General features: G+C 62.8%; 52 protein-coding genes, 1 other RNA gene and 2 pseudogenes (2 of these 55 cut by a window edge). 22 read left to right on the plus strand and 33 right to left on the minus strand.

The genetic code is table 11. The features are described 5' to 3' along the window. From NKI10_RS07555 to NKI10_RS07570, 4 genes are all read right to left on the minus strand, one after another. A protein-coding gene (locus tag NKI10_RS07555) for an efflux RND transporter permease subunit (RefSeq protein WP_023702994.1) crosses the window boundary here: on the minus strand, positions 1-2,461 show its 5' portion. The gene continues 704 nt to the left of window position 1, outside the view; only the first 2,461 of its 3,165 coding nucleotides appear in the window; the start codon lies at positions 2,459-2,461; its stop codon lies off the left edge, out of view. After that, positions 2,458-3,747, minus strand: a complete 1,290-nt coding sequence (locus tag NKI10_RS07560; protein ID WP_023702995.1) for an efflux RND transporter periplasmic adaptor subunit — start codon at positions 3,745-3,747, stop codon at positions 2,458-2,460. The genes NKI10_RS07555 and NKI10_RS07560 overlap by 4 nt, the downstream gene beginning before the upstream one ends. A gap of 225 nt (positions 3,748-3,972) precedes the next feature. After that, positions 3,973-4,569 carry a LysE family translocator gene (locus NKI10_RS07565; RefSeq protein WP_023688075.1) on the minus strand — a complete coding sequence of 199 codons (597 nt, stop codon included), beginning with the start codon at positions 4,567-4,569 and terminating at the stop codon, positions 3,973-3,975. Between the two features lie 123 nt (positions 4,570-4,692). Further along, positions 4,693-5,649: an acyl-CoA desaturase gene (locus NKI10_RS07570; RefSeq protein WP_023714739.1), complete on the minus strand. Its 957-nt coding sequence runs from the start codon at positions 5,647-5,649 to the stop codon at positions 4,693-4,695. A gap of 156 nt (positions 5,650-5,805) precedes the next feature. On the opposite strand from NKI10_RS07570, the gene NKI10_RS07575 reads away from it, so the two are divergent. After that, entirely contained in the window at positions 5,806-6,186 is a 381-nt protein-coding gene (locus NKI10_RS07575; protein WP_023702997.1) for a metalloregulator ArsR/SmtB family transcription factor, read from the plus strand. A gap of 11 nt (positions 6,187-6,197) precedes the next feature. Here the strand turns inward: NKI10_RS07575 and ilvN are convergent, their stop codons facing one another. The 3 genes from ilvN to NKI10_RS07590 all read right to left on the minus strand — a co-directional run bounded on the left by ilvN (position 6,198) and on the right by NKI10_RS07590 (position 9,906). Next, positions 6,198-6,770, minus strand: coding sequence for an acetolactate synthase small subunit (gene ilvN / locus NKI10_RS07580; RefSeq protein WP_023668352.1), 573 nt, complete (start codon positions 6,768-6,770; stop codon positions 6,198-6,200). Positions 6,771-6,851: 81 nt separating this feature from the next. Further along, entirely contained in the window at positions 6,852-8,648 is a 1,797-nt protein-coding gene (locus NKI10_RS07585; protein WP_023668351.1) for an acetolactate synthase 3 large subunit, read from the minus strand. 331 nt (positions 8,649-8,979) lie between these two features. Further along, on the minus strand, positions 8,980-9,906 hold the full coding sequence (locus NKI10_RS07590) for a DUF1236 domain-containing protein (RefSeq protein ID WP_352859379.1): 927 nt from the start codon (positions 9,904-9,906) through the stop codon (positions 8,980-8,982). 573 nt (positions 9,907-10,479) lie between these two features. Here NKI10_RS07590 and NKI10_RS07595 point away from each other — a divergent pair. The 3 genes from NKI10_RS07595 (at position 10,480) to NKI10_RS07605 (ending at position 12,981) form a co-directional block, all read left to right on the plus strand. Continuing rightward, positions 10,480-10,782, plus strand: coding sequence for a DUF1236 domain-containing protein (locus NKI10_RS07595; protein ID WP_023731684.1), 303 nt, complete (start codon positions 10,480-10,482; stop codon positions 10,780-10,782). A 163-nt stretch (positions 10,783-10,945) separates the two neighbouring features. Beyond that, positions 10,946-12,337 carry a sensor histidine kinase gene (locus NKI10_RS07600; RefSeq protein ID WP_023690914.1) on the plus strand — a complete coding sequence of 464 codons (1,392 nt, stop codon included), beginning with the start codon at positions 10,946-10,948 and terminating at the stop codon, positions 12,335-12,337. Continuing rightward, entirely contained in the window at positions 12,334-12,981 is a 648-nt protein-coding gene (locus NKI10_RS07605; RefSeq protein ID WP_023668347.1) for a LuxR C-terminal-related transcriptional regulator, read from the plus strand. Before NKI10_RS07600 ends, NKI10_RS07605 begins: the two co-directional genes overlap by 4 nt. Before the next feature lie 49 nt (positions 12,982-13,030). Here NKI10_RS07605 and NKI10_RS07610 read toward each other — a convergent pair whose 3' ends face one another. The 3 genes from NKI10_RS07610 to tmpA form a co-directional block, all read right to left on the minus strand. Further along, a complete protein-coding gene (locus NKI10_RS07610; RefSeq protein WP_023699032.1) occupies positions 13,031-13,459 on the minus strand; it encodes a hypothetical protein in 429 nt (142 codons plus the stop codon). Positions 13,460-13,851: 392 nt separating this feature from the next. Beyond that, positions 13,852-14,436, minus strand: coding sequence for a (R)-1-hydroxy-2-trimethylaminoethylphosphonate oxygenase (tmpB, locus tag NKI10_RS07615; protein WP_352859380.1), 585 nt, complete (start codon positions 14,434-14,436; stop codon positions 13,852-13,854). Next, entirely contained in the window at positions 14,433-15,584 is a 1,152-nt protein-coding gene (gene tmpA, locus NKI10_RS07620; RefSeq protein ID WP_352859382.1) for a 2-trimethylaminoethylphosphonate dioxygenase, read from the minus strand. Before tmpA ends, tmpB begins: the two co-directional genes overlap by 4 nt. Positions 15,585-15,705: 121 nt before the next feature. On the opposite strand from tmpA, the gene NKI10_RS07625 reads away from it, so the two are divergent. Together NKI10_RS07625 and NKI10_RS07630 are read left to right on the plus strand one after the other, a co-directional pair. Continuing rightward, a complete protein-coding gene (locus tag NKI10_RS07625; RefSeq protein WP_352859384.1) occupies positions 15,706-16,596 on the plus strand; it encodes a LysR family transcriptional regulator in 891 nt (296 codons plus the stop codon). 138 nt (positions 16,597-16,734) lie between these two features. Further along, positions 16,735-18,537 carry an NAD(P)-binding domain-containing protein gene (locus NKI10_RS07630; protein WP_352859386.1) on the plus strand — a complete coding sequence of 601 codons (1,803 nt, stop codon included), beginning with the start codon at positions 16,735-16,737 and terminating at the stop codon, positions 18,535-18,537. Here NKI10_RS07630 and NKI10_RS07635 read toward each other — a convergent pair. From NKI10_RS07635 to NKI10_RS07645, 3 genes and pseudogenes are all read right to left on the minus strand, one after another. Then, positions 18,534-19,056 (minus strand): annotated as a pseudogene (locus NKI10_RS07635) (GNAT family N-acetyltransferase). The gene NKI10_RS07630 and the pseudogene NKI10_RS07635 overlap by 4 nt on opposite strands. Before the next feature lie 15 nt (positions 19,057-19,071). Continuing rightward, entirely contained in the window at positions 19,072-19,380 is a 309-nt protein-coding gene (locus NKI10_RS07640) for a hypothetical protein (protein ID WP_352859388.1), read from the minus strand. 4 nt (positions 19,381-19,384) lie between these two features. Next, complete coding sequence (locus tag NKI10_RS07645) at positions 19,385-19,951, minus strand: helix-turn-helix domain-containing protein (protein WP_023668339.1); 567 nt, start codon at positions 19,949-19,951, stop codon at positions 19,385-19,387. A gap of 152 nt (positions 19,952-20,103) precedes the next feature. Here NKI10_RS07645 and NKI10_RS07650 point away from each other — a divergent pair, with 152 nt between their 5' ends. Next, a complete protein-coding gene (locus NKI10_RS07650) occupies positions 20,104-21,936 on the plus strand; it encodes an ATP-binding protein (protein ID WP_352852896.1) in 1,833 nt (610 codons plus the stop codon). A 225-nt stretch (positions 21,937-22,161) separates the two neighbouring features. On the opposite strand, the gene NKI10_RS07655 is transcribed toward NKI10_RS07650, so the two are convergent. Further along, a complete protein-coding gene (locus tag NKI10_RS07655; protein WP_023668337.1) occupies positions 22,162-22,953 on the minus strand; it encodes a GGDEF domain-containing protein in 792 nt (263 codons plus the stop codon). Between the two features lie 131 nt (positions 22,954-23,084). Further along, positions 23,085-24,068, minus strand: coding sequence for a tRNA (adenosine(37)-N6)-dimethylallyltransferase MiaA (miaA, locus tag NKI10_RS07660; protein ID WP_023822137.1), 984 nt, complete (start codon positions 24,066-24,068; stop codon positions 23,085-23,087). Here miaA and serB point away from each other — a divergent pair. Continuing rightward, positions 24,058-24,945: a phosphoserine phosphatase SerB gene (gene serB / locus NKI10_RS07665; protein WP_023725332.1), complete on the plus strand. Its 888-nt coding sequence runs from the start codon at positions 24,058-24,060 to the stop codon at positions 24,943-24,945. The genes miaA and serB overlap by 11 nt on opposite strands. After that, on the plus strand, positions 24,942-25,514 hold the full coding sequence (locus NKI10_RS07670; RefSeq protein ID WP_352852895.1) for a GNAT family N-acetyltransferase: 573 nt from the start codon (positions 24,942-24,944) through the stop codon (positions 25,512-25,514). The genes serB and NKI10_RS07670 overlap by 4 nt, the downstream gene beginning before the upstream one ends. A 46-nt stretch (positions 25,515-25,560) precedes the next feature. On the opposite strand, the gene NKI10_RS07675 is transcribed toward NKI10_RS07670, so the two are convergent. The 6 genes from NKI10_RS07675 to NKI10_RS07700 form a co-directional block, all read right to left on the minus strand. Next, positions 25,561-27,078: a DegQ family serine endoprotease gene (locus NKI10_RS07675; RefSeq protein WP_023682088.1), complete on the minus strand. Its 1,518-nt coding sequence runs from the start codon at positions 27,076-27,078 to the stop codon at positions 25,561-25,563. A gap of 243 nt (positions 27,079-27,321) precedes the next feature. Then, positions 27,322-27,507 carry a DUF2065 domain-containing protein gene (locus NKI10_RS07680; protein ID WP_352852894.1) on the minus strand — a complete coding sequence of 62 codons (186 nt, stop codon included), beginning with the start codon at positions 27,505-27,507 and terminating at the stop codon, positions 27,322-27,324. Positions 27,508-27,511: 4 nt separating this feature from the next. Continuing rightward, positions 27,512-28,468 (minus strand): protease modulator HflC, encoded by a 957-nt coding sequence (gene hflC, locus NKI10_RS07685; protein WP_023750917.1) that lies wholly within the window; start codon positions 28,466-28,468, stop codon positions 27,512-27,514. Continuing rightward, positions 28,468-29,583 (minus strand): FtsH protease activity modulator HflK, encoded by a 1,116-nt coding sequence (gene hflK, locus NKI10_RS07690; protein WP_023696986.1) that lies wholly within the window; start codon positions 29,581-29,583, stop codon positions 28,468-28,470. The genes hflC and hflK overlap by 1 nt, the downstream gene beginning before the upstream one ends. Before the next feature lie 145 nt (positions 29,584-29,728). After that, complete coding sequence (locus tag NKI10_RS07695; RefSeq protein WP_352658038.1) at positions 29,729-30,247, minus strand: dihydrofolate reductase; 519 nt, start codon at positions 30,245-30,247, stop codon at positions 29,729-29,731. After that, positions 30,247-31,263 carry a DUF4424 domain-containing protein gene (locus NKI10_RS07700; RefSeq protein ID WP_352859394.1) on the minus strand — a complete coding sequence of 339 codons (1,017 nt, stop codon included), beginning with the start codon at positions 31,261-31,263 and terminating at the stop codon, positions 30,247-30,249. Before NKI10_RS07700 ends, NKI10_RS07695 begins: the two co-directional genes overlap by 1 nt. A gap of 147 nt (positions 31,264-31,410) precedes the next feature. Here NKI10_RS07700 and cobF point away from each other — a divergent pair, with 147 nt between their 5' ends. Further along, positions 31,411-32,184, plus strand: coding sequence for a precorrin-6A synthase (deacetylating) (cobF, locus tag NKI10_RS07705; protein ID WP_352859396.1), 774 nt, complete (start codon positions 31,411-31,413; stop codon positions 32,182-32,184). A gap of 202 nt (positions 32,185-32,386) precedes the next feature. Here the strand turns inward: cobF and NKI10_RS07710 are convergent, their stop codons facing one another. The 4 genes from NKI10_RS07710 to modA form a co-directional block, all read right to left on the minus strand. Further along, positions 32,387-32,728 carry a winged helix-turn-helix domain-containing protein gene (locus NKI10_RS07710; protein WP_023667411.1) on the minus strand — a complete coding sequence of 114 codons (342 nt, stop codon included), beginning with the start codon at positions 32,726-32,728 and terminating at the stop codon, positions 32,387-32,389. 69 nt (positions 32,729-32,797) lie between these two features. Next, a complete protein-coding gene (gene modC / locus NKI10_RS07715; RefSeq protein ID WP_352859398.1) occupies positions 32,798-33,910 on the minus strand; it encodes a molybdenum ABC transporter ATP-binding protein in 1,113 nt (370 codons plus the stop codon). After that, complete coding sequence (gene modB, locus NKI10_RS07720; protein WP_023667413.1) at positions 33,907-34,611, minus strand: molybdate ABC transporter permease subunit; 705 nt, start codon at positions 34,609-34,611, stop codon at positions 33,907-33,909. Before modB ends, modC begins: the two co-directional genes overlap by 4 nt. Positions 34,612-34,626: 15 nt before the next feature. Further along, entirely contained in the window at positions 34,627-35,424 is a 798-nt protein-coding gene (gene modA, locus NKI10_RS07725; protein ID WP_023735950.1) for a molybdate ABC transporter substrate-binding protein, read from the minus strand. 156 nt (positions 35,425-35,580) lie between these two features. On the opposite strand from modA, the pseudogene NKI10_RS07730 reads away from it, so the two are divergent. Continuing rightward, positions 35,581-35,780, plus strand: a pseudogene (locus tag NKI10_RS07730) (TOBE domain-containing protein). A gap of 11 nt (positions 35,781-35,791) precedes the next feature. Here NKI10_RS07730 and NKI10_RS07735 read toward each other — a convergent pair. Both NKI10_RS07735 and NKI10_RS07740 read right to left on the minus strand, forming a co-directional pair. Next, the gene (locus NKI10_RS07735) at positions 35,792-36,586 is read right to left on the minus strand and encodes a thymidylate synthase (protein WP_023682098.1); all 795 of its coding nucleotides are present in this window, start codon (positions 36,584-36,586) and stop codon (positions 35,792-35,794) included. A gap of 359 nt (positions 36,587-36,945) precedes the next feature. Next, positions 36,946-37,257 carry a DUF2853 family protein gene (locus NKI10_RS07740; RefSeq protein ID WP_352859452.1) on the minus strand — a complete coding sequence of 104 codons (312 nt, stop codon included), beginning with the start codon at positions 37,255-37,257 and terminating at the stop codon, positions 36,946-36,948. A gap of 168 nt (positions 37,258-37,425) precedes the next feature. Here NKI10_RS07740 and ssrA point away from each other — a divergent pair. Further along, positions 37,426-37,784, plus strand: a transfer-messenger RNA (tmRNA) gene (ssrA, locus tag NKI10_RS07745). Between the two features lie 212 nt (positions 37,785-37,996). On the opposite strand, the gene NKI10_RS07750 is transcribed toward ssrA, so the two are convergent. Next, positions 37,997-39,202, minus strand: a complete 1,206-nt coding sequence (locus tag NKI10_RS07750; RefSeq protein ID WP_023712465.1) for a multidrug effflux MFS transporter — start codon at positions 39,200-39,202, stop codon at positions 37,997-37,999. A gap of 187 nt (positions 39,203-39,389) precedes the next feature. Between NKI10_RS07750 and NKI10_RS07755 the strand changes: the two genes are divergently transcribed. The 4 genes from NKI10_RS07755 to NKI10_RS07770 all read left to right on the plus strand — a co-directional run bounded on the left by NKI10_RS07755 (position 39,390) and on the right by NKI10_RS07770 (position 41,197). Further along, a complete protein-coding gene (locus NKI10_RS07755; RefSeq protein ID WP_023668320.1) occupies positions 39,390-40,073 on the plus strand; it encodes a TetR/AcrR family transcriptional regulator in 684 nt (227 codons plus the stop codon). A gap of 130 nt (positions 40,074-40,203) precedes the next feature. Continuing rightward, the gene (locus NKI10_RS07760) at positions 40,204-40,749 is read left to right on the plus strand and encodes an SspB family protein (protein WP_023699585.1); all 546 of its coding nucleotides are present in this window, start codon (positions 40,204-40,206) and stop codon (positions 40,747-40,749) included. A gap of 18 nt (positions 40,750-40,767) precedes the next feature. Beyond that, a complete protein-coding gene (locus tag NKI10_RS07765; protein ID WP_023667420.1) occupies positions 40,768-40,962 on the plus strand; it encodes a DUF4169 family protein in 195 nt (64 codons plus the stop codon). Positions 40,963-40,975: 13 nt separating this feature from the next. Further along, entirely contained in the window at positions 40,976-41,197 is a 222-nt protein-coding gene (locus tag NKI10_RS07770) for a ribbon-helix-helix domain-containing protein (RefSeq protein ID WP_023668319.1), read from the plus strand. A gap of 7 nt (positions 41,198-41,204) precedes the next feature. Here NKI10_RS07770 and NKI10_RS07775 read toward each other — a convergent pair whose 3' ends face one another. From NKI10_RS07775 to NKI10_RS07785, 3 genes are all read right to left on the minus strand, one after another. Next, positions 41,205-45,143: an AsmA family protein gene (locus tag NKI10_RS07775; protein ID WP_352859401.1), complete on the minus strand. Its 3,939-nt coding sequence runs from the start codon at positions 45,141-45,143 to the stop codon at positions 41,205-41,207. Between the two features lie 153 nt (positions 45,144-45,296). Continuing rightward, on the minus strand, positions 45,297-45,776 hold the full coding sequence (locus tag NKI10_RS07780; protein WP_352859403.1) for a hypothetical protein: 480 nt from the start codon (positions 45,774-45,776) through the stop codon (positions 45,297-45,299). A 20-nt stretch (positions 45,777-45,796) separates the two neighbouring features. After that, entirely contained in the window at positions 45,797-47,206 is a 1,410-nt protein-coding gene (locus tag NKI10_RS07785) for an FAD-binding oxidoreductase (protein WP_352859405.1), read from the minus strand. Positions 47,207-47,308: 102 nt separating this feature from the next. Here NKI10_RS07785 and NKI10_RS07790 point away from each other — a divergent pair, with 102 nt between their 5' ends. From NKI10_RS07790 to NKI10_RS07810, 5 genes are all read left to right on the plus strand, one after another. Next, complete coding sequence (locus tag NKI10_RS07790) at positions 47,309-47,794, plus strand: thioesterase family protein (RefSeq protein ID WP_031197523.1); 486 nt, start codon at positions 47,309-47,311, stop codon at positions 47,792-47,794. A 146-nt stretch (positions 47,795-47,940) separates the two neighbouring features. Continuing rightward, positions 47,941-48,138, plus strand: coding sequence for a hypothetical protein (locus NKI10_RS07795; protein ID WP_013531006.1), 198 nt, complete (start codon positions 47,941-47,943; stop codon positions 48,136-48,138). Then, positions 48,125-48,343 (plus strand): hypothetical protein, encoded by a 219-nt coding sequence (locus NKI10_RS07800; RefSeq protein ID WP_155929625.1) that lies wholly within the window; start codon positions 48,125-48,127, stop codon positions 48,341-48,343. Before NKI10_RS07795 ends, NKI10_RS07800 begins: the two co-directional genes overlap by 14 nt. Positions 48,344-48,398: 55 nt before the next feature. After that, positions 48,399-49,547, plus strand: coding sequence for a histidine kinase dimerization/phosphoacceptor domain -containing protein (locus tag NKI10_RS07805; protein WP_023699590.1), 1,149 nt, complete (start codon positions 48,399-48,401; stop codon positions 49,545-49,547). Further along, on the plus strand, positions 49,544-49,993 hold the full coding sequence (locus tag NKI10_RS07810) for a response regulator (protein ID WP_023668313.1): 450 nt from the start codon (positions 49,544-49,546) through the stop codon (positions 49,991-49,993). Before NKI10_RS07805 ends, NKI10_RS07810 begins: the two co-directional genes overlap by 4 nt. A gap of 3 nt (positions 49,994-49,996) precedes the next feature. Here the strand turns inward: NKI10_RS07810 and NKI10_RS07815 are convergent, their stop codons facing one another. After that, positions 49,997-50,902, minus strand: coding sequence for a dienelactone hydrolase family protein (locus NKI10_RS07815; RefSeq protein WP_023668312.1), 906 nt, complete (start codon positions 50,900-50,902; stop codon positions 49,997-49,999). A 611-nt stretch (positions 50,903-51,513) separates the two neighbouring features. Further along, positions 51,514-53,826 (minus strand): glucose/quinate/shikimate family membrane-bound PQQ-dependent dehydrogenase, encoded by a 2,313-nt coding sequence (locus NKI10_RS07820; protein WP_023682110.1) that lies wholly within the window; start codon positions 53,824-53,826, stop codon positions 51,514-51,516. A gap of 284 nt (positions 53,827-54,110) precedes the next feature. On the opposite strand from NKI10_RS07820, the gene NKI10_RS07825 reads away from it, so the two are divergent. Next, positions 54,111-56,379, plus strand: partial view of an ATP-dependent helicase gene (locus NKI10_RS07825; RefSeq protein ID WP_352859408.1) — the 5' portion only. The gene runs 446 nt beyond the window's last position; only the first 2,269 of its 2,715 coding nucleotides appear in the window; it begins with the start codon at positions 54,111-54,113; its stop codon lies beyond the right edge, outside the window.

The raw sequence follows: 56,379 nt of genomic DNA on the forward strand, positions 1-56,379 counted from the left end.
TGCGGGCCGTGCTGTCGCCCAGCGCCACGCCTTGCGGCAGGTTGTAGGAGATGGTCACCGCGGGCAGCTGGCCGAGCTGGTTGACCGTCAGCGCGCCGGCGGTGCGGTCGACGCGGGCAAAGGCGCCGAGCGGCACCAGGCTGCCGCTTGCCGTCCTGACCTGGATGGCCAGCATGCGCTCGGGCGACCATTCGATGTTGGGATCGAGCTCCATGATGACTTCGTAGCTGTCGGCCGAGCCGAAGATCGTCGAGACCTGCTCCGTGCCGAAGCCGCCATAGAGACTGGAGCGCAGCGTGTCGGTGTCGATGCCGAGCGACGCCGCCTTGTCGCGATCGACCACCAGCGTCGCCTGCAATGAATTGTTCTGCAGATCGCTGGTGACGTCGGTGAAATTCGCATGATCGGCCGCCATCGCATCGTTGAGCTTTTGCGCCCATGTGTCGGTCAGGCCGGTATCGAGGCCCTGAACGACGAGCTGGTAGGCGCTGGCGGAAGAACGCGCGCCAAGTCGCAGGTTCTGCACCGGCTGCATATAGGCATCGATCCCCGGCACGACGGCCAGCTGCCGCCGCAGATCCGACAGCACCTTATCGATGTCGGGGCGCTGGCTCTTGTCCTTCAGCTGCACATAGAGCTGGCCCTGGTTCAGCGCATTGTTGCCGCCGCCGGCTGACCAGGCCACATGCGAGACATAGGGCGAACGCGAGAAGACACTTGCCGCCTGGTTCTGCAGCTTGACCATGGCGTCGTAGGAGATGTCCTGCCTGGCGATCGTCGTCACCGAGATCTGGCCGATATCCTCTTGCGGGAAAAAGCCTTTCGGCGAGACCTCGATCAGCCAGACCGACCCTGCCGCCGTGCCGACGAAGACGAGGAACACCAGAAAAGTGTGGCGCAGGCAGAAGGTCAAAAGCCGGTCATAGCCGCGGGTGACGATATCGTGCTTGTGGCCGGGGGCATGCTTGTCGCGATCGGCCTTGGTCACCGACAGCAAGCGCGAACACAGCATCGGCGTCAGTGTCAGCGACACGAACATCGAAGCCAGGATGGCGACCGTCACCACGACGGCGAATTCGTTGAAGATGCGGCCTATGACGCCGCCCATCAAAAGCACGGGGATGAACACCGCCACCAGCGAGATCGAGATCGAGATGATGGTGAAGCCGATCTCGCGCGCGCCTTTCAGCGAGGCATCGAAGGCCGAGAGACCGTCCTCCTCCATGTGGCGAAAGATGTTTTCCAGCATGACGATGGCGTCGTCGACGACGAGGCCGACTGCGAGCGTCAGGCCCATCAGCGAGATGTTGTCGATGGAAAAGCCGAACAGGAACATGGCGCCGAGCGTCGCGATCAGCGAGATCGGCACCGCCACGGCCGGAATGATGGTTGCGGTCACCCGGCGCAGGAAGACGAAGATCACCGTCACCACCAAAGCGATCGTCAGAAGCAGCGTGAACTGGACGTCGTCGACGGCCTGGCGGATCGAGGTCGAACGGTCGTTGAGCAGCTTGATGTCGGCGGCGGCCGGCATTTGGTCCTTGAACGACGGCAGCATCGCCTTGACCTTGTCGACGACGTCGACCGTGTTGGCGTCGGGCTGGCGCTGCACCGCCAGGATGATGGCGCGCGTGCCGTCGTACCAGCTTGCGGTCGTCGTGGTCTCGACCGAGTCGATGACGCGCGTCACCTCGCCCAGCCGCACCGGATGGCCGTTCTTGGTGGCGATGATGAGGTTGGAGAACCCGGCGGCATTGGTGAGCTGCGTGTTGGCCGTGATGGTCAGCTGCTGCTTGTCGTTCTGCAAGACCCCGAGCGGCGTGTTGGAATTGGCCGAGGCGATCGCCGTCTGCAGCTGGTCGATCGAAATGCCGCGCGCCGCCAGCGCCGTCGGGTCGATCTGCACGCGCACCGCATATTTCTGCTGGCCGAAGATCGACACCTGCGCCACGCCGTCGATGGTCGACAGCGAGGGCGAGATGACGTTTTCGGCGAAGGCGTCGAGGTCGGTGAGCGGAACCGTGTCGCTGACCAGCGACATCAGAAGGATCGGCGCGTCGGCCGGATTGACCTTGCGATAGCTCGGCGGCGACGTCATCTCCGGCGGCAACTGCCGCTGCGTGCGCGCGATCGCCGCCTGCACGTCGGCGGCCGCCGCGTCGATATCCCGGTTGAGCACGAACTGGATGGCAATGGACGTGCGTCCCAGCGAATTGCTGGTCGAGATCGAATCGATGCCGGCGATGGTGGCGAACTGCTTGATCAGCGGCGTCGCCACCGAAGTGGCCATGGTTTCGGGCGAAGCGCCGGCCAGGGTGGCCGAGACGTTGACGACCGGGAATTCGGCGCTCGGCAGCGCCGCCACCGGCAGGAACTTGTAGGCAAACAGCCCGCCCAGCACGAGGGCGAACGACATCAGCAGCGTGGCGACAGGCCTGCGTATGCAGAATTCGGAAATCATTGGGCAGCCGCCTTGCCGGCCTCGGCGACCTTGGGAGCAGCTTGATCACCGCTGGCCGCCTTGCCTTCGTGAATGGCGGCGCCGTCCTTCAGCCTGGTCTGGCCCTCGACCACCACCTTCTCGCCTGATTTGACGCCCTCGCTGATGGCGCTGTTTTCGCCTTCGGTCAGCGCCACCTGCACCGGTCGCATCTCGACCGTGTTGTCGGGCTTGACGACATAGACGAACGGTCCCTTTTGGCTGGGCTGCACGGCAACGGTCGGGATGGATGTCATCTGCGGCATGATGCCAGCGTCGAGCACGACATTCACATATTGCCCGGGCCACAGTGAAAGATCGGCGTTGGGAATGCTCGCCCGTGTCGCGATGGTGCCGGACGCGGTGTCGACGCTGGAATCGACGAAGTCGAGCGTGCCGTTGCCGATCGGCGTCGGATCGCCATCCTTGGTCAGCGTCACCGCGCCTTGCTGCGGGTTGGCCAGCGCCTTGTGCAGCAGCGCCAGGTTGCTCTCCGGCAGGTTGAAGTTGACTTGCAGCGGATCCATCTCGGTGATCGTCACCAGCGGCGTGGCCGTGCTCGAGTTGCCGTTGCTCAAGGTGACGAGGTCACCGACCGAAACGTTGACCGCGCCCAGCCGGCCGGCAATCGGCGCCTTGATGCTGGCAAAGCCGAGCTGGACATTGTCGGCGTCGATCGTCGCCTTGTCGGCATCGACCGTCGCCGCGGCAGCCTTTTGCGCCGCCACCGCCTGATCGTAAGTCTGCTGCGTGCCGGCCTGCTTGGCGACGAGATCCTTGGCGCGCTGAAGGTCGGAGCCCGAACTGGTTAGCAGCGCCTGGTCCTTGGCGAGCGTCGCCTGATCCTTGGCAAGCTGCGCCTTGAGCGCCCTGTCGTCGAGCGAGAACAGCAGGTCGCCGGCCTTCACCATCTGGCCGTCCCTGACGTCGATCGATACGATCTGGCTGGACACGCGGGCGTTGATGTTGACCACGGCCGGCGAAGACACGAAGCCGATGGCGTAACGGCGGATCGGAAAATCGGCCGTTGTCGCGGTGGCCGAGACGATCGAGGCCGAACGGGCGGCATTGCCGCCGGCGCCGGATTTGCCCCCTGCCTTGTCGGCCGAAGCCTTGTCCGATCCAGCCGGCTTGTCCGCCGCTGCCGTCTGCCTGGCGCCCGGCAGCATCTGCTGCAGACTGCTCATCGCCGCCGGCGAAAAATAGACCCATGCCGCGGCGACACAGGCCGCTGCCACCACCACCGCCAGAACGACTTTACCGCGCATCGACTAAAAGCCCTATGATCCGACACGCCGAACCCGGTGGTCTCATTCTACGCAATCACGGCGCCTTGCCGCGATCTCGCCGAAGTAGATAGGACGCACATTTGTCGGAAAAGGGCCAAAACACGGCATTACGAAGATTTAATGTGCACTGCACAATGACTATGCAGCCGGCTCAGCAGTCGGAAAACCAGCCAGGATGCGGTTGAGATCTCAGGCGGGATGCGTCTATTTCAGCATCGGCCAGAGCGTCGCCGCCAAGAGCACGCCCATGGCGATGTTGAACCATTTCAGCCGCACCGGATCCGACAGGAACCCGCGCAGCGCTGTGCCGAAACCGGCCCACATCGAGACGCTCGGCAGGTTGACGACGGTGAAGGCGATCGCGATCAGCGCCACCGACAGGAACGGGTGGTCCGGATTGGAGTAGACGGCCATGGCGGTGATCGCCATCACCCAGGCTTTCGCATTGACCCACTGGAATGCGGCTGCCTCGATGAACCGCATCGGCCGTGCCTCCGTCTCACCCTTGCTGGACAGCGAGCGCGACATGGCGATCTTCCAGGCGAGATAGAGCAGATAGGCAGCGCCGGCGATCTTCAATCCGGTGTGCAAGGCCGGAAACGCCGTAAGCACCGCGCCCAGGCCAAAGCCGACAGCAAGCAACAGCACCAGGAAACCCATGCTGATGCCCAGCATATGCGGAATGGTTCTGACCAGGCCGAAATTCACGCCCGACGCCAAGAGCATGAGGTTGTTCGGCCCCGGCGTGATCGAGGTCACGAAGGCGTAGACCAAAAGGGCAAGGAAAGCGTCGAGGGTCATGACGGCTCACAAAGGTCAGCAATGCTGACTTAAATCGACAGAGCGCTGGACGCAACCTCATTCCATTGGTCCAAAGCGCTCCGCCGTGATCCGCCTATCCCGAGCCAGCCAGGCCGGCACAGTCTACCTGCCGTGGGCCCGCGCCGACAACAGGCTGGGAGCGGCGGCGGCCTCCTGACGGCCAGCCACACGCCGCAGGCCTTTGCGCCTCGGCGTGTTCCCGGGAAGCTTCACGCCATGCGCGAGGCCGAGGGCAGCCAGGATGCGGATGAAGAGCCAGCCGAGATCGATCTGCCCGCGTTCCAGGCCGAGCTTTGCGGATTCGGGAAACGCATGGTGATTGCCGTGGAAACTCTCGCCAAAGGTCACCAGGCCGAAACGCGGCAGGTTGTAGCCCTGCACGGCAACGCCATCGACGCGCCAGCCCTGCTGCCCGCTGCGATGTGCGAAATGCCCGACCAGCCAATGCCCGGTCAGCGACACGGAGATACGCACCGCAATGCCCCAGACCACCCAGCTCCACCCGCCGAGGAGCAAGAAAAGGATCGCCCACGGCAGTTGCTGCAGCATCCAGGTCCGCTCGACGAATTTGTAGAAGCGGTCGTTTCTGATCGACGGCTCGATGACGAAGTCAGGCGGATTGCGCAACGCTACGGCGCAATGCATTTGCCAGAAAGCGTCGGTGAAGAAAGGCCGGCGGTGGGCGTGCAGGTCGTGACAAGCCGTCTGGCGCTGCGCCCAGTCTCGTATGTCATGCGCATAGATCATGCCGAACGGACCGGCCATGCCGACGAGCGTGCCGAGATAGACCAGCGCGTGTTTGAGCCAGATGTGAACCTTGAACGAGCGATGGATGAGCAGGCGATGCATGCCGACCGAGTGTCCGGCGCAGATCGTCACCGCCGTCGTCGCTACGAACAGGGCGAAAGCGCTCCAGCTGAAGGTCAGCGGCCCGAACACCAACGCAATCAGCGTCATCGCACCGACCCAGATCGACTTGGCCGGCATCCAGACGACCTCGCCATCTTCGGCATCGCTCAAGGGCTGCGAGATCATTCTGCCTGTGGATATGGTCTTCATCGGTACCCCTCCTCTGCAGGAAACATTTCCGGACCAAAGAGCCTTGCCTTCCGGCGCGCCGGCGCTTATTTAGGCAATAAGCTAACTATCTACTATTCCGATTTAGGTATTTAGGCAATAGACTAAATACCGGAAGCGAAACGACAGAGGCAGGCTGTGATCGAAGACAATGCAGCGGATGGCGACACGGCTATCGGGGCAAGCAGCGCCATACAGCGCGTGTTCGAGGCGCTGTCATCGCAGCCGAGGCGCAAGATCCTCGCCTATCTCGCCCACTCCTCGCTGACCGCGGGCGAGATCGCGGCGCGCTTCGACATGTCGAAGCCGTCGATCTCGCAGCATCTGAGCATCCTGGAGACGGCCGGCCTCATCGCCAGGGAGCGGCAGGGACAATTCATCCGCTACTCGCTGGTCCAGAACAATCTGGTTAACACGCTGAACGGCTTCGTCCAGGACGTCTGTCCGGTATCGCGCCCGATCAAAAGGGAGAGTAAGAATCTGGCGAGCGGCAAGGTCGATCCCAAGCCGGTAAAATAGTTGGACTGAGACTACATCCCTTGCGGGCCGCGGTTCATCGCCGCCACGCCGGTGCGGCAGATCTCGACCAGGCCGAGCGGCTTCATGATGGCGATGAACTGGTCGAGCTTCGAACCCTTGCCGGTAATCTCGAAGATGAAGTGCTCGGTGTTGGCGTCGATGACCGAAGCGCGAAAAGCGTCCGCCAGACGCAGCGCCTCGACGCGGGCTTCGCCGGTGCCGGCGACCTTGACCAGCGCCAACTCGCGTTCCAGCGGCCGCTCCTGGCCGAACTCGTGCGAGCGCACGGTGAGATCGACGACGCGATGCACCGGTACGATGCGTTCGAGCTGGTGCTTGATCTGCTCCAGCACATGCGGCGTGCCGCGCGTCACGATGGTGATGCGCGACAGGTGCTTCTCGTGTTCGGTCTCGGAGACGGTGAGGCTCTCGATGTTATAACCGCGGCCGGAAAACAGGCCGATGACCCGGGCAAGCACACCGGGCTCATTGTCGACCAGCACGGAGAGCGTGTGGTTCTCCGGCTTTTCCGTTTCCTTGGCGATGAAATAGGCGGAGCCGGTCGGTTGAAGCTGTGCGTTCATGACATGAATCTCGATTTCAGACTTTGAGCTAATTCTCTGTTTGCGCACGGCTTCTCGCGACAGCCCTGCCCCGGCTTGGACCTAGACCAGTTCCCTGCCCTTGGCGTCGATGGCGTTGGCCACGGCTTCGTCGGTCGCCTCGTCGGGCAGGAGCATTTCATTATGCGCCTTGCCCGACGGGATCATCGGGAAGCAGTTGGCGAGCGTCGCCACCCGGCAATCGAACAGCACCGGCTTCTTCACCGCGATCATCTCCTTGATCGCATCGTCCAGCTCGTCCGGCTTCTCGCAGCGAATGCCATGGCCGCCATATGCGTCGGCCAGCTTGACGAAGTCGGGCATCGCTTCGGTGTAGGAATGCGACAGACGGTTGCCGTGCAGCAGCTGCTGCCACTGGCGCACCATGCCCATATACTGGTTGTTGAGGATGAAGATCTTGATCGGCGCATTGTGCTGCACCGCCGCGCTCATCTCCTGCATCGTCATCTGCACCGAGGCATCGCCTGCGATGTCGATGACCAGCGCATCCGGGTGCGCGATCTGCACGCCGAGCGCAGCCGGCAGACCGTAGCCCATCGTGCCCAACCCGCCCGACGTCATCCAGCGGTTCGGCTTCTCGAAATGATAGTGCTGCGCCGCCCACATCTGGTGCTGGCCGACCTCGGTGGTGATGTAGGTGTCCATGTCCTTGGTCAGTTCGTAGAGCCGCTGGATGGCATATTGCGGCATGATCACATCGTGGTTCATCTTGAAGGCGAGCGAGTCACGCGCGCGCCATTTGGCTATCTGCTCCCACCAGGGATGGAGCGCCTTCTTGTCGGCCTTGGCGCTCGCCCGCCACAGCCGCACCATATCCTCCAGCACCCGGCCGACATCGCCGATGATGGGCACTTCCGTGTGCACGTTCTTGTTGATCGACGATGGATCGATGTCGATGTGGATCTTCTTCGAGTTGGGCGAGAAGGCGGTCAGCCGTCCGGTGATGCGGTCGTCGAAGCGCGCGCCTATGCAGATCATCACGTCGCAATCATGCATCGCCATATTGGCTTCATAAGTGCCGTGCATGCCCAGCATGCCCATCCAGTTCTTGCCCGATGCCGGATACGCGCCGAGGCCCATCAGCGTCGAGGTGATCGGGAAGCCGGTGAGGTCGACCAGTTCGCGCAGCAGATGGCTGGCCTCCGGACCGGAGTTGATGACGCCCCCGCCCGAATAGATGATCGGCTTCTTGGCGCTGGCCATCAGTTCGACGGCGGCCTTGATCTTTTCCAGGTCGCCCTGGACCTTCGGCTGGTAGCTGGTGCGCGGCGCCGCCTGCGGCGGCACATAGATGCCTTTGGCGAACTGCACATCCTTCGGAATGTCGACCACCACCGGGCCGGGGCGGCCGGTCGTCGCGACATGGAAGGCCTCATGGATGGTGGCGGCCAATTCGTTGACGTCCTTCACCAGCCAGTTGTGCTTGGTGCAGGGGCGCGTGATGCCGACCGTGTCGCACTCCTGGAACGCGTCGGAGCCGATCAGCGAAGTCGGCACCTGCCCGGTCAGGCAGACCAGCGGGATCGAATCCATCAGCGCATCCTGCAGCGGCGTCACCGCATTGGTGGCGCCAGGGCCGGAGGTCACCAGCATGACGCCGGCCTTGCCGGTCGAGCGGGCATAGCCTTCGGCCGCATGCCCTGCGCCTTGCTCGTGGCGGACGAGGATGTGCTCGACCTCGTCCTGCTGGAAGATTTCGTCATAGATCGGAAGCACCGCGCCGCCGGGATAACCGAAGACATGCTTGACGCCGTTGTCCTTCAGCGCCTGCACCACCATTTCGGCGCCAGTCATTTCCCTGTTTGGCATTTCGCGCCGTTCGTTCTGTCCGTTGCTCATCGGTCTGGTCCCGTACTTCTAGCCATGAGGCGATTGCTGGTCGTTTAGTCGTGTTTCGGGCAATAAAAAAGGCCCCCGATGGGAGCCTGTGTGTTGCGCATGGGAGGTTTTCGCCCGGCGGTTACACCGCCTTGCCCACGCGCTTTCCTACGAGAATGAGTGCCTTTTTCATCGTGGCGGACACTACGAGGGTGAAAGGCAAGGTGTCAACGGGAAAAACGCGCGATGCGAAAGACAAAGCAAGTGGCCCGCCGCCTCTGGTCGGCGGGCCACCGCGGCGCACACGATACCCCTCAATCGCACCGCGCCGGGAACAAGAGCCACTGCCGTGTCACGTCAGGATCAGCACGATTTTGTACGTATCCGGGTCGACGATGACGATGCGCCCGTCGGCCAGCACGAAGTACTCATAGGATTCGTAGGCCGGGACGATCTTGACAATGCGCGCCGGCAGACGATGCAGGCGCACTTTGTGCCGCGGCACCTCGATGCCGACCGAAATGTCGAAGTCGACGTTCTTCACCGGCTCAACCCTGGTCTCGTGGATGATCTGCGTGACCTGCGTCTTCTGCTCGACGGTCACGTTGTTGATCGAGGCCGTATTGCCCTGGTCGGTCTGAACGTTTGTGTTGCCCTGAGCGTTCTGCTCGGTGGTGGTCCCGGCCTTGCCCTGGGCCTGCTGATCCGTGCTGGTGCCGGTCTGGCCCTGAGCGTTCTGCTCGGTGCTGGTCCCGGCTTTGCCCTGAGCCTGCTTCTCGGTGCTGGTGCCGGTCTGGCCCTGAGCGTTCTGCTCGGTGCTGGTCCCGGCCTTGCCTTGGGCCTGTTCATCCGTCTTGAGCTTGGCCTTGCCCTGAGCCTGCTGCTCGGTGCTGGTCCCGGCCTTGCCCTGGGCCTGTTCATCCGTCTTGAGCTTGGCCTTGCCCTGAGCCTGCTGATCGGTCGTGGCGCCGGCCTGACCCTGAGCATTCTGCTCGGTACTGGTCCCGGCCTTGCCCTGTGCCTGTTCATCCGTCTTGAGCTTGGCTTTGCCCTGAGCCTGCTGATCGGTCGTGGCGCCAGCCTGGCCCTGTGCAGTCTGATCGGTCTGTGACTTCATCTTGCCTTGCGCCTGTTCTCCGGCCTTGCCGCCCTTCTGGCAATCGGCCGCGCCGGCGGCACAGTTGTCGCCGCCGCTCGGCTGCACGGCCTGGGTCTGGGCGATCGCGGCGCCGCACCCGACGCCAAGCGCAATCATGCTCGTGATCAACACATGTTTCATCTGCTTTCTCCTTAAAGAGTCGGTCCCTCAGCCTAGCCAACTCTGCCAAAAATACTTTGTTCCACATTTTGTGAATAAAATCGGGCTTCTAAGAAGACCAATGAATGTAGGCAGTAATTTTGCAACAATCACCTACAAATTGCATCAAACAATTAATGCAACGTAACATCTGCTGAGCTTGTGATCCCATAGCGATGACACCAGCCTCACAAGCTTAGAAGTACTCCCGTCGTCATGACCAGGATGGCTACCCCGAAAACAGGCAAGAGCAACCATCGTGCCTGATGGACGCTGTTGTCCATTAACGCCTCCCACAAGTGCTGATCTCAACGATGCCGAGAACCCTGTGTTCCGCCCTGAGGAGGCTCTAGGACCTCTACAGCCTGGCACCAGACTTTGGTCCCTCCCCCTATCGTCCATTGGCCCGATGACGCCCGGACCGAAGCCCCACACGGGAACGCAGCCGCGAAAAGCCCGTTCGGCTTGCGGTGTGCATCAACCTCACCAACACCACCGTATCGGAATCGAGCTCGCGCAAGATGCATGAGCGTTGCTCGCATGAAGGAGAGAATCATGACGACCATGTACCAGTCGACCGCAATTGCCGGATTCTTGCTGCTCGCGAGCGCGGGCGTAGTTGCTGCTCAAGACGTCATCATCGCGCCGGAGCAGGAAACGGTTGTGCGCGAATACGTGAAAAAGCAGCCCCTTGCGTCGGTGAAGATTCCAGGTGTCGAATTGAACGTGGGGACCGCCATTCCCGACACGGTGGAACTGCATGAAGTGCCGAGCGTCAAGTATCGCTACGTTGTGGTCGACGGGCGAACCGTGCTGGTCGACCCCGGCACGCGGAAGATCGTCAAGATCATACAGTAACGCTGATCCCACCGCCGTTCCCCGCGGGTGGCGGTGGGATCATGCCCTGAAAATGCGGTTTCCCCGGCAATTCAACCTAGCGCTTGCTCGCACCATCGACCGTTCTAGTTGTAGGATGGCTTAGGATTTTGGCACGGCCAAAGCTCGCGGGGTCGGTTGAGACGTGCGCTACATTGATAGTCTCTATCAAAACTGGAACAGGCTATCGTTGGCTTGGCAGTTCATCATAGTCGGAAGCATTGGGCTGCTGTCGCTGATGCTGGTCGTCGGCCTATGGGTCACCTCGCAAATACGAGATGGAGTGATCCGCAACTCTGCAAGCACGACCGCGCTTTACGTCGACAGTGTCATCGCGCCAATCCTGCCGGATATGCGCAAAAGCCAGCAGCTCAGCGACACCGTTAAACGGGCACTCGATGAAACCCTGGACCAGGGTGCTCTCGGAAAAAAACTGGCGTCGTTCGTGCTTTGGCGGCGTGATGGCAAGGTGCTGTACGCCAAAGACGCGGCTCTTATTGGCCAGACCTTCGAGCCAAATGCGAACTTGCTGCATGCGTTCGGCGGAAACGTGGTGGCGCAATTCAATGATCTGGACGAAAATGAAAGGAAGGAACGGAAGAGCCCCACCGCCTCGCTGCTCGAGATCTACAATCCGGTTCGAGAGCCGTGGTCGGGCGATGTTGTGGCCGTTTCCGAGTTCTACGAGATAGCCGACGATCTTCAGGGCACTTTAAACTCGGCACTATGGTCGAGCTGGCTGCTCGTGGCTGGCGCGACCGCGGTCGCCTTGGCGATGCTCTCGGGAATCGTGCTTCGCGGCAGCAGCACTATCGAAACGCAGCGTTCAGCGCTTGAGACACAAGTGGCGGAGCTTCAGTTGCTTTTGGAGCAGAATTCCGCTTTGCGGGAGCGCGTCCAGCAGGCGTCGCGCCGCGCAACGGCAATCAACGAACGTTACTTGCGTCGCATCGGGTCTGATTTGCATGACGGTCCAGCTCAGCTCGTCGCACTGGCTGCGCTGCGCATGGACAGCCCTCTGCTGCTCGATCCCGCCGCATCCCCAAGCCACCGCAAGACCGAGATCGCCGATATCCATCATACGTTGGATGAGGCGATGCGGGAGATCCGCGCCATCTGCACCGGCCTCGTGCTGCCACAGATCGAAGCTTCGACAGTCGCGGAGATATTGCGGCTTGCGGTTGCCGAACATGAACGCCGTACAGCCTCTTCCGTATCGCTTTCACTGCCATCTCGCCTGCCCGACCTGGGGACGTCCGAGAAAATAAGCATCTTTCGCTTCGCGCAGGAGGGGCTAAACAACGCCTGGCGACACGGTCTGGGCAAGGGGCAGGCTGTCAAGGCGAGAGTGACGCAGGGCAAGCTCCTCATTCAAGTGCTTGATCACGGCCCTGGATTCCAGTCGGGATCGTGTGAAGGACTTGGACTCGCCGGTATGAGGGAACGTATCGAAAGTATCGGAGGTCACTTCGAGACCTTTTCGAGCCCCAGGGGGACCCGGCTGACCATAACGCTCAACATCGAGGACCAGAAATGACCGCTCCCATAAGGATTGCCATTGTTGATGATCATCCGCTGTTTCGCGAGGGTGTGGCTCGCAGCCTCGCCGAAATCGGCGGCTTCGAAGTCGTTGGTGCGGGCGAAACCGCGACGGATGCCGAACAGCTTGCGGCCCTGGCAAATCCCGACATATTGCTGCTCGACATCAGTTTGCCGGGAGGGGGTCTGGCCGCAGCGGAAAATATTCTTGCAACTCAGCCTGACTGCAAGATCGTCATGCTCACCGTCTCGGAGGCGAACGCCGATCTGGCAACGGCGCTCAGGCTGGGCGTACGCGGATATGTGCTGAAAGGGATTGGGGCGGCATCGCTGGCCGAGGTGCTGACTTATATAGCCGCAGGAAAAAAATATGTTTCGCCGACCCTGTCAGCGCAGCTTTTGAATGAACTGATCCGGCCGGAAAAGCGCACAACCGATCTGGTTGCGAATCTCTCGGGACGCGAGCTTGGGATAATCTCCTTGGTAGGCGAAGGACTGAGCAATAAAGAAGTCGCCAAACGTCTCAACCTGCAGGAGAAAACGGTAAAACACCACATGACTCGGATATTTCAAAAGCTAAAGGTGCGAAACCGCACCGAAGCAGCCATTCTTATGCACGCGCCCAAAACGGGTCTTGTATAGGGAGATCGGGGCTTGTCTGAAGGTCGGATGCTGGTTGGCGAACCAACAGTTACAGCCCTTTCAGACGAGCAATGTCGGAGGCCCTTACGGCGCGTTCGACAATTGTCCTTCCAAGCGGATCCTTCATAGTGAAGCGGCCGGCCTCGATGCTTTCGCTGAATCCATCGCGATGCACGACCTGGATTTTGGCGCCCTGTACCGTCACCGTGTCGCCAGCGGCATTGACTTGGCTACTGGGAGCTTGGCTACCGGGGGCGTTGTCGCCGGCACCATTTTTTCCCTTTCCGTTGGCGTTGCCATTCCCGGCGTTGCCGCCTGAGCCATTACCATTACCACTACCGTTGCCACCACCGTTACCATTGCCATTGTTTCCGCTCTTGGCGCTGGCAGCGGCGAATTCGATCTTGTAGCCGTCGACATGGCTCAACCGCAGACCAAGCACCGGCATCGTCACCGCAACCGCCGCGAATACGCGCAAGCTAAAGTACGCCCAGCGACGCACGGATGAAAACAGGGGCTGCCTTTCTCCATTCATGCCACCATCACATCATGATGTGTCACGGTATTCAAGAATGAACAGCCCAAAATTGCGGCTTACAAACGCTGAGGAAACTCTCTTTTCGTGCTTTCAGCTCGATTCTCAGACCTTCGTCTGAGTCAAATATACACCGAAGTCTGACCTACTGATCTTGGCCGCGCCGACGGATGTCGCAATAAAATCCGCGGTGACAAGGCTCGTCACCGGTAGGGATCGGCAGCGAGGCGCGAGCGCCTGCGGCACGCAGACGCTTGCGGCAGGTCTCCGGCATACGGTTAGCGCATGCTCGCCGTCGAAGCGGTAGCACATGCCGTTCCTTTCCCGGATTATGATCAGGCGCTATTGGCGAAGTCGCGGACAACCCGTTGCAGCAGCGGCATGTAGTCGCGAAATGCCCGGGTCTTCATGTTGGCGATCTTGCCGGCCTCGTCCCAGATGCGGACCCGAACCGCTTCCTCGTGGAACGGGTTCTTGCGGAACTCGGCCACCTCTTCGGCGTTCATCGGCCCGCCTTGCAGCGACAGCGTGTGGACCGAGGCCTGCGACAGCCTGCCGAAATAGGTCGGGTCGGTAGCGCAGAGGTAGCGCTTGGCCGCGACATGCAGCCTGACGCATTCGACGATCACCGGTGGAAAGAACGGCGCCAGCACCTCGCCGCCGGCTTCGTCATGATGCTTGTCCTCGATATCGTCGGGCGAATAGGTGCCGAACTCGCTGGTGTAGTGGCCGATATCGTGCAGCAGTGCTGCCGCCACCAGCACATCGGGCGCGCCGTCCTTTTCGGCGAACCAGGCGCCCTGCAACATGTGCTCCGACATGGTGACGGGTTCGCCGAGATAGGATTCCGCCCCTCGGCGTTCGAAAATATCGGCGATGAATTCGACGATGGTGTCCGCGTTCAAATCCTGGCTGCTCATTCCGCGGCTTCCTTGAACTCGTGTTCGATCGCCGACAGCGTCGACAAAAGGCCATCCTTGTCGGCGTAGCAGCCCTGCAGCCAGCGCTTGCCGGCGCCGGAGAATTGCTTGCGGGCATGCATGACGCGGGTGTTATCGACGATGAAGGCCTGGCCTGCCTCGAGCTTGAAGGTCACTTCGAAGGACGGATCCTCGATCAGTTCGGCAAACCGGCGATAGGCGGCGTAGTAGGCCTCCATCTCCGCGAACGGCACATCGACCGTCGGCGCCAGCGAGCGGTTGTTGAAGCGGATGGCGATGAGTTCGCCATCCGGCCCGAGCTCGATCATCGGCCGCTTGGCCTGCAATCGCACGCCCGACGACCCCGCATATTCGAAACGCGCCGGGTATGAACTCAACAGCCGGAAGCCTTCGGGGTTTTCGGCCTGCAGCGCGGCCGCCACGGCAAAACCATCGACGACGCTGGATTCGCCGCCCTCCACCGTGTTTTCGATACAGGCCAGGATCTGCAAGGTCGGCACCGGATCACGATAGGGGTTGTCGGTGTGCGCCTGCAGGCCAAGATTGGTGTAGGCCAGATTGGTTGGATTGACCTCGGCGCGCACCTCGAACCAGCGGCCGTAATTGGTCTCCCTGATATAGCCGAACAGATCGGACACTTTGCACAGCGCCCCGGATTCGGCCGGCAGATCGTCCATCACCGCGAAGCCGTAGGTCTTCACCGCCGACAGCCATTGCCGCAAGACGGCGCGGTCGCGGCTGGCCGCGACATAGCCGGCGCGCGGCACCGAATTCTGCATAGAGGCCCTGGTCCATCGCACGGTGCCCTCGCCTGTCCAGCCGGGCTGTCGGGCGGCATCGCGGTCATAGGCATTGGCGCTCAGCCATGCCGCAGGAAAGCGCACCGTCTTTCCCTCCGGTTCGAAACTGACTTCAAGCGCATCGCCCTTGATCGCGGCTGCGCCGATCCGCGTTTGCGCCGGAATGTCGAGAATGGTGATCAGCCGCTGGCCGTTGCCGGCGCTGCGCGTCTTGTCGTCGAGCGCATTGTCGCGCAACCACATGGCGTGAAAGCGAGTGCGCGCGCCGTCCTTCCACCCGAGGTCGATCGTTCTTCCTTCGTCGCCGATCAGCGCCTGGGTAAGCATGGGGATCCGTTCCTGTCCGCTGCGCCCCGCAGCCAACTCCGCAGGGTTTCCGGTTGCATCGTGATGATGTCGAAAGCATAACTCAAATTATCATTTTGCAGCCAAAGGCCATAAACAGTTTATGCCTCTGACAACCCTGCCCTTGCCCCCGCTTGACTGGCTGCGGAGTTTCGAGGCCGCCGCGCGGCTGTCGAATTTCACCGCCGCCGCGGCCGAGCTTGGCCTGACCCAGGCTGCGGTCAGCCAGCACATCCGTTCTCTCGAAGAGCGGTTGAAGCAGCCGCTGTTCATCCGCCTGGCGCGCGGCGTCGAATTGACGCCGGAGGGTGCCGCCTACCTGCCGCATCTGCAATCGGCCTTCGCCGTGATCGCCAACAGCACGCGCGAGCTGTTTGAACCCAAGACCGTCCAGAGCGTGACGATACGCTCGCCGATCTCGTTTGCCGTGCTGATGATCGCGCCGAAGCTGCCGCAAATAGCCAAGGACCTGCCCTTCGTCCAGCTGCAGATCGAGACCATCCACACACCGGCCGATTATGGCGAGCGCTTTGTGGGTCTCGACATCCGATTCGGCATTGGCCCCGGCTCTTTTGCCGGACGGCAGGCCGACCGCCTGACCCGCGAAACCTTGACGCCGATGGCGTCGCCGCATCTCGCCAAGGCCAAGGATTGGACAGGATTGCCGAGACTTACAGTGGTCGGCGCGCGGGAAATGTGGGGCGAGTGGTTCGCCGTCGCCCGGATGAAGCCGGCGCTGGGGCCGACGCACAAATTCGACAGTTTCGTTACCGCGTTGGAGGCGGCGAAGCACGGCGCCGGCATGGTGCTGGGATCGCGACCGTTGGCCGACGCGGCACTGCGCGACGGATCGCTTGTCACCCTTTCCGGCTTCGCTCTGTCGAGCGGTGCCGGCCACTATCTAACCGCACCCTCGGGCGCGCATCTGAGCCCTGCCGAAGAAGCGGTCCGCCGCTGGTTCGTGACGGTCTTCGGCGTCCCGATTTCCCGATAAGCCCCTGAATACGCGGCAAACTATTGGACGACGTGACGCGGCGCATAATTTGTCGCGATACTGCGCCAGGCCGGACGTCAAGCTTCGGCAGGGTTCCGCTCGCTACAGGCGGCCAGGAAAAATCGCGGAGGAAATTCAATGCTCGACAAGGCCCCCAACAAGAAGCTTTCCGACCTGCTCGATCGCTTCGGCGCGGCACTCACCGCCGGCGACATCGACAAGGCGGTCGCCTGCTTCCAGGAGGATTGTTACTGGCGCGATCTCGTCACCTTCACCTGGAACATCAAGACGATGGAAGGCCGCGATCAGGTGCGCGACATGCTGGTCAGCCAGTTGGCCAGGACCAAACCGTCGAACTGGGCGATCGCCAAGGGCGAGGATGCCACGGAAAGCGACGGCGTGCTCGACGGCTGGATCAGTTTCGAAACGTCTGTCGCGCGCGGCTTCGGCCACATCCGGCTGAAGGACGGCAAGATCTGGACGCTGCTCACCACTATGGTCGAGCTCAAGGGCCATGAGGAGCCGGCCGGTTTCGACCGCCCGCTCGGCGCCAAGCACGGCCATGGCAAGAACCGCCCGACCTGGAAGGAGGAGCGCGAGAAGGAAGCCGCCGAACTCGGCTTCAAGACGCAGCCCTATACGCTCATCATTGGCGGCGGCCAGGGCGGCATCGCGCTCGGCGCCCGGCTGCGGCAACTCGGCGTGCCCACCATCATCGTCGAGAAGAACGAGCGTGCCGGCGACAGCTGGCGCAAGCGCTACAAATCGCTCTGCCTGCACGACCCGGTCTGGTACGACCATCTGCCCTATATCGACTTCCCCAAGAACTGGCCGGTCTTCGCGCCCAAGGACAAGATCGGCGACTGGCTGGAAATGTACGCCAAGGTGATGGAGCTGAATTACTGGTCATCGACCGAGGCCAAGAGCGCCGTTTATGACGACAAGAAAAAGGAATGGACCGTTGTCGTGCGCCGCGACGGCAAGGACATCACGCTGAAGCCGAAACAATTGGTGCTGGCCACGGGGCAATCCGGCAAGGCCAACATGCCGAACTTCAAGGGCATGGACACATTCAAGGGCGACCAGCATCACTCCTCGAAGCATCCGGGACCCGATGCCTATGTCGGCAGACAAGCTGTCGTCATCGGCTCGAACAACTCCGCCCACGACATTGCAGCAGCCCTTTGGGAGGCCGGCGCCGACGTCACCATGGTGCAGCGCTCGACCACGCATATCGTCAAGTCGGACACGCTGATGGAGATCGGGCTGGGCTCGCTCTATTCGGAAAAGGCGGTCGCGAGCGGCATGACCACCGCCAAGGCCGACCTCGTCTTCGCCTCCCTGCCCTACAAGATCCTGCACGAATTCCAGATCCCGGCCTATGCCGAGATGAAGAAGCGCGACGACAAATTCTACAAGGGCCTGGAAAAGGCCGGCTTCATGCTTGACTGGGGCGACGATGGCTCCGGCCTGTTCATGAAATATCTGCGGCGCGGCTCGGGCTATTACATCGATGTCGGCGCCTCCGACCTGATCATCGACGGGTCGATCAAGCTGAAAAGCGGTGTCGACGTGAAGGAGATCAAGGAGCACTCCGTTCTGCTCTCCGACGGATCGGAACTGTCGGCCGATCTCATCGTCTACGCCACCGGCTACGGTTCGATGAATGGCTGGGCGGCCGATTTGATCTCACGGGAGGTCGCAGACAAGGTCGGCAAATGCTGGGGCCTCGGCTCCAACACCACCAAGGACCCAGGCCCCTGGGAAGGCGAGTTGCGCAACATGTGGAAGCCGACGCAGCAGGAGGCACTGTGGTTCCATGGCGGCAATTTGCACCAGTCGCGCCATTACTCCCAGTTCCTGGCGCTGCAGCTGAAGGCGCGCATGGAAGGCATCGCGACGCCGGTCTACGCGCTGCAAGAGGTTCATCACAAGGGTTAGTAGGCAGCGCCGCCGATGCGCTTCCAGTAGATGAGCGTGCCGGTCAGCCCGCCATGCGGTTTCAAGGCAAAGTCCGGTATTTCGCCAGTGAGCGTGAAGCCGAGTTTTTCGTAAAGGCCGGAAGCGCCCTCCTCGGTTGCGGTGTCCAGCACCAGAAGCGTGCGGCCTTTCTCGACGGCGAGCGTTTCGGCCGCCCGCATCAGCCGGCTCGCTATGCCCTTGCCGCGGTGTTCGACGCGGGATGAGCTTGGCGATCTCGGCCCGGTGCGGCTGATTGACCGGAAAGTCGAGCAGCAAGGTGACGGTGCCGACCAACGCGTCGCCATACCAAGCGCCCAGCACCGCTCTTTCGCCTCTCTCTGCTGCCATCAACGAGTTGCTCCAGAAAGTTTCCGCCGCTTGCCTGGATAAGGGATGCATGAAGCTGACGGAGCCGCCGGCCGCGACCGTCTCGATCAGGAGGTCGGCCAGCATGTCGCGTGTTCCCGCAGTCAGCGACCTGATTTCGATGGGACTCACCTGCACTTTCCCTTGCTAATCCAGACGCGCGACGCGGCGCCGCTTTCGTGTCGCCTTGATCGCGGCGATGCGATCGGTGTCTTTCGGCTGCAGATGCAGCCCGCGTTCGAGGATTTCGAGCGTGTATTCCTCATACGTCAGGCCAAGCCGCTCGGCCTTTTCCATGCGCATCAGCATCACGTCACGGCTTGGCGCCTTCCACGCCTTGGCATGCGCTGCCTGCCAGGCCAGGAAGATGTAGGGATCGCCCTTGCCCCATGGCGGGCCCTTGTAATCATCGAGCGGCGGTCCGCCATTGTCGGAGCGCTTGGGACGTCTTGCCACGATTTCAGCCCCTGACCAGCGCAACCAGATAGTCGGCCGGCTGCGGTCCGACGGCATGGAACGTGCAGTCCGACGGCGCGCCTAGCGCCAGGCAGTCGCCGGGCTCGAGACTATGCACCATATCACCCTCGGTGAACTCAAGTCGCCCGGAGATCAGCCACATCTGCTGCTTGATGAAGGCATAGGACGCCGCCGGGAAACTCACACTGGCGCCAGCCGGCAGTTGCACCCGGATCAATTCGAGCGGCGTGTCGGAAACCGGCGACAGATGCCGACGGACATAGCCCGTACCGGGGTCGCGCCAAACCGGCTGCTCACTCTCGCGCAGCAGGCCGCCACCTTGCTGCTCGGCGCGTGCTATCAGCGTCGACAGCGTCATGCCGAAAGCAGCGGCGATGCGCACCAGCAGCGCGGCCGTCGGGCTGGTCATGCCGCGCTCGATAGTGCTGAGCATGGCTTTGGAGACGCCGGAGCGGTTCGCCAGGTCGGCCAACGACCAGTCCCGCAAGGCTCTTTCGGCGTGGATTCGTCTGCCGATCGTAGCCGACATGTCATTCGCTATATCAGTCATTCGTCCAATATATCGAATATTTGGATTCGGAAAAGAGGCCGGCCGGTTGAATTTTCGCTGACGGGTTAACCCCTGCTACACCATCCCGCATCACGCCACCTTAACCCCGTCTGTGTAGGATCGACGCTCCACGAGAATGGGGATCGGATCGTATGTTTGTCGAGCGCGAAGCCTCCGTCGGCGAACCGACCTCGCAGGAGCGCCGCCGCGCAGAGCAGAGCGACAAGCGCATTCTCGGCAACGTCGTGCAGTGCGACGGTGCGCGCGCCACCATCAGCGCCTATGCCGACGACATCGAAGGAGCGGTCACCGGCCTGTGGACCGTCGGCAAGATGATCTCCATCAATCTCGGGACATCGCGCACCGTTGGTCTGGTCTACGAAATCGGCAAGTCGGATCGCGCCTGGAGCAATGAGGGACAAAATCCCATCGAGGTCAGCGTCGAACTAATCGGCGAAGTGCGCGACGGCGCGGAGCCCGGCGCCAAACCGGTGTTCGACCGCGGCATCACCACCTATCCGCATATCGGCGCCATAGCGCACCGCATCCGTACCCGTGACCTGCAGGCGGTCTACGATCTCGCCGGGCGTCATTCGATCACCATCGGCACGCTGTCGCAGGATGAGTCGATCGACGCCAACATCGCCATCGACGACACGCTGGCGCGCCATTTTGCCGTTGTCGGCACAACCGGCGTCGGCAAATCCACCGCCATCTCGCTGCTGCTGCGCAAATCGATCGCCGCCCGGCCCGATCTGCGAATCCTCATTCTCGATCCGCACAATGAATTCGCGGCATCCCTGCCTGAGTTCTGCGTCCGGGTCGATTCCAAGACGCTTGACCTGCCGTTCTGGATGTTCAGGCTTGAAGAATTCGCCGAAGTGCTGTTTCGCGGCCGAGAGGTCGTGCCGGAAGAAGTCGATGTCCTGCGCGACCTGATCCCCGCCGCCAAGAACCTCTATCGCAATCCCAATTCAGGCTCCTATGTGCGCCGCGGCAGCGATGCGCTGACCGCCGACACGCCGGTGCCCTACCGCATGGTCGATCTCATCAAGCAGATCGACGAGCGCATGGGCCTCCTGGAAAGCAAGAACGACCGCCCGACGCTGAAATCGCTGAAGACGCGCATCGAGTCCGCCGCGTCCGACCCGCGCTATCGCTTCATGTTCAATTCGCGGCTGATCGAGGACACGATCCACGAGACGATCGGCAATATTTTCCGTGTGCCGCATCATGGCCGCCCGGTGACCTGTTTCGAGATGGCCGGCATGCCGTCCGAAGTGGTCAACTCCGTCTGTTCGGTGCTGGCGCGCCTGGCCTTCGACCTTGCGCTGTGGAGCGAGGGCCGGCTGAAGCTTTTGCTGCTGTGCGAGGAAGCGCACCGCTATATGCCGGCCGATCCGCGCCTCGGCTTCGCCCCGACAAGGCATGCATTGTCGCGCATCGCCAAGGAAGGCCGCAAATATGGCTGCTATCTCGGCGTCGTCACCCAGCGCCCGGGTGAACTCGATCCGACCATCCTGTCGCAATGCTCGACCTTCTTCGCCATGCGGCTGGCCAACGAGCAGGACCAGGCAATCATCCGCTCGGCGATCGCCGATTCCTCCGCCTCGACGCTGGCCTTTCTGTCCTCCATGGGCCAGCGCGAAGCCATCGCCTTCGGTGAAGGCGTGGCGACGACCATGCGGCTGAAGTTCGAAAAACTGGCGGAGAACCTGATCCCCGGCACCGCCAAGCGAGAGCAGGACGAGTTCTCGCAGGACGGCAACGACGTCGATCTCGCCGCCATCGTCGAGCGGCTGCGCAACGTCCCGAAACCGCAGCAGCAGATGGCCTTCGCCGAGGTCGTGGACTCTGGCCGCCAGGCCGGGGATCCCGATTACCGCAAGCCGGCCACCGCCCAGCGCATCCAGCCCGACGACGATTTCGACCTGCGCTACGGCCTCAAGCCCACAACCTTCGGCATGCGCCCGCAGAACGATTGACCTTCAGCGTAGCGACTTTTTTGCCGGCCAATTGAGAAGCCGCCGTTGCGCCGGGGCTCGGCTTCGTTGGCCCGCTTGGGCAAAATCCCGAAAGGGAATTCATCAGGCCGGATTGAATGGCGTGGCTTTCGAGAAGCCGGAGCGGAGCGGACATTTAGTCCGTGAGCACCGGAAGTCGAGAAAGCCACGTCAGGCAACCGGCCTCATGAATTCTTCTTCGGGATTTTAGGCGCAGACGCGGTTGCGGCCTTGCCTCTTCGCCTCGTAGAGCTGGCGGTCGGCGCGGCGGTAGAATTCCTCGGCGGTTTCCTTCCGATCCCAGACGGCTAGTCCGACGCTGGTGGTGATCTTGAGGCGGACATTGCCCGACAGCACCGACATGTTGGCAATCGCTTTGCGGATGCGTTCGGCGAACTTCCCCAACAACTCCGCATCCATGTTGGGCGTGACGACGGCGAACTCCTCGCCCCCAAGCCGCGCCACCACATCGTGGTAGCGCGTCATGCCTTTGAGGCAATTGGCGACTGCCCTAAGCACCTCGTCGCCGACATCGTGGCCATGCGTGTCGTTGACCTGCTTGAAGTGGTCGAGGTCGAGGATCATCAGCCCGACGGGCTTTTCGATGCGGCGGAATTCCTCGAGATATTCCTTCAGCGCATCATCGAAGTAGCGCCGGTTCTGCATGCCGGTAAGGCCGTCGGTCAATGCCGCATGCTGCAGCGTTTCCGAGCGGGCGCTGAGCGAAACCGTCATGGCGCGCAGCTTGCCCTCTTCCGTGGCCTGCCTACGGATCAGCGGGTAGATGAAGAACACGCCGAAGAACAGCGCTGTCGCCAGCAGCACCCCGGTGACAAACAGCAGCGTGTTGAGATAGGCGATCCTCTCGACCCGGGAAGTCGTATCGTGACCGACCGCGATGAACTGCAATTGACCATAGGCATAAAGCGTCACCAGGCCTGCGGCCAGGATCACGAAAATAAAGACGAAAAATGCGGATTCCGCCTTGTGGAAACGCATCTGCTTCCCGTTGCAAAAGTACCCCCCGGATCTATGGCATGCCGGCGCCTTACGGACGGTTAATCCAGACAACCGGAGCGGGAATGTTCATTCCTACTTCTGTTTCTTTAATTGTATTGGCAGCACGAAAATCAAATCGCGGTTTGCAAGCGGCCGCCGGGCTGCAATCTCAGCCATTCCGGTCCCAGCTGATGGCGAAACCACGTCGTTTGCCGTTTGGCATATTGCCGCGTCGCTGCCTTGCAGCGCTCGATGGCCTGAGGAAAGCTGATGTCACCCGCCATGGCAGCCGAAAGTTCGCGAACGCCGATCGCCTTCATCGCCGGCAGGTCGGGATCGAGGCCAAGCGCCGCAAGCCGTTTGACCTCATCGAGCGCGCCGAGATCGAGCATGCGGTCGAACCTTGTTTCGATCCGCTCGACAAGGGGGGCGCGGTCCGGCTCGATAACGAAGAACCGAGCGCTGTCGCGGTCGATCAGCGGCCGGCCGCGCGCTGCCTGCCATTCTAGGATGGAGCGGCCGGATGCGTCGAGCACCTCCAGCGCCCGCACGATGCGCTGGCCGTCGGTCGGCTTCAGCTGCATGGCGACCGCCGAATCTTCATGCATCAGGATGCGGTGCAGCTTGGCTGCGCCTTGCTCCTTTAACTCGTAGCGCCAGCGGTCGCGTACCTGCTGCGGAATGTCGGGCATTTCCGAAATGCCCTCGGCAAGTGCGCGAAAATAGAGCCCGGTGCCCCCGACGAAAATCACCGGACGTTCGAAGCCGGCGCCATCGGGTCGCCGGGCAAGCGTGCCGTCATCGATCAGCTTCATCACGTCGCGCAGCCAGGCGCCGGTGGAATAGGCGGTCGAGGGATGCACGTGGCCATAGAGAAAGTGCGGCGCGCGGGCGAGATCGGCGGCATTCGGCCGCGCCGTCAGCACGTCGAGCACCGAGTAGCCTTGCATGGAATCGGTGTTGACGATGACACCGCCCTTGCGTTCGGCGAGATCGAGCGCCAGCGCCGACTTGCCGCTGGCGGTCGGCCCGGCTATCAGGATCGCGTTCTTCACGCGGCCCTCGCCCGCCTGCCCGCCCTCGCCTAGCTGCTTGGAAGTCTCGATGCCGCTCATTGCCACGCTTGTGTCTCACCCCGTCCGCCGCGCGATGTCGGCCTCGCTTGCGAATATGGCCTCACGGTCGGTCGGCGCAAGCGCTGTTCGCTGGCTGGGCGAAGGCGTCGCCTGCGATCTGGTGTTGCCCGAGGGGGCAGAAGCCGCTGAGGCAAGTGCGGCCTTGCGCACAGCACTTGGTTCAGAGCCGGTCGACGTGATCGTTCAGCAGGCCGAAAGCCGCCGCAAGACAATCCTGCTTGCCGATATGGATTCAACCATGATCGACCAGGAATGCATCGACGAACTCGCCGACGAGATCGGCGTCAAGGACCGCGTTGCCGCCATCACGGCACGCTCGATGAACGGCGAGATCGCTTTCGAGCCGGCGCTGCGTGAACGCGTGGCGCTGCTGAAAGGCCTCGATGCCGCCGTCGTCGACCGCATCATCGCGAACCGCCTGACGCTGGCGTCGGGCGGCCGCGCTCTGGTGCAGACGATGCGCGCCAATGGCGCCTGGACGGCGCTTGTCTCCGGCGGCTTCGACGTCTTCACCAGCCGTGTCGCCGCCATGCTCGGCTTCGAGGAAAACCGTGCCAACCGCCTGATCGAGGAGAACGGGCGCTTTGCCGGCCTGGTCGCCGAGCCGATCCTCGGCCGCGCCGCCAAGGCCGATGCGCTGAACGATATCTCGGCCCGCCTCGGCCTGACGCCATTCGATGCGATTGCGGTCGGCGACGGCGCCAACGACCTCGACATGATCCGCCTGGCCGGCACCGGTGTCGCGCTCCACGCCAAGCCGGCCGTTGCTGCCGAAGCCAAGGTCCGCATCGACCATGGCGATCTCACCGCGCTGCTTTATCTCCAGGGCTACCGCCAGGAAGAGTTCGCCCAATGAAACCGATGCGCACCGAGCGCCTCATCCTGCGCAACTGGGAAGACTGCGATCGCGAACTCTTCCACCGCATCAATTCGGACGAGCGGGTGATGGAATTCTTTCCGTTCCGCCGCGACCGCGCCGAGACGGATGCCAAGATGGACGAGTTTCGGGGCTGGATCGCCGAGGACGGCTTTGGTTTTGCCGCCGCCGAGATCGCCGCGACTGGGGAATGCATCGGCTTCGTCGGTCTCTTAAAGACCGATCACGTGCCGTCCCTGCCTTCCGATACGATCGAGATCGGCTGGCGGTTGGCGCCGGAATTCTGGCGCAAGGGCTATGTCACGGAGGCCTCCGAAGCCTGGCTCGCCTTTGGCTTCGAAACGCTTGACCGCGACGAGATCGTCTCCTTCGCCGTCGCGGCCAACCGCCGCTCGACGGCCGTCATGGAGCGTCTTGGCATGAGCCCTGACCCGGCTCGCGATTTCGACCACCCATCCATCCCTGACAGCCACCCGCACCTCAAGCGGCATGTCCTCTACACCCTGTCGCGCAAGGACTGGCAGGCAAGAAAAAGGGCGGCTAACTAGCCGCCCTTTTCATTTCGAAATCAGATCGTTGCAGGCCTGACCGGACTCAATCCATCCGGATCGTCACGAAGCGCAACTCGCCTGTCTTCGACGCCAGCATCAAGAGCGCATTCTTGCGGCCCTGCTCCTTCAGCGCGCCGATCCGGTCCATGACGTCTTTCGGGGTCGCGACCGATTCCTGGGCGATTTCGGTGATCACCTCGCCGGCCTGGATGCCGCGCTCGGCTGCAGCCGAATCCTTGGTGACGTCGGTGATGACGACGCCGGAAACGTCGGCGGCGATGCCGAACTTTTTCCGTGTGTCGTCATTGAGCTCGCCGACGGTCATGCCGAGCACCGAGGCCGTGGAGACCGCGGGCGCCTTGTCGCCGCCCTTGTCCTCATCGGTAGTGCCGTCCTCACCGGCGGCAACCTTCTCGCCGTCCTCAAGCCGGCCGAGCGTCACCTTCACCGTCTGCTCGACGCCTTTGCGCACGATGATCACGTCGACCGCCTTGCCAACCGGGCTTTCCGCCACGACGCGCGGCAGGTCGCGCATTTCATGGATGTCCTTGCCGTCGAACTTGATGATGACGTCGCCGGCGAGAATTGTGCCGTTGTCGACCGGTCCGCCCTTGATGACGCCGGCCACCAGCGCGCCCTTGGCGGTGGCCATGCCGAGGCTCTCGGCGATGTCGTCGGTCACCGGCTGGATGCGCACGCCGAGCCAGCCGCGACGGGTCTCGCCGAACTGGCGCAGCTGGTCGACGACGCCCGAGGCAAGCTGCGAGGGGATGGAGAAGCCGATGCCGATCGAGCCGCCCGACGGCGAGATGATCGCCGTGTTGATACCGATGACCTCGCCCAGGCTGTTGAACAGCGGCCCGCCGGAATTGCCGCGGTTGATGGCGGCGTCGGTCTGGATGAAGTCGTCATAGGGGCCGGAATTGATGTCGCGGTTGCGGGCCGAGACGATGCCGACCGTCACCGTGCCGCCAAGGCCGAACGGATTGCCGATCGCCATCACCCAGTCGCCGACGCGCATCTTGTTGGAATCGCCGAATTTCACCGCCGTCAGCTTGTGGCCCTTCGGGTCGACTTTGAGCACCGCCACGTCGGTCTTGGTGTCGGTGCCGACCAGCGTCGCCTTGAGCGTCACGCCGTCGGAGAAATTCACCTCGATGTCGTCTGCATCGGCGATGACGTGGTTGTTGGTGACGACAATGCCTTGCTCGGCGTCGACCACGAAGCCGGAGCCCAGCGACTGTACCTTTTGCGCGCCGCCATCCTTGTCGCCGCCACGGTTCTTGAAGAAGTCGTCGAAGAAATCCTGGAACGGCGAACCCTCCGGCAGCTGCGGCATCGGCACCGCGCCCGGACCTTCCGTGCCCTTCACGGTCTGCGAGGTCGAGATGTTGACCACCGCACCGAGCAGGCCTTCGGCGAGGTCGGCAACCGAAGCCGGTCCGTCCGCGGCCACCGTCGGCGTCACGAAAGCCGGAACGGCAAGCGCGCCGACCATAAGTGCCGCAGCACCTGCGATGAACGTCCGCCGCGCCGCGCGCAGAAGGGTGTTGGATGTCATCGAAAGCCTCCCGGATTGCTGAAAAGAAAAAGCGCTTCGGCAAAACGCCGCGTCGCGTCATGTTGGCAAGAAATACGGCACGTTTGCGGCTATGGCCACATCAGGAGGAGAAATCCTCCGTTACACCTTCTAGAACGGTTGGCCGTCTCGCGGAAACGGCGAACCGTTCAATCTCTTTGCTTTTACGCAATTCCGGACGGAAACCGCTCACACTTTTCCTGGAATTGGTTAGATCAGCGGTCCTCAGCCACGCACCAACCAGACGATGCCGACGCCAATGGCGATCGCCACCAGCCCGACGATGCGCAGCGCAATTTCCGGCGTCGACAGCACTTCGCCGGCAAGACGTTTGGCAAGGCCGGGAAAGCCGCCATAGACCAGACCCTCTACGACGCAGACCAGGCCTATGGCCGCAAGGAAATCCTGCACCGCCCTACTGGGCGGGTGCAGGTTGTGCAGCCGGCGCGGCAGGTGCCGTCGCCGGAGCCGCAGGCGCAGCCGGCTTCGCGTCCGTCCCGTCCGGATTGCGGAAGAAGCGGAAGAACTCCGAGTTCGGCGACAGCACCATCGTCGTCCCGGAGTTGTCCAGCGCCGTGCCATAGGCATTCATGGACCGGTAGAAGTCGAAGAACGCCGGATCGCGTTTGTAGGCGTCGGCAAAGGTCGCGCTGCGCTGGGCTTCACCTTCACCACGCAGGATTTCCGATTCCTTGCGCGCTTCGGCGACGATTTCCACCACTTCGCGGTCGGCGCGGGCGGTGATGCGCTGCGCGGCCTCTTTGCCGCGTGCCCTCAGCCGTTCGGCCTCGGCCAAACGTTCGGCCTTCATGCGGTCGAAGGTCTGCTGCGAAACCTCGGCCGTCAGATCGGTTCGGCGGATGCGCACATCCTCGATCTGCAGGCCGAGCGAGGTGGCGTCGGGCCGAAGCTGATCGCGCACTTCGCGCATCATCACGGCCCGCTCTTCCGAAAGCGCCGCCTCGAAGTCGCGCAGACCGTAGACACGGCGCAGCGCCGCATCGAGACGCGTCCTCAGTCGTGCTTCGGCCAGTGTGATCTGACCGGACACGGCTGAGCGGAACACGCGCGGATCCGAGATGCGGTACGCGATGAAAGCGTCGACCTCGTAGAACTTGCCGCCCGAAACCTGGACGCGGATGTTGTCGAGATCGAAGCGCAGCACCCTGTTTTCGATCAATTGCACGCTGTCGGCGTCGAAGAAGGCGAAAGGCGCCTTGAAATAGATGCCGGGTTCATTCTTCACGTCGACGATCTCGCCGAACCGCAGCACGAGCGCCTGCTGGCGCGCGTTGACCACGAAGACCGAGGAGTAGAGCAGGAACAGAAGCACGGCCGCGATGACCGCGATGATGGGAAGACGATTGGCCATCACTGGGCTCCTCCCGTGGTCGCAGGCGGCGGCGCCTTCGGCTGCAGTGCCGGCAGCGGCAGATAGGGAACGACCCCTTGCCCATTGCCCTGTTCGACGATGACCTTGTTGGAATCCTTCAGCACCTTCTCCATCGTTTCCAGATAAAGCCGCCGGCGCGTCACGTCGGGCGCCTTGGCGTATTCGTCATAGACCGAGATGAAGCGCTGCGCCTCACCTTCGGCTTCCTGGACGACACGGTTCTTGTAGGCTGCCGCGTCCTCGCGGATCTGCGCCGCGGCGCCACGCGCCTGGCCGAGCTTCTGGTTGGAATACTGGTTGGCCTGCTCGACGAACTTGTCTTCGTCCTGCTCGGCGCGCTGCACTTCGTCGAACGCGTCGGCCACTTCACGCGGCGGCGCCGCGTCCTCGATCGAAACCGCGTTGACGTTCAGGCCGGCCTTGTAGCCGTCCAGCGTCGTCTGGATGATTTCACGCACCGACGCGGCGATGCCCTGACGGTCGTCGCGGAAGATGTCCTGCGCCGGTCGCCGGCCAACCGCTTCGCGCATGGCGCTCTCTGCGACCTGCTGCAGCATGCCTTCGGGATCGGAGACGTCGAACAGATAGGCCCGGGGATCGGAGACCTGATAGGCCACCGAAAACTGGACGTTGACGATGTTCTGGTCGCCGGTAAGCATCAGCCCCGACGAGTTGCCGCTCGTCGCGCCGCCACCACCGATATCGACGAGTTGTTCGGCGATGTTGGCCGTCTCGACGGTTTCGACCGGCCACCAATGGAAATGCAGGCCCGGCTGCGACAGCTCCGCCTTCGGCTTGCCGAAGCGCAGCTCGACCGCAACCTCGTCCGGCTGCACGGTGTAGACCGCCTTGAACGCCCACAGCACGATCAGAGCCGCTGCGATCAGCGCAAAGACGGCCGGGCTGGCGCCGCCGCCACCGGGCAGCGCGCGCCGCAGCCGGTCCTGGCCGCGGCGGATGATGTCTTCGAGATCGGGAGGTGACCCCGGCGGGCCGCTAGGCCCCTTCGGTCCCTGCCCCCAGGGTCCCTGATTGTTGCCGCCGCCGCCGCCCCATGGGCCGCCGCCACCGCCGCTCTTGTCGTTCCAGGGCATGAATGTCCTTTCGCTTGGAATTCCCTCGGCGCCGGCGTTGCGGCGCAAAATCCAGTTGTTCTTCTATAGGGACGCAGCGATGCGCTTTCAACGCGATCCGCTGCCGAGCATGTCCGTTTTGGACGTTCGCGACCCTTTTATCGTCTCAATGCACGCCGCGGCGTCGCTCGTAAACCGAATAGCGCGTCGCATGGCTGTCCTTTTCACCGGCCGGAACGTCCTGAGCGCTGACAAGGCGCCACAAATCCGGATCGATGTCGGGAAAATGCGCGTCGCCATCGACCGCCGCCAGCACATGGGTGACGTGCAGCCGGTCTGCCAGCGGCAGCGCCTGCGCATAGATCTCGCCGCCACCGATGACGCAGATTTCGTCGACGCCGTTCATGCAACGCCCGCGCACCGTGGCCAGCTGGATCGCGGCTTCCAGCGAGTGCGCCACCTCGATGCCCTCGGCGCGCCAGGCCTTGTCGCGGGTCACCACGATGTTCAATCGGCCCGGCAGCGGCCGGCCGATGCCTTCATAAGTCTTGCGGCCCATGATGACGGGCTTGCCCATCGTATCGGCCTTGAAGCGCTTGAGATCGGTGGACAGCCGCCACGGCAAGCCGCCGTCGCGCCCGATGACGCCGTTCTGCGCGATGGCGACATAGATTGCGACGTCCATCAGTTGGCTTCCCCGGCGCCGTCATCCGACGGCTCCAAGAGCAATATGTCGATGTTGTGCTCGGGATAGAAATCCTGCGCCTTCGTCTCGAAGGTCGTCGGCCCGACCTTCTTCACATTGTCGCTGCAAAACGAGATCAGCGCTTTCGGATTGCCCTTGTCGACGGTTAGCTTGAACCTGCCAATGCTGCCATTGGCCCAGTTGCCGCCGGTGGTCAGGATATAGGCAATGCGATTCTCGTAAAAATGCGGATAACCGTCAGCCTTGGCGGCCTGCCGCACCGCATTCTCGAAGCTGTCGTCCATGCAGTAGCGGGTCTTGTAGGTCGTGTACTGGCCGCCCTCGGAGAACTTGCCGTCATAGAAGAAACTGACCGATGACGTGCCGCCGACGCTCGGTTTGTAGCGGTGCGAGACGTGGACATCCTTGTTGGCCGGAAAGGTCGAGCGCCACCAATAGGTCGAGCGCAACTGCCACCACGGCGTATAGACCTTGTTCGCCTCGGTACCGTCGCTGCCCGTATCCTCGATGATGATGCCGCGGTTTTCCCAATCCTCGGCGACCGTTTTCGGCAGCTTCGCCAGGGCCGCCTTGGCCGCATCGCCGAACGGATTGAACGGCACGTTCTGCGCCTTCAGATCGGCGCCGATATCGATGCCGACAGCGAACACTTTCTGCTCGAGCTGCGGCTTTGCCGGCGCTCCGTCGATCGTCACCTCGAAGCCAAGGAAATTGTCGCTCTGGTTTTCCGGGATCGCCGGCATTTCCTCCGGATTGCCTTCGATGTCCGGCAGCGGAAAAGCGACGATGGCATTTACATCCTTGTCGGTGTTGTTGTGGAAGACGTAGTCGACCGTGACCTTTTCCGGCGAGATATAGAGGTCCTCGCTTTGCATCGACACTGCGTCGCTACGCGACAGGATCAGGCCACCCGTGCCGAGTTCGGCGGTCGTATCATTGGCCAAAGCGGGCGCGGCTGAAAGCGCCAGCGCTACGGTCAGGACATATTGCAACATCGAAGCCCCTCGCCAAGAATGCCGCGACCCTAGCCGTTTCAATGTGGCGTTTCAAAGCCTTCCGTCTCCCAGCAGGACGCCACAGTGTCTGGACACGCCAATCGGCGGTCTGGACTAACAGGTTTCGATCGGGCAGGAGTTCGCGTCATGCGCAAGCTTCTCGTCATCGGCATCGGCGCCGGCAATCCCGACCATATGACCGTGCAGGCCATATCAGGCCTAAACCGGGCGGACGTCCTGTTTATCCCCGACAAGGGGGCGAAGAAGAACGACCTTGCCGAAGTGCGCCGCCATATCTGCGACCGTTTCGTCAGCAATCCGAAATCGCGCCGCGTCGAGTTCGACGTGCCGGTGCGCGCCGAGCCGGCGCCTTCCTATCGCTCGACCGTCGATGACTGGCACGAGGCCATCGCCCAGATCTATGAGAGCCTGGTCCGCGACGAACTTGCCGAGGACGGCTGCGGCGCCTTCCTGATCTGGGGCGACCCCTCGCTCTATGACAGCGCGCTGCGCATCCTCGCGCGCGTACGACTGAGGGGCAATGTCGCATTCGAACTGGAGGTCATTCCCGGCATCACCGCCGTCCAGGCGCTAGCCGCCGGCCACAAGATGGCGCTGAACCGCATCGGCGACCCCGTGCTGATCACCACCGGCCGCCGCCTCGCCGAACAAGGTATGCCGCACAATGCCGGCAGCGCCGTGGTCATGCTCGACGGCAAATGCGCCTTCAACACGCTGGCAGACAAGGATCTGATCATCCATTGGGGCGCCTATCTCGGCACACCGGACGAGATCATCGTTTCCGGTCGCCTGGGGGATGTCGGCGAGGAGATTGAGAGGACGAGAGAAGAAGCCCGGAAAAGAAAGGGCTGGATCATGGACACCTATCTGCTGCGTAAAGCAGGAGAGCCCGAGGAATAGCGCGCTCAAAGGTCGAGTTCCTTCGCGCCCCCCTCTGTCCTGCCGGACATCTCCCCCTCTAGTGGGGAGATTGGCCGTCACGGAGGATTTCGCCAATCGCCTAACAGATTAGCGCCCGTCTACGGGCGAGCTGATCTCCCCCCTTGCGGGGGAGATGTCCGGCAGGACAGAGGGGGGTGTGACGGACCGCAAGCTTCAACCCTCACCCAGCATCAATCTCCGCCTGCAAGGCGTCCATATGCGTGGCCGCCGCTGCCGCCGCAGCGCGCTCGATAGCGCGAAAACGGCTGACAACTGCAAGGCCAACTGAGGTCAGCTGTGCGCCGCCGCCCTTTTTGCCGCCGGTCTGCGCCGCGACCAGTGGCTTGCCGAACACACGGTTCATATCTTCCACCAGATCCCAGGCGTGCTTGTAGGACATCTCCATGCCGCGTGCCGCAGCCGAGATCGAGCCGAAAGTGGCGATCTGCTCCAGCAATTCGATCTTGCCCGGACCTATGCGCCCGTCCGGATCGAGATTTATCCGCAGGCTCAGCGACGGCATCTCTTGTCCTCCACAGTCACACTAGCCCCTCTCGACCCATAGCGCTATTCCAAAACGATATAGCGGTTATCAGCCATCCGCTTCGGCCGGCAGCCCGGCGCCGGTGTTGGCACGGTCGAAACTGACCGTCTTGATCACCGCGAAGACCTTGCCGCCGAGTTGAAGGTTCAGTACCTGCCTGGATTGTTCGGTAATGCGCGCAAGCACGGTTGCGCCATTGCAGTCGATGCCGATTTCGACCGTCGGCCCCTCGCCCGAGCCGATTGTGACGATGGCGCCCGGCAGGATGTTGAGCGCACTGAGACCTTTCGGCTGTTCGGTGGCGATCATCACGTCGCGGGCGCGGATTCGGATGCGCACAGGCGCGCCGACCGAGACCGCCAGAAGCGGCACCCGGATTTCGCCCGCCGCCGAGCCGAGCACGGTCATCCCGAAGATCTCATCATGGCGCAGCACCTTGGTGTCGAGAACCGCGCCGCCCTCGCCGCGTTCCTCCGCCGGCAGCAATTCGAGCCGTTGCATGATCGCGCCGGTCGGGCCTGAGGCAGCGACCTTGCCTTGCGCCATCACCACCACGTCGCTGGCCAGCCGCGCCACCTCGGCGACGGAGTGGCTGACATATACGATGGGCAGCTTGGTCTCGTCGCGCAGCCGCTCGATATAGGGCAGGATCTCGGCTTTGCGCGCATCGTCGAGCGAGGCCAGCGGCTCGTCCATCAACAGCAGTTTCGGGCTGGCAAGCAGCGCCCGGCCGATCGCCACGCGCTGCTTCTCGCCGCCCGAGAGCTTTGCCGGTCGCCGGTCGAGCAGAGGACCGATGCCGAGCAGTTCGACGACCGCGTCGATATCCGCATAGCGCTCCGCCGGTGGCGTGAACCAGCGGCCATAGCGCAGATTGCCGGCCACGCTCATATGCGGAAACAGCCGCGCGTCCTGGAACACCATGCCGATCCGGCGCTTGTGCTTCGGCACGAAAATGCCGGCATCGGTGTCGACCAGCACACAGCCGTCGACCGCGATACGGCCCTTGGTCGGCCGGATCAGGCCGGCGATCACGTTGATCAGCGTCGTCTTGCCGGAGCCCGATGGCCCGAACAGCGCCGTCAGCCGCCCGGCGCTTTCGAAACGCGCGTCGACGGCGAAACCGCCGAGCCGATGGCTGATGTCCACCAGCACGCTCATTCGATGTCCATCCGCCGGCCGACGCGCCGCGCCAGCACTTCCGAGGCGACCAATGCGGCCATCGAGATGACGATGGAGATCAGCGTCAGCCTGAGCGCCCCGTCATCGCCGCCAGGCACCTGCGTGAAGGTGTAGATCGCCGAAGGCAGCGTCTGCGTCTCGTTGGGAATGTTGGAGACGAAGGTGATGGTGGCGCCGAACTCGCCCATCGCCTTGGCGAAGGACAGGATCGAGCCGGCGATCAGCCCGGGCAGGATCAGCGGCAGCGTGATGGTGGCGAAGACCCAAATCGGGTTGGCGCCGAGCGTTCCCGCCGCTGCCTCCATTTTGCGGTCGACCGCCTCGATCGACAGCCGGATCGCCCGCACCATCAGGGGAAAGCCCATGATACCGCAGGCCAGTGCGGCGCCGGTCCAGCGAAACGAGAAGACGATGCCGAAATGCTCGGCCAGGAACGCTCCCGCCGGCCCGCGCCGGCCGAAGGTAAGCAGCAAGAGATAACCTGTCACCACCGGCGGCAGGATCAACGGCAGGTGAACCACACCGTTGAGCAGCGTCTTGCCCCAGAATTTTCCGCGGGCCAGCAAAAGCGCCATCAAGATGCCCGGCGGCAGGCTGAACAGCATCGCCACCGTCGCCACCTTGATCGACAGCCGGACCGCATTCCATTCGTCGGGAGTGAGGTCCAGCAGCCAGTTCATGCGTCAGCCGCTACCTTAATTGCTCGGCGTGAGCACGGTGAAACCCTGATCCCTAAACAGCTCCACCGCCTTGGCGGACTGCAGGCACTTCAGGAAAGCCGGGGTATCCTTGTCCTTCGAATCGGTGGTCTGGGCAACCGGATAGATGATCGGCGGGTGCGAATCCTCCGGGAAGGTGCCGACCACCTTGACTCCCTTGTCGGCATGCGCGTCGGTGGCATAGACGATGCCGAGCGCGGCCTCGCCCGTTGAAACCAGCTTCAGCGCGGCGCGCACATTCTCGGCCTGCGCCACCTTGCCTTCGACCGACGACCAGACGCCGAGCGATTCAAGTGCCGCCTTGCCATACTTGCCGGCCGGCACCGCCTTGACGTCGCCCATGGCGAGCTTGCCGTCGCCGATCAGCTTGGCGAGGTCGAAGCCTTTCTCGATCCTGGTTTCGACCTTGGAATCCTTTGGCGCCACCAGCACGATGTGGTTGCCGAGCAGTTTCACCTCGGTGTCCGGCTTGGTCAGTTTCTTGTCGGAGAGATATTTCATCCAGTCGAGGTCGGCCGAGATGAACACATCGGCGGGCGCCCCGCTTTCGATCTGCTTGGCCAGCGCCGAGCTCGCGGCGTAGGAGACGGTCGCCGCTTCACCGACATCGGCTTCGCAGGCCTTGGTGACGGCGTCGAGCCCGTCCTTGAGGCTGGCTGCGGCAAACACGATCACCTTGTCTCCCGCGTGAGCCGCCGGCATCACGGCCATCAGAGCTACGGCAAAGCCGCCAATCGCGATCGCCCTCAAACCAAAACCTTTGTGCCCCAACATGAAAACTCTCCCTGGGCTTGAAATCTGCTGGCTCGACTCCTGCCGACCGATATATCTGGATGAATATAACAAGGGAAGGCCGCCTCCTGCGAAAGCGTATGTTCGGCATGATTGTTGTGGTTTGGACGTGCACCGAAATCCCGGAAAGGAACTCCGATGAAGATCAGCGCCCGCAACATCCTCAAGGGAACGATCGTCGAGATCGCCAAAGCACCTCGCCTGTCCGCGGTGATGTCGGCGGCTCAGTCGTCACCGCTTCGATCACCAACGAGGCCGTTGCCGATCTCGAGCTCGAAAAAGGCAAGCAGGCCTATGCCGTGATCAAGGCATCGGGCGTCATGGTCGGCATTGATTGAAGGTGGGCGGATCAGACCGCGATCGGCGCCTTGATCGACGCGTCGGCAAAATAGTTTTCCAGCCGGAAATCCTCGAAGCGGAAGGCGAACAGGTCCTTCACTTCCGGATTGATCCACAGCGTCGGCAGCGCCTTGGGCGTGCGACGCAATTGCTCGCGCGCCTGCTCGAAATGGTTGGAATAGAGATGCGCATCGCCCAGCGTATGGACGAACTCGCCGGGCTTCAGCCCGGTCACCTGCGCCACCATCAAGGTCAGCAGCGCGTAGGAAGCGATGTTGAAGGGTACGCCGAGAAAAATGTCGGCCGAGCGCTGGTAGAGCTGGCAGGACAGCTTGCCCTCCGAGACGTAGAACTGGAACAGGCAGTGGCACGGTGGCAGCGCCATCGCCTCCACTTCGGCCGGGTTCCACGCCGAAACGATCAGCCGGCGTGAATTCGGATTTCTGCGTATCTCCTTCAGAACATTGGCAATCTGGTCGATCGACCCGCCATGGCCATCCGGCCAGGAGCGCCACTGCTTGCCATAGACCGGGCCGAGATCGCCATTCTCGTCGGCCCATTCGTCCCAGATCGAAACGCCATGATCTCTAAGGTATTTGATGTTGGTGTCGCCGGCCAGGAACCACAGGAGTTCATGGATGATCGACTTCAGATGCAGCTTCTTGGTGGTGGTGACGGGAAAGCCGCGCGACAGGTCGAAGCGCATCTGGTAGCCGAACACCCCACGCGTGCCGGTGCCCGTGCGGTCGCCACGATCGGCGCCATTGTCCAGCACATGCTGCAAAAGGTCGAGATACTGGCGCATCGGCTTCGCCTCGATTCGGGGTTACCGCCATCATAACCGACTGGCCGCCGGCCGAACACAGCAAAAGGGACCAGAACGCGGCTTGCCCCATCACTCTTCAATGGTTAGCGCTGCCCCTCACCTGCCTGCCGGCATCCTCTCCCCGTATAGGGACGGGGAGAGGGGCGCTGTGATCAGCGGTTTCGCCAATCACAAGCGTTCGAGAGAGAGAGAGAGAGAGAGAGAGAGAGCCAAGGCTGCGGTCAGCCCTTTCTCCCCGTCACTATACGGGGAGAAATGCCCGGCAGGGCAATGAGGGGCGGTGCTGACCTCCGGTGAGGAGCAAATCAAACGCGCGCTCTGCCTATCGGCAATAATCTCTACAAAGAGCCGAGCTTGCCCAGATCCTTGGCGACCAGATAGTAGAAAGTCACGCGGCTCTTGGAGCTGTCGGCGGCCAACGCCTTGCAGGTCTTCTCGATCGCTGAGTCGGCTTTCGCCCCGTCGGTCACGCCGAGTTTCTTGGCAACCCAGTTGGTCTTGACGCGCTCCAATTCCTTGGGGTCGGTGCAGGATACCAGCGAGGAATCGCGGTTGCGCAGCGCGATGCCCAGATGTTTCGCAATCTTGGCAACCACATCGGCATTTGCGGCGGCGTCGTATTTCTTCACGTCTGCGAGATAATCGGCCATCAAATTTCCCCATGTCGGCGCCACGGGATCCGATCGATGAGGGCTGTGGCGCGCTGCCGCAACTTGTGCGCTCGGTCGATACTCCTCACCATCGCAAAGCTTCGGTTGAGACCGCGCGCGAGTCAACCCTCGGCGCCGCAGTTTGGTGCGGCCAAGAAGTGTCATTGCGGCCTTTCATTTTGTGCGCCCGCCCCCTATATTCGTTTTGTCGGCTTGACCGACTATGGCGATAAATGGGCGATGTAATAAGCCGTTCGGACCCGGGGGCGGTACCCGGCGCCTCCACCAAGAACCGCTCTGTGATCAGAGCGGCTGTTGCTGGGGGCGAAATAGGATCGACGAAGGTGTAAAGATCGTACTTTTGCCCGGCATGGTACCACCGTCATCGGGCTAAACCTGTAGTTGCAAATGACAACTATGCGGAAGCACGTCTCGCCGCGTAAGCGGTGCGATAGCTTCAAATCAAGTCCTAGAGGTTCGCACTTCTAGGCGGGGTTCGGAGGTACCTGGCAACAGAAACCTCCACTTCTCCCCTCCTCGATATCGTACGCTCAATGCCGGCTGCCGCTGGCCGGATTTCGCATGACGATGGGCCGCGAAGCCTACACCAAATTGAGCCATGAGCTGGTGCAATTTGCCGCCGGCGTCGGTCGAAGGCCGTGGTTCTGGCCGGGGCCGGATTACCCCAGACGTGAAAAAGGCCGGGATGACCCGGCCTTTCCGGTCGATTGCGGTCAGCTTACTCGGCCGGCGCTTCAACGGCTTCGCGCGAGCGGCCAAGCGTCAGTTTGGCCAGCGTGAACGAGATCACCGCGCAGAGCGTGATGCCGGCCACCATGGGCAGCGGGGTGCCGTCGAAGAAGATGCCGGCGACGCCCATCGCCAGCGCACCGATGGCGAAGTGCAGCGTGCCCATCAGCGCCGAGGCCGTGCCCGCGATCTCGCCATGCTCTTCCATGGCCAGCACCGACGTCGTCGGGATGACCAGGCCAAGGAAGCCGTAGCCGACGAACAGCAGTGCCGCCATAACATCGAGCCGGTCGACGCCGGTCGCCATGACTGCGAACAGCACAACCATCGTCGTGGCATAGCCGGTTACCGCCACCCAGACGACGCGCTTCAGCCCGAAGCGCTCCGACAGCATCCCCGTCAGTTGCGACATGCCGATGAAGGCCACCGCATTGATCGAGAAGAACACGCTGTAGACGGAAGGCGACAGCCCGTAATGGTCGATCAGGATGAAGGACGAACTCGAGAGGTAGACGAAGAAGCTGGCGATGCCGAAGCCGGCGATCGCCACCAGGCCGAGGAAATTGCGGTCACCCATGAGGAAGCGATAGCCGGCGAGTGCGGTTCCGAAGGAGGAACCGACGCGTTCTTCCGCCGGCCGCGTCTCCTTCAGCGAGGTCGCCAGCAGAATGGTGGCCAGCAGGGCCGCGCCCGTCACCGTCCAGAACACGGCGCGCCAGCCGAGATTCTCGATGATCTGGCTGCCGGTCAGCGGCGCCAGGATCGGCGACACCGAAAACACCAGCATCAGCAGCGACATCAGCTTGGCGGCCTCGGTGCCGGTGTGCAGGTCGCGCACGATGGCGCGCGGCACCGCCATGCCGGCGCTGGCGCCCAGTCCCTGCAGGAAGCGGAAGGCGATCAGCCATTCGATGGTCGGGCTCATGGCCGAACCGATACCGCCGACCATGAACAGCGCGAGGCCGCCGTAAAGCGGCAGCTTGCGGCCGACCATGTCGGAGATCGGTCCGACGACGATCTGGCCGAAGCCCATCGACAGGAAGAAGATCAAAAGGCTCATCTGAACGGCGGCGGTGCCGGCATGCAGATCCTCGCCGATCGAAGGCAACGCCGGCAGATACATGTCGATGGCGAAGGGGCCGATAGCGGACAACAGGCCGAGCACGACCGCGATGCGGAGGAATTTGGGACTCATGATAAAGGCTTCTTTCAAGTCTGGTTGGCGCCGCCAACGCGACGACTAACCCTAGGACGTTCCATCCCGTTGAAATCCGACGGCTCAGAGCGAGATTATTCGTCTCTACGGAGCGAATTCCCATTTATTGTGTCCACAAATTTAGACAGCCTTGTCTAATTCGTCAATCACCTCTATATAGATTTCTATGAAGCTTGCCGTTTCTCCTGACATTTTCCCGCCACGCGGCCACGAGGCCAAGCGTATGTCGATTATCGATGCGGCGGCTTCGGTCTTCTGCCGGGAAGGCTTTGCCGGCGCCAATATCGACCTGATCGCGGTGGAGGCCGGCGTGTCGCGCCAGACCATCTACAATCACCACCGCGACAAGGAAAAGCTCTTCATGGCTGTGGTGCGCGATCTGACGGAGCGCTGCAATGCCGGCATCTTCGCCACCTTCGCCTCTTTCCCAGACCAGCCGAAGGATCTGGAAGCCGACCTGATCGGCTTTGCCGTGCGCATGAATCAGAACTGCATCTGCAACCGCGACGGACGCTTCCTGCGCAAGCTGATCCAGACCGAAGGCGAGCGCTATCCCGAGCTCTTCGCAGAATGGCGCGACCAGGGGCCGGGCCGAACCTGGCCCGCACTTGCCGCCCGTTTTGCCCGCCTCGCCCATGCCGGCCATCTCGCAGTCGACGATCCGGATGTCGCGGCGCGCCAGTTCCTGGCGCTGGCCAACGCCGAACTGCAGACCACCTTCATGCTAGGCGGCATGCCGTCGGAAGACGAAGTGTTGCAATCCGCCACCCACGGCGTGCGCACCTTCCTGCGCGCTTTTGGCAAGCGCAGATCCGCGGCAGCGGTGGAAAAACAGCTGGCCAGCGCCTGAACGTCAAAGCCGGCGATCAAATCGTTCGTCACGGGCTTCGCTTCGGCGCATCAGCGATCTATATCCGGTTTACGCCGCGCTCAAGCTTGATTACAGCTATGCGGACGATTCAACGGAACCCGACCAGCACATGGCCGACGACCACATCCGCTACGACATTCTGGCCCAGGAGGCATTGCGCGGCGTCATGCGCAAGGTTCTGGCCGAAGTCGCGCGCACCGGCCTTCCCGGCAATCATCATTTCTTCATCACATTCCTGACCGGCGCGCCGGGCGTGCGGGTGTCCTCCAGGCTGCGCGAGCGCTATCCCGAACAGATGACCATCGTCATCCAGTTCCAGTATTGGGACCTCAAGGTGACCGATACCGGCTTCGAGGTCGGGCTGTCCTTCTCCGACGTGCCGGAGAAGCTGGAAATCCCGTTCTCGGCCGTACGCGGCTTCTACGACCCATCGGTCAATTTCGAACTCGAATTCGACGTCAAGACCGACGTCCCGGCGGAAGACGATGCAGCCGCCCAGCCGGCTCCAGAGCCTTTGGCTATCGTCTCCGAGAAAAAGCCGAAGGCCGAGAAGAAGGCAGCTGCCACCGAGGCCGAGAAAAAGCCCGCCGTGGCCGATGCCGCCGCCGGCAAGGGCGCCGACGTCGTGTCGCTCGACGCCTTCCGCAAGAAGTAGCGGGACGGTCGGCGCGACATGGGCGAAATCGTCAACCTTCGCCAGGTCCGCAAGCAGAAGGCGCGCACCGAAAAGGAAAAGCTCGCCGGCGAGAACCGCGCTCTGCACGGCCGTTCCAAAGCCGAAAGAACTCGTGACCGTCTGACATCGGACAAGGCCGAAAAATTCGTCGCCGGCCACCGCCGCGAACGCCCGGAAGACCAGGGCGATTGATGGACCGCCTGCGGTGAGCCCGGTCGAAAAACGCTCCGTGACCATCCGCGGCCATCGCACCAGCTATTCCCTCGAAAAACCCTTTTATGACGATCTCGTCGCCATCGCCGCCGCGCGCAAGCTGACGCTTGCTGCCCTAGTCGCGGAGATCGACGAGACAAGACCGCGCGATGCGAACCTGTCCTCGGCGCTCAGGCTGCATGTGCTGGACTGGGCCAAGCGCGGCGCTGTCTGAATGGTTTTTAATTGCCCAGCGACTTCAGCAAATTGTCGACCGAGAACGGATTTGTCCTGGGCTTCGGCGGCGCCGGGGCCGAACCGTCATTGACGCCGGGAAGTGAGCGGTCGACCTTCGGCGCCTGCTCCTGAGCCTTGCGCTCGGCCTCCAGCCTGGCTTTTTCCTGCGAAGCGATCCGAGCCTGTTCGGCCTTCTTCCGTTCGTCCTCGGCCTTGGCGGCGTCTTCGGCAGCCTGCTCTTCCGCCTGGGCTTTCGCGTCCGCATCTGCCTTGGCCTTTGCGTCAGCCTCTGCCTGCGCTTTCGCATCGGCATCGGCCTTTGCTTCGGCATCCGCCTTGGCCTTGGCATCCGCTTCGGCCTGTGCCTTTGCGTCGGCCTGTGCCTTCGCCTTGGCGTCGGCCTCAGCTTTGAGCCGTGCCGCTTCCTCCTGCTTGCGCAATTCCTCGGCGGCGTTGTCGCGCTCGGTCTGCAGGGCGGAGTAGTAGCGCACCTCGCGCCGCAGCCGCTGCTTCTCGAGCAGTGCTGCCTGCATCGCCTCGACCCGCTGCTGCTCCTTTTCCAGGGCACGCTGGGTCAAAAATTGCGCCAGCGGCTCGCTGTCGAACTGCTTCTTCAGCGCCCCGAACGGCCCATCGACGCTGAAACTGACCGTCGGATCGGAGCCGACCAGCGCCTCGTCGCCAGGCTTGTAGGTGACCGCGCCCTTGGTGGCGACGGTGCCGGAGTTGAGGTCGGCCGTGATGTCGGCAGACAGCGTCGCCGCCTGGTTTTCGAATTTGATCGGTGGTGCCCGCAACGTGCCGCCGGCGACCGTGAAGGCGATGTCGGCATCGCCGGCAGCAAAGCTGCCGTCGCCAGCGATCTCAGGTGCAAAGCCCGCGGTCTTTGCCACGTCGATGTCGCGCCCGATCGCATCAGCCTTGGCAATCAACGCGCCGAAGGCATCGGGATTGACGCCGGCAATGGTGAGGCCTTTCAGCGCCGCCGTGCCCGAGCCGGAGAGTGCGGCAATCATCGCGTCGACCGATTTGCCGCTGGTCGACAGCCCTGTCGAGAAATCGCCGTTGCCACTCAATCCGGCAGCCGGCAGCACGGTCGCCAGGTCAGCGCCGGCAAGCCTCATCTGGCCGGAGAACAGCCCCGTGCCGTCTGTGTTCTTCAACTCGAACAATCCGGTGAGCGCGCCGCCGAGCAGTTTTGCCTTCAGGTCCGAAACGCGGATGCCTTCCTGGTCCAGTTTCAACGACAGCGACGCATCATAGGCTGTCGCCAGCGGTCCGGCGGCAAGCGTCGCCGTCGTCAGATCGAGATCGGCGCTGAACGGCAGGCTGGATTTCTGGCTGAATGGCGCCGTCGGCCAGTTCGCGTTGCTGCTGAGGAACGACTGGTCACCGAACAGCGCAACCGCAATCGGGTCGAGGTCCAGTTCGTCGAGCGCCAGCGCACCGGCAAAATGCGGCAGCCCCTGCTTCGCATCGATGTTGACGTCGCCCGAAATCTCCGACTCGTTGATGGATCCGCTGAGGCCGCTCAACACCAGCAGGCCATTGCCGAAATCGGCATCCGCGCTGAGCGAGGTCGAGGTGCCCGTTCCCATACCCGGCAGGCCGGCGCCGGTGGTCATCAGCCACGGCTCTATATCGGAGGCGTCGAGGCCGATCTTGCCCTTGGCGGTGGCGCCTTGCGGCGTCTGAGCGACGGTGCCGTCGAACGTCGCCTTGAAGTCATCGGCGGCGAAATTGAAGCTCGTCGCCAGGCCGCCGCCGAGCGTGCCTTTGGCCGAAATATCGGTGCTTGCCTGGCCGAGCATGCCGAGCGGCAGCGCCGGCAGGCCGTAGAGCGCCAGCAGCACGGTGGCGTCGGGATTTTTGGCGTTGAAGGTCACCGTCACCGGCGCGTCGAGCAACTGGCCGACGGCACCCTTGCCCGACAGCGACGCCGAAAAGGCCGAACCGCCGGCCTTGCCTTGTCCGCTCACCGCCAGCCCGGTCGTGCCGTCGCCATTGTCGGCGGCGCTCGCCACCAGATCGACGCGCGCGTCCTGGAACAGTTCAGGATAGGCGGCCGTGCGGCCAGCCAGTCCCTTCAGCATCAGATTGTCGGGATAGTGTTGCGCGGCAATGTCGATCAGCGGCTTCAGATCGACGGCGACCACCGAGGCATCGAGCTTGCCGGTCGGGCTTGCCGGAAAATCCTTGATCCGGCCGGTGGCGCTGATCGAGGCGCCGGCAAGGCCGCCAATCGACAGCCGGTCGATTTCGAGCAGCCCGTCGCGGAGCCGGAGCGCGGTATCGACCGTGTCGGCGGTGAGCCCGCCGGCATTGACCGGCCCTGCCTTGATCTGAAAATCGAGGTCACGGTCGGAAAAGCGGTTGCCGCCCTTGTCGCTGACGAAGATCGAGGCGAAGGCCGTCAGCCCGTCGACATCGAGTTCGCCGCCCTCGAGCCGCATCAGCACCGAGGACTTGGCGTCCTCGGGCTGGCTGGAATCGATACGGCCGGTGAACTTCGACTTGCCGAGGATCAGTTCGAGATCGCTGAACGCCTGGCGCTTCTCCGACAGGTCCACCTTGGCCTTGAAGCCGGCGGCCGGCAGCCGGCGGATCGCCTCGTCGACATCTTTGGACAACCAGGCAGCAAAGCCGGAAGGCTGCGCCACCGCCAGCAGCATGGAGCCGCTGAAACCGAAATGATCTTCGACGCTGAGCATGCCGCTGGCTTCCAGCGTCGTGCGCCCGGGCAAGGTCGCGGCCAGCGATTTCACCGACCAGCCGCCCTCGACCGGCTCGGCCGAGAGATGCACGTCGCGCACCGTGGTGTCGCCAGCCACCACCGCCGGCAGCTTGACCTCGACAGTGCCGGGGATGCTCGGCTTCGGCAGTTCGAGCAGCGCCTGCTCGATCCCGGCAATGCGCTGGTCCAGCGTCAGGCCGGCGCCCTTTTCAGCCCCCACCGCCTCGTCCAGTTGCACCTGCGCGCCATTGGCCTCGATGGCGAAGTTCGGCCTAAGGCCGAGATCGACCGAAGCCTTGCCGTCGGCTGTGTAGGGATTGTCGAGCGGCCCGGTCTCGAAGCGGAATTCGTCGACGCCAAGCTTCTGGTGGTCGAGCGAGAACTTGCCGTTCAGCCTGAAGCCCGGATCGGGCTTGCCGGCGCTGATTTTGACGCTCTCGCCATCGCCGCCGCGCAGTTCGGCGCTGTTTTTGTCGTTGCCGGAAATCTTGAACTGGCCGGAATAGACGGCAGCCCCATTGACGATGCCGGCATTGCCGTCGGTTTCGATGACCAGTGGATAGGCATCGGGATCGACCTTGAGCCTCAGCCGCATCTGGCCGCTGCCTTCGGCCTTGCCGGTCGAAGCCGCAACAGTCGAACGCAGGCCATCGAGCAGCAACGTTCCATCCATGCGCCACGGCCCGGCCAGCGACTTGGCAGAGATGGTCGAATTGATCTCGGAAATCAGATGGCTGCGCCCGCCTGCGGCATGCCGGAGCGCAATTTCTCCCTCCGTCACCGTCAGCTTCTCGATCGAGATCTGGTTGAGATCGAAGGGCGAGGACGGCCGTATCGCCCAGTCGACCGTGCCGTTATCGGCGATGTCGATCGTCGCCTTCGGATGCACCAGCCGCATGTCGAAAATCAGCACCTCGCCGCGCAGGAACGGCGCCAGTTCCGCGTCCATCGAAAAGGTCTCGACGGTCATTGCCGGCTGGCCGCCGGGGCCGCCGGCGACCGTGACATTTGAGAAGGTCACCGAGGGGAACGGCAACAGCCGCGCCGTGGCGTCGCCTTGCACCGTCACCTTGCGGCCGAGAATGGCGCTCGCCTCGCGCTCGAATTGGGCGCGGTACCCGGTCCAGTCGACAAAATACGGCACCACCAGCGCCGCAACCAGCACCAGCACAAACAAGCCACCGAAGATCACGAACAGGCGTGCGAGCATCAGCTCCGAACGGGTTGATTGAAAGTCAGCCGCACTCTACCCGCATCAGCGTGTCGATAAAGAGGCAATTCATCCAGAGTTGCTTGATCTCTGTATCTGGAAGAGCAGAGATTTCGGACGCCTGTGACTGCGTGCCGGCCGACATGCAAGAGACTAACCCGCCACCGCCCTTCGGCGATATTCGTTCAGCAGCACTACCATCTCCTCGGGCGACAATGTCCAGCCCTGGGGTAATGCGGCTTCGGCGCCCAGGCTTTTGGTCACGCTGCCCATGACGCAGCTTTTCTTGACCCCCGGTGCGAAATTGTACCCGATCATATCGCCGATTCTGCGCCGGCGATGGACGACGAAGAAGCTTTCGATATTCTTCCAGGGGACCAGGTTGGGCGATCGAACAAGGCCTCCGCCGAGACTGAAACCTTGTCCGTTCAGCACCAGAATCTGCGGCCGCACAAGCTGCCAGGCAAACACCAACGCGACCAGCCCGAAAAAGGCCACGCACCACCAAAGGCCGGCGGTGTCGCCGTCCTCGGAGACATAAATCAGGAAAGCGCAGGCCAGGACAAAGAAGAGGCTGGCCGACAGCAATAACAGTGTCTTGCCAAGCGATGCCCTTATAATCAGGGTATCCATTGCCGCTCCTCACATTTCGGCTATGCAGGTAATATCTTGCCTGGGTTCATGATGTCTTGCGGGTCGAGCGCTTTTTTTATGGAGCGCATGATGTCGACACCATGGCCGAGCTCATGGCGCAGGAAGCCGATCTTGCCCTGGCCGATGCCGTGTTCGCCGGTGCAGGTGCCGTCCATGGCGATCGCCCGCATGTTCAGCCGCGCCACGAATTTCTCCGCCAGCGCGATCTCTTTGGGGTCGTTGACGTCCATCAGCACCAGCACATGGAAATTGCCGTCGCCGGCATGGCCGACGATCGGCGCAACCAGGCCCATCTCGGCAATGTCGGCCTCGGTTTCGGCAACGCATTCGGCCAGCCGCGAGATCGGCACGCAGACATCGGTCGACAGGCCCTTGGTGCCCGGCCGCAGCGTCAGCGACGCCCAATAAGCATCGTGCCTGGCTTTCCAGAGTTTCGTCCGCTCCTCGGCGACGCTGGTCCAAAGGAATGGCCCGCCGCCATTGTCTTCAGCAATGGCACCGAAGGTTTCGGCCTGTTCGGCGACGCCGGCATCGCTGCCGTGGAACTCGACGAACAGGCACGGGCTCTCGGGGTAATCGAGCTTGGAATAATTCTTCATCGCCCGCATCTGCAGTCCGTTGACCAGTTCGATGCGCGCCACCGGAATGCCCATCTGGATCGTTGCGATGACAGCGTTGCAGGCCGCCTCGAGGCTCGGAAACGGGCAGACGCCGCCGGAGATCGCCTGCGGAATGCCTTGCAGCTTCAAGGTCAGCGAGGTGATGATGCCGAGCGTGCCTTCCGAGCCGACCAGAAGCCGCGTCAGATCGTAGCCGGCCGAACTCTTTTTCGCCCGCTTGCCGGTCGTCACCGTCTCGCCATCGGCCATGACGGCCGTCAGCGACAGCACGTTTTCACGCATCGTGCCGTAGCGCACCGCATTGGTGCCGGAGGCCCGCGTTGCCGCCATGCCGCCCAGCGAAGCATTGGCGCCGGGATCGATGGGGAAGAACAGGCCGGTATCGCGCAGGTGCCGATTCAAATCCTCGCGCGTTACGCCAGGCCCGACCGTGCAGTCGAGATCCTCGGGGTTGACCGACAGAATGCGGTTCATGCGCGAGGTGTCGACCGAGATGCCGCCACCCGGCGCGTTGGTGTGGCCCTCCAGCGAGGAACCGACGCCGAAGGCGATGACCGGCACGCGGTGCGCGGCGCAGGCACGTACGATCTCCTGCACCTCTTCTGTCGTCTCCGGGAACGCGACACCGTCAGGCGCCTGCGTCGGAATATAGGTGGTGGTATGCGCATGCTGCGAGCGGATCGCCGCGCCTGTCTGGAAGCGTTCGCCGAGCTGCTGCTTGAGAATGCCGAGCACGGCGGCGATGCCTTCCTCGTTGCGTTCGACCGGATTGAGGTCGCTCAGAGCCATGAATTCCTCCGCGAATGGACCAGCGTCCACGCTTGTTATGCGATTATGGATGCGTAGTCTCGACTGCCGCGCTCTGTCCAGCACCAGAACAAGGAACTTTCCATGCCTGTTCCCGCCCCCTTAGTTTCCAAACCGATGGACATCGAGAAGGATTGGATCGACTACAACGGCCATCTCAACATGGCCTATTACAACGTGTTGTTCGACCGCTGCTCGGATGAGGCGTTCGAGGCGATGGGCATGGGGCTGGACTATGTCAAAGAGCGGCGCCTGACCATCTACACGGCCGAAGTCCATGTTTGCTATGTCCAGGAACTGCACCTCGAACACAAGGTCGTCGTATCCTTCCAACTGATCGATCATGACGACAAGCGGCTGCGGGCCTACCAGGAAATCCGCCATGTCGATGGCTGGCTTGCCGCCACCTCCGAAACCCTGTCGCTGCATGTCGACATGTCCGGGCCGAAAGTCGCGCCCTTCCCCGCCGATGTGCAGGCCAAGGTGGAAGCCATGCGCGCCGCCCATTCTGCACTGCCGATGCCCGAGCGCGCCGGCCGTTCGATCGGTATTCGCCGCAGGACCGCTTGAAGCGCTGCCGCGCCCGCGTTAACCTTACCAAGGTTTTAACGTGAACAAGCCATTTGGGCCATTGAACGACTCAGCTGACCGTTTGAGAACGGTGCCATGCGAGTTGTGACGCGGGCGGCGGGCAACAGGCGGTTCGAGGAACGTGCATGAAAACCGACATCAAGGTCGAGGTGGACAGGCTGGCTGCCGATCCGCGCATCACCGACTATGATTTCTGGCGCTCGTTGAAGAACGTCAACAACGAGATCTTCCACATCGCCAACAACAACGAGCCTATCCCCTTCGACATGATCCGCTGGCGCGCCATCCTGAAGCAGGCGCGCATGAAGCGTGGCCACGCCTGATGTTTCCGCTGTTCTGAGAAAGCCGCCACCGGCGAGCGCCGCCACGGACCATTGCGACCTGATCATTTCCAAAGGTCTGCGCCAGCCCCGCTTTCAGCGAATCGGCTGCATCCGACAACCTTCAAAAACCGTTCATTTCGACAGTTTGCGCAACCGGCGATTCGGTTTCGCAAACGGCTGCCTGCGACAAGAAGATCAAGATTGAACCATTTCCACGTCTAAGCCGTTGTGACCCCTGAAAAACGGCTTGGAGTGAAAGCATGGACTGGAAAAGGACCAGGGAACCGGCCGACGCATGGCACATGACGGACAATCTGCATGCCGAGCACGGCAAGGGCGATCCGTTCGCGGCCGCCATCCGCGCCACCCGCATGTCGATGGTCATCACCGATCCCCGTCAGGCGGACAATCCGATCGTCTTTGCCAATGACGCGTTCCTGCGCCTGACCGGCTACGAGCGCGACGAGGTCATGGGCAAGAACTGCCGCTTCCTGCAGGGGCCAGAGACAGACAAGGCAGCTGTGGCTAGCGTGCGCGACGCGATAGCAGCGGGAACCGATATCGCCATCGATCTGTTGAACTACCGCAAGGACGGCTCGACATTCTGGAATGCGCTCTACATCAGCCCGGTTTCCAACGACAAAGGCGAACTCCTGTTCTTCTTTGCCTCACAGCTCGATGTCTCCGATCGCAAGCGCTCGGAGGATCGCATCACCGCCGACAAGAACCGCTTTGAAAAGGCTGTCAAGGAACGCACGCGCGAGCTTGAGGCCGCCCTTGAGGCGCAGACCACGCTGCTGCACGAGGTCGACCATCGGGTGAAAAACAACCTGCAGATGATCTCCTCGCTGATCATCATGCAAAGCCGGGCAATCAAGGATGAAGCGACGAAGCGATCCCTGACCACCATGCTGGAGCGCATCGAGGCGCTGAGCACTGTGCATCGCCGTCTCTACCAGTCAAAGGATGTCAGCCGCTTCGATGTCTCGGATTTCGCCAGGGATCTGGTCACCGACCTGCTGACCGCATCGGGGCGCGCCGAGATCAAGCCGGCGCTGGACCTCGAACCCATCGTCATTCCGGCCGAAAAAGCCACGCCTGTTGCCTTGATGGTCAATGAGCTTGTCACCAACGCGCTGAAGCACGCCTTCAAGGAAAAGCCGGACGGCACCACCGCGGGGCGCATCGGCATCAAGATGAGCCAGCCCGACGGCCACTTCAACATCGAGGTTTCCGATGACGGCGTCGGCATGGCCGAGGCCAGTGGCGATGCTTCTTTCGGCATGCGGCTGATCAAGTCGCTTGCCCGTCAGTTGCATGCCGACATCGAATGGCGCGACGCCGGCCCGGGCACAAAGGTCGTCATCTCGATGCCGAACGAACCGCAGCAGAAAGGGAAGCTGTCATGAACGAACCGCTCAAGGTCCTGATCGTCGAGGATGAGGCGTTGCTGGCGATGGAACTGGAAAGCCTCGTCGAGGAAGCCGGCCACAGCGTTGTGGGTTGGGCGACATCGTTGGCCGAAGCAAGAGGTATGATTGATACCGCCGATGCCGATATTGCCTTTGTCGACATCCACCTCGCCGACGGACCAACCGGGGTCGAGGTTGCCGAGCATATCCGCGAGGGTAACCGTTCCATGGTGGTGTTCATGACCGCCAATCCAAAACGCATCCCCGACCATTTCGCCGGCGCGATCGGCGTCATCGCCAAGCCCTACACGATGAACGGACTGGTGTCGGCGTTGCGCTATCTGCAGGAGGGCGTGCGGCGCCCGCCCCCGGTCTCGGTGCTGCCGGCCGGTTTTACGCTGTCGCCGGCCTATGAAAGCGTATGGGCGTCGTCGGCGGCCTGAAGCTTACGCCAGCTTCTCCTTGAGGAAAGCGATCGTCCGTCCCCAGGCGAGATCGGCTGCCTTCTTGTCATAGCGCGCGGCCGAGGTGTCGTTGTTGAAGGCATGGTTGACGCCGTCATAGACATAGACGGTGTATTCGACATGGGCGGCGTCGAGCGCCTTCTTGTAGGCATCGATGCCGGCGTCGATGCGCTCGTCTAGGCCGGCATAGTGCAGCAACAGCGCCGCCTTGATCTTCGCCACATCCTCGGCCTTCGGCTGCATGCCGTAATAGGCGACGCCGGCGGCGAGATCGGGCGCGTTGACCGCCAGATTGTTGACCGTGCCGCCGCCCCAGCAGAAGCCGACAGCACCGACCTTGCCGTTGCCGTCCTTCTCGCCCTTGAGATAGGCGATGGTCGCCAGGCCATCGGCGGTGACCTGGCTGGCGTCGAGCTTGGTGAACATGTCGCGCGCCTTGTCCTCGTCGGCGGGCGTGCCGCCGAGCGGCGACAGGAAATCCGGCGCCAGCGCCACGAACCCCTCCAGCGCAACGCGCCGCGCCACATCCTTGATATGCGGGTTGAGCCCCCTGTTCTCATGCACCACGATGACGGTGCCGAGCTTGCCGGACTGGTCCGCCGGCCTGACCAGATAGCCCTTCATCTCACCGCTGCTGCCGGAATAGGTGATATCTTCAGCCTTCACGCGCGGATCGTTGTCGGCGACGATTGCCGCCTGCGCCGAATTCGCCGCAAGCAGCGGCGCGATCGCGGCCGCCGCCGCGCCCGATCCGGCAAGCCTGGTCAGCTGTTCCATGAAGCGGCGGCGGTCGAGCGTCAGATGCGTGTATTCGTCATAGGCATCGATCATCGCCTGGGTGATGGCAGGTTTGGCAGGTTTGACGGCTTCGGCGGTGGGTTTCGTCATGGCGTGCTCCTCGTTAGGAGATGATCTCACGGTCACTCCGGGATGACTCGCGGATCAAGATAGGGTGCAAGCTCGCACGGTCCAGTCTCGGATGGGTGACGCTTGCGCCATCGAACGATGCGGCGGCACCGCGGAACGCGCCCATCACATTTTGGTCATTTCAGAGAATGTCGATGGTGCCGCCACAATATGGAAGGAAGCTGATGATGGTCTCGCCCGTAGCGGCGAGCCCGACGAGAAGGAACAACGCCATGACCTTGTCTACTCCGATCCTTGCAAGCGCGCTCGTGCTTGCTGTTGCTGCCTTGCTGGCAATGCGCTCCGCTGCTGCCGCAGCCGCCGCTCGGATGGTGAAGGTCCGCGTCGACCGGCGTCGGCCGTCACCACGCTGATCCAGCAGGCCGAAACAGGGCCGCAGCTAACCAATGAAGTACTGGGCTCCGTGCCCAGTCTCAAAGGCCATCTCTTACGCAAGCTGACCAAGGCTGCTGCTGCCCCTCATCGCCCTGCCGGGCACTTCTCCCCGTATAGATGCCGGCAGGCAGATGAGGGGCGGCGCGACATTGCCAGAATATCTGCCGGGCCGATCACTTACCTAAGTCACATCGCTGCTACTTCGGCAGCGTATAGGCCATCACATAGTCGCCGGGCTTGGTGCCGACCGAGCCGTGGCCGCCGGCGACGATGACCACGAACTGGCGGCCGTCGGCGACGGTGTAAGTCATCGGCGTCGACTGCCCACCGGCCGGCAGCCTGGCCTGCCAGAGCTGCTTGCCCGATGTCAGGTCATAGGCGCGCAGATAGTCGTCGACCGCCGCGCCCAGGAAGACGACACCGCCGGCGGTGATCATCGGCCCGCCAATGCCGGGAACACCGACCTTCAGCGGCAAGGGCAACGGCGTCATGTCATAGACGGTGCCGTTGCGGTGCTTGTAGGCGATCTTGCCGGTTCTGAGGTCCGCTCCCGCCACATAGCCCCATGGCGGCGCCTGGCAGGGCACGCCGAGCGGCGACAGGAACGGCCCCATCACCACCGCATAGGGTGCGCCCTCATTGCGGTTCAGCCCCTGCTCGCTGCCGCGCCCCTCATCCGGCGGCGGCACCTGGTCGCGCGGAATGAGCTGCGATTTGAACGCCAGATAGGTCGGCATGCCGAACATCACCTGCCGCACCGGATCGACGGCGACGCCGCCCCAGTTGAATGTGCCGAAATTACCGGGATAGACCAGCGACCCCTGCACCGATGGCGGGGTGTAGCGGCCCTCGTAGCGCAGGCCCTGGAATTCGATCCGGCAGGCCAGCTGGTCGAACATGGTGATGCCCCACATGTCGGCGCCGGTCAGCGGCCTCGGATTGAAGGAGAGATCCGAGACCGGCTGCGTCGGCGACGTGTGATCGCCCTCGACAGCGCCGCCCGGCGCCGGCACTTCCTTGATCGGGATGATCGGCTCGCCGCTGCGCCGGTCGAGCACGTAGAGGTCGCCCTGCTTGGTCGGTCCAACCAGGCCCGGAACGACGCCGGCAGCGGTGGTGATGTCGACCAGGGTCGGCTGTGCCGGCACATCCATGTCCCAGAGGTCGTGATGCACGGTCTGCCGCACCCAGCGCACTTGTCCGGTGGCCAGATCGAGCGCGGTGATCGAGGAGGAAAACTTCTCGACATTGGCGCTGCGGCCCATCCCGAGCTGGTCCGGCGTCTGGTTGCCGAGCGGCACATAGAGCAGGCCGAGCTTCTCGTCGGCGCTTGCCGTCGACCACATGTTGGGCGAGTTGTGGGTGTAGGTCTGGCCTGCCGCCAGCGGCGTTGTCTGGTCCGGATTGCCGGAATCCCAGTTCCACACCAGGGCGCCGGTGTCGACGTCGAAGGCCCGGATGACGCCGGACGGCTCTTGCGTCGAATAATTGTCGTTGACCGCGCCGCCGATGATGATCTTGCCGCCCGCAATCAGCGGCGCCGAGGTCGAGTAATAATAGCCCGACTTCGGATACGGCATGTTGGTCAACAAATTGAGCGTGCCGGCTTCGGCGAAGGACGGGCAGACCTGGCCGTTGGCGGCGTCGAGCGCGATCAGCCGCGCATCCGAGGTCGGCAGATAGACGCGCGTCGCGCAAGGCTGGCCGGCGGCGATCTTGGCATCGGCATAATAGGACACGCCGCGGCAGGTCTGGTGCTGGCGGTCCTTGTCGAGCTTGATCTTGGGATCGAAACGCCATTTCTCCTTGCCGGTGGCGGCATCGATGGCGATGGCGAAATTGTGCGGCGTGCAGATATAGAGCGCATCGCCCACCTTCAGCGGCGTCACCTGGTAGGTGGTTTCGCCGACATCGTCCGGCCCTTTCACGTCGCCGGTCTGGTAGATCCAGGCCGGCTGCAATTTGGCGACATTGTCGGGCGTGATCTGGTCGAGCGGCGAATAGCGCTGGCCAAATTGCGTACGGCCGTAGAAATGCCATTCGCCCGGAGGCACATTGCCGCCGAGATCGGCAGTCGGCGTCACCTTGTCGGCGCTGAGGTCGCCGGCGATGTCCTTGGGATCGGCCGTCATCGAATAACCGGCGACGGCGAGCGATGCGAGCACGGCCAGAATGAGCGGCGCGCGCGCGTCGGGGCCGATCAGGCCCCGCCTTGCCCAAGGCGTCAGCAGCCACAGCGCCAGAAGCACGATGATGCCGCCGCGCGGTCCGAGTTCCCACCAGTCGAAGCCGATTTCCCACACCGCCCAGGCCAGCGTGCCGAGCACGATCGCCGCGTAGAGCCAGAGCGCCGTCGATTTGCGCCGGAAGAGCAGCCATGCGGCGATGAGGAAGGCGAGACCGGTGACGACATAGTACCAGCTGCCGCCCAGCATCGCGAGCCAGACGCCGCCGCCGCCAAGTGCGAGGCCGATGAGGAACAGGATGAGGGAGGTGATGACGACAGCCAAGACGATACTCCTTCGACTGATGCGCTTTGCAGCGCCTCACGGGCAGCCGCCCCTGCCCTGTCGCCAGCTTTCTCCCCCAGGCCGCGTGTGTCAAGCTGGCCCTGCCAGCATAAGGCGAGAGCAAACGCTCGACTTCATTCCGCTCCCACGCTGCAGCACCTCCACGACATTGTCGGGCGTCGGGACGATGAAATTCGCACTGCGCCCCAGAATCTCACTTCCAAACCAGAACAAAACGTAGACACTTCTGGTCTTTCGCTCCCGAATCACTACATTCGGGGGAGATGTCCGGCTTTGCGGAAGACATGCCCTTTTTTGACGAACCCAATGCGCGGCCCGCGGCCCCGTCGGGCATAGCCGCGCGCGCCATGGCGGCCCGCAGCGGCCCCAACAGCGCGCCCGATTATCTCAACGGCCTCAACCCCGAGCAGCGGCTGGCGGTGGAAACCACCGAAGGCCCGGTCCTGGTGCTGGCCGGCGCCGGCACCGGCAAGACCCGCGTGCTGACCACCCGCATCGCCCATATCCTGGCCACCGGCAGGGCTTTCCCCTCGCAGATCCTGGCGGTGACCTTCACCAACAAGGCCGCGCGCGAGATGAAGCAGCGCATCGGCCATCTCGTCGGCGAAGCCGTCGAGGGCATGCCGTGGCTCGGCACCTTCCACTCCATCGGCGTCAAGCTCTTGCGGCGGCACGCCGAGCTGGCCGGGCTCAAATCCGATTTCACCATCCTCGACACCGACGACGTCGTACGGCTGATCAAGCAGCTGATCCAGGCCGAAGGCCTCGACGACAAGCGCTGGCCGGCCAAGCAGTTCGCGCAGATGATCGACGGCTGGAAGAACAAGGGCCAAGGCCCCGCCGACATTGCCGAGGGCGACGCGCGCAGCTTCGCCAACGGCAAGGGCCGGGAACTCTACAGGGCCTATCAGGAGCGGCTGAAGACGCTGAACGCCTGCGACTTTGGCGATCTGCTCTGCCACCCGATCCGCATCTTCCGCGCCAATCCGGACGTGCTGAAGGACTACCACAAGCGCTTCAAATACATCCTCGTCGACGAGTACCAGGACACCAACACCGCGCAATACATGTGGCTGCGGCTGCTGGCGCAGCGGCCTGAAGGCAAGCCGATCTCCCCCCATGTGGGGGAGATGTCCGGCAGGACAGAGGGGGGCGCGAAAGATCGCGGCGTCTCCGATAATCAAAATGCAAATGCCGGCGGGACAGCGCCCCCCTCTGTCGGCTCCGCCGACATCTCCCCCACAAGGGGGGAGATTGGGCGCTCTTCGGCCGAAACCCGCGCCACCGTAAACATCTGCTGCGTCGGCGACGACGACCAGTCCATCTATGGCTGGCGTGGCGCCGAGGTCGACAACATCCTGCGCTTCGACAAGGATTTCCCGGGCGCCACCATCATCCGGCTGGAACGCAACTACCGCTCGACGGCGCACATCCTCGGCACCGCCTCGCACCTCATCGCCCACAATGAGGGTCGCTTCGGCAAGACGCTGTTCACCGAGAAGGTCGCCGAGGACGACGAGAAGGTGCATGTTCACGCCGCTTGGGATTCCGAGGAGGAAGCCCGCGCCGTCGGCGAAACCATCGAGACCTACCAGCGTGCCAAGCACAAGCTGAACGACATGGCCATCCTGGTCCGCGCCTCCTTCCAGATGCGCGAATTCGAAGACCGCTTCGTCACGCTCGGCCTCAATTACCGCGTCATCGGCGGCCCGCGTTTTTATGAGCGCATGGAAATCCGCGATGCGCTGGCCTTCTTCCGCGTCGTCGCGCAGGGCGCCGACGACCTCGCCTTCGAGCGCATCGTCAATGTCCCCAAGCGCGGCCTGGGTGAAGCCACCATCCGCCAGATCCACGACACGGCGCGGAGCTTGCGCATCCCGATGCTGGAGGCAGCCGCCAAGCTTGCGGAAAGCGACGAGCTGAAGCCGAAACCGCGCGCGGCCTTGCGCGAAGTGGCGGCCAATTTCGAGCGCTGGCAGAAGGCGCTGGAAACCACGCCGCACACCGAACTCGCCGAGACCATTCTGGAGGAGAGCGGCTACACCGACATGTGGAAGAACGACCGTTCGGTCGAGGCGCCGGGCCGGCTGGAAAACTTGAAAGAGCTGATCCGCTCGATGGAGGAGTACGAATCGCTGCGCTCCTTCCTCGAACATGTCGCCCTGGTCATGGACGCCGAGCAGAATGCCGAGTTGGATGCCGTCAACATCATGACCCTGCATTCGGCCAAGGGCCTCGAATTCGAGACGGTTTTTCTCCCCGGCTGGGAGGAAGGCCTGTTCCCGCATCAGCGCGCGCTGGACGAAGGCGGCCGCTCCGGCCTGGAGGAAGAGCGCCGTCTCGCCTATGTCGGCCTGACCCGGGCCAAGAAGAACCTGCATCTGTGGTTCGTCTCCAACCGCCGCATCCACGGCCTGTGGCAGTCGACCATTCCGTCGCGCTTCCTGGACGAACTGCCGGAAGCCCATGTCGAGGTTGCCGAAAGCGGCAACTCCTATGGCGGCTACGGCAATTCCTATGGCGGCGGTTCGT

This window comes from Mesorhizobium sp. M0802 (assembly GCF_040320115.1).
Lineage (GTDB): Bacteria > Pseudomonadota > Alphaproteobacteria > Rhizobiales > Rhizobiaceae > Mesorhizobium.

Bases quoted from the DNA above. Each gene is read 5' to 3' on its own strand.
- NKI10_RS07605 (WP_023668347.1), top strand. From the start codon at position 12,334: ATGACCGCTCCCATAAGGATTGCCATTGTTGATGATCATCCGCTGTTT.
- modA (WP_023735950.1), bottom strand. From the start codon at position 35,424: ATGTTGGGGCACAAAGGTTTTGGTTTGAGGGCGATCGCGATTGGCGGC.
- tmpA (WP_352859382.1), bottom strand. From the start codon at position 15,584: ATGCTTACCCAGGCGCTGATCGGCGACGAAGGAAGAACGATCGACCTC.
- NKI10_RS07700 (WP_352859394.1), bottom strand. From the start codon at position 31,263: ATGTTGCAATATGTCCTGACCGTAGCGCTGGCGCTTTCAGCCGCGCCC.
- NKI10_RS07740 (WP_352859452.1), bottom strand. From the start codon at position 37,257: ATGGCCGATTATCTCGCAGACGTGAAGAAATACGACGCCGCCGCAAAT.
- NKI10_RS07790 (WP_031197523.1), top strand. From the start codon at position 47,309: ATGCCTGTTCCCGCCCCCTTAGTTTCCAAACCGATGGACATCGAGAAG.
- NKI10_RS07755 (WP_023668320.1), top strand. From the start codon at position 39,390: ATGAAGCTTGCCGTTTCTCCTGACATTTTCCCGCCACGCGGCCACGAG.
- NKI10_RS07560 (WP_023702995.1), bottom strand. From the start codon at position 3,747: ATGCGCGGTAAAGTCGTTCTGGCGGTGGTGGTGGCAGCGGCCTGTGTC.
- NKI10_RS07625 (WP_352859384.1), top strand. From the start codon at position 15,706: ATGCCTCTGACAACCCTGCCCTTGCCCCCGCTTGACTGGCTGCGGAGT.
- serB (WP_023725332.1), top strand. From the start codon at position 24,058: ATGCCGCTCATTGCCACGCTTGTGTCTCACCCCGTCCGCCGCGCGATG.
- NKI10_RS07650 (WP_352852896.1), top strand. From the start codon at position 20,104: ATGTTTGTCGAGCGCGAAGCCTCCGTCGGCGAACCGACCTCGCAGGAG.
- NKI10_RS07590 (WP_352859379.1), bottom strand. From the start codon at position 9,906: ATGAAACATGTGTTGATCACGAGCATGATTGCGCTTGGCGTCGGGTGC.
- modC (WP_352859398.1), bottom strand. From the start codon at position 33,910: ATGAGCGTGCTGGTGGACATCAGCCATCGGCTCGGCGGTTTCGCCGTC.
- NKI10_RS07655 (WP_023668337.1), bottom strand. From the start codon at position 22,953: ATGCGTTTCCACAAGGCGGAATCCGCATTTTTCGTCTTTATTTTCGTG.
- NKI10_RS07785 (WP_352859405.1), bottom strand. From the start codon at position 47,206: ATGGCTCTGAGCGACCTCAATCCGGTCGAACGCAACGAGGAAGGCATC.
- cobF (WP_352859396.1), top strand. From the start codon at position 31,411: ATGCGCAAGCTTCTCGTCATCGGCATCGGCGCCGGCAATCCCGACCAT.
- NKI10_RS07775 (WP_352859401.1), bottom strand. From the start codon at position 45,143: ATGCTCGCACGCCTGTTCGTGATCTTCGGTGGCTTGTTTGTGCTGGTG.
- NKI10_RS07810 (WP_023668313.1), top strand. From the start codon at position 49,544: ATGAACGAACCGCTCAAGGTCCTGATCGTCGAGGATGAGGCGTTGCTG.
- NKI10_RS07750 (WP_023712465.1), bottom strand. From the start codon at position 39,202: ATGAGTCCCAAATTCCTCCGCATCGCGGTCGTGCTCGGCCTGTTGTCC.
- hflC (WP_023750917.1), bottom strand. From the start codon at position 28,468: ATGGCCAATCGTCTTCCCATCATCGCGGTCATCGCGGCCGTGCTTCTG.
- NKI10_RS07675 (WP_023682088.1), bottom strand. From the start codon at position 27,078: ATGACATCCAACACCCTTCTGCGCGCGGCGCGGCGGACGTTCATCGCA.
- NKI10_RS07630 (WP_352859386.1), top strand. From the start codon at position 16,735: ATGCTCGACAAGGCCCCCAACAAGAAGCTTTCCGACCTGCTCGATCGC.
- NKI10_RS07805 (WP_023699590.1), top strand. From the start codon at position 48,399: ATGGACTGGAAAAGGACCAGGGAACCGGCCGACGCATGGCACATGACG.
- NKI10_RS07760 (WP_023699585.1), top strand. From the start codon at position 40,204: ATGGCCGACGACCACATCCGCTACGACATTCTGGCCCAGGAGGCATTG.
- NKI10_RS07710 (WP_023667411.1), bottom strand. From the start codon at position 32,728: ATGCCGTCGCTGAGCCTGCGGATAAATCTCGATCCGGACGGGCGCATA.
- modB (WP_023667413.1), bottom strand. From the start codon at position 34,611: ATGAACTGGCTGCTGGACCTCACTCCCGACGAATGGAATGCGGTCCGG.
- NKI10_RS07670 (WP_352852895.1), top strand. From the start codon at position 24,942: ATGAAACCGATGCGCACCGAGCGCCTCATCCTGCGCAACTGGGAAGAC.
- NKI10_RS07595 (WP_023731684.1), top strand. From the start codon at position 10,480: ATGACGACCATGTACCAGTCGACCGCAATTGCCGGATTCTTGCTGCTC.
- NKI10_RS07815 (WP_023668312.1), bottom strand. From the start codon at position 50,902: ATGACGAAACCCACCGCCGAAGCCGTCAAACCTGCCAAACCTGCCATC.
- NKI10_RS07645 (WP_023668339.1), bottom strand. From the start codon at position 19,951: ATGACTGATATAGCGAATGACATGTCGGCTACGATCGGCAGACGAATC.
- miaA (WP_023822137.1), bottom strand. From the start codon at position 24,068: ATGAGCGGCATCGAGACTTCCAAGCAGCTAGGCGAGGGCGGGCAGGCG.
- NKI10_RS07585 (WP_023668351.1), bottom strand. From the start codon at position 8,648: ATGAGCAACGGACAGAACGAACGGCGCGAAATGCCAAACAGGGAAATG.
- NKI10_RS07570 (WP_023714739.1), bottom strand. From the start codon at position 5,649: ATGAAGACCATATCCACAGGCAGAATGATCTCGCAGCCCTTGAGCGAT.
- ilvN (WP_023668352.1), bottom strand. From the start codon at position 6,770: ATGAACGCACAGCTTCAACCGACCGGCTCCGCCTATTTCATCGCCAAG.
- NKI10_RS07565 (WP_023688075.1), bottom strand. From the start codon at position 4,569: ATGACCCTCGACGCTTTCCTTGCCCTTTTGGTCTACGCCTTCGTGACC.
- NKI10_RS07780 (WP_352859403.1), bottom strand. From the start codon at position 45,776: ATGGATACCCTGATTATAAGGGCATCGCTTGGCAAGACACTGTTATTG.
- NKI10_RS07695 (WP_352658038.1), bottom strand. From the start codon at position 30,247: ATGGACGTCGCAATCTATGTCGCCATCGCGCAGAACGGCGTCATCGGG.
- hflK (WP_023696986.1), bottom strand. From the start codon at position 29,583: ATGCCCTGGAACGACAAGAGCGGCGGTGGCGGCGGCCCATGGGGCGGC.
- NKI10_RS07735 (WP_023682098.1), bottom strand. From the start codon at position 36,586: ATGCGCCAGTATCTCGACCTTTTGCAGCATGTGCTGGACAATGGCGCC.
- NKI10_RS07765 (WP_023667420.1), top strand. From the start codon at position 40,768: ATGGGCGAAATCGTCAACCTTCGCCAGGTCCGCAAGCAGAAGGCGCGC.
- tmpB (WP_352859380.1), bottom strand. From the start codon at position 14,436: ATGAGCAGCCAGGATTTGAACGCGGACACCATCGTCGAATTCATCGCC.
- NKI10_RS07795 (WP_013531006.1), top strand. From the start codon at position 47,941: ATGAAAACCGACATCAAGGTCGAGGTGGACAGGCTGGCTGCCGATCCG.